We start from the raw sequence: 44,790 nt of genomic DNA on the forward strand, positions 1-44,790 counted from the left end.
AACGCAGCGACGCCCTTCTCCGGCAAGCTGTCGTCCTCCCGCGCTTTATGGAGGTTCGCGCGCGAGAGAGTGAGCGAGCGAGTGAATGTCCATCCCCCGGCCCGCAAGCAGTGATATGAAACCCACCTGCGGGGGACGGGTGCGGCGAAGACCCGGCGGGGAGATCGGCAGTGGTCCGCGGCGCACTCCATCCCCGCCCCTCACCCCCATTACCCGGCCCCCTCCCCGCAGGCATTGCGGACTTGTACCCATCAAGCCCGGAGAACCATGGGGTCGGTCGCGGCGAGGACGCCTTTCCCAAGTTTTCGGGACTGCGGGTAAGGCACGGGGCGCCGAGCGAGACCGTTACCCCAAGGCTCCGGCCCGGAAGAAGGATTTGCACCCAACCAGGCCGGGAACGACCGAGTTGGTCGCATCTGAGCCCGCGAAGCGAGACCGTCACTCGGCGGCCCGGCCCGGAAGAAGGAGGGAAAAGGGTCAGGGGAGGGGGCGAAGCCCTCTCCCCTGGGTTCACCTAAACCGCAGCATATAGCGCCTGGCCCGAGGCGTTGCGTTTAGGTCGTATCGCCCAGCGCCATCTTCAAGAGCTCGATGAGGTGGTGGTTTTCCAGCCCCGCCGCCGTCGCCGTCTTGCGCAGGTTGAGCACGCACAAGGGGCAGAGGTAGGCCATGGCCTGCGCCCCGTGCTGCACGGCGTCATCGACGTTGCGCCTCCTTATCTCCATGGCCTTCTCCCGGTCGCGCGGCACCATGGGTGACCCGCAGCACATGGCGTGCCTCCGGTCGAACTTCCTCTCCACCCTCTCCACCCCGATGAGGTTGAAGAGCTCGTCCAGCCACTCGTCCTTCCAGGGGGTGTAGCGGGAGGCGCAGGGCTGCTGGTAGGCGACCTTCAACCCCAGGGGCCTTATCTCGTCGCGGCGCTCCCTGGCGCGTTCCAGCAGGTACTCGATGATGTGCACGGGGCGGAAGGGGACCTCCACGCCGTAATCCTTGACCATGGCCGCCAGAAGGGCGTAGCAGTCGTCGTGGTAGAGGACTATCTCCCGCGCGCCGCTCTCGGCCAGGCTGTCCACCACCCTCCGGGCGCCATCGCGCACCGGCGAGTGGTATCCGAGATGCACCCATCCCACGTTGCAGAAGTACCTGCCCCCTTTGAGGAAGGTGCACCCCGCGAAGAGGGGCCCCTCGAACAGCCCCGGTATCAGGTCTCCCACGCTGCAGAGCGAGAGCACCGGCCGGTCGGGTTCGCCCTCCACCACCTCGCTCGGGGCGTTGGGCAGGTTGCGAAAGAGCTGCGTGTTCTCCTCCGGGATGTTCAGCACTCCCGTTTCCTCCTGGCGCTCCAGGATGAGGTCGAAGGGATTGGCGCCCTTCTCGCAGAACTGGTTGCATGCCACGCAGGTGACGCACTCGCTCACGATCTCGGGCGTCTCCCCCTCCTTGAGGCGGCGGAACTGCTCGATGGACTGCTCGCGGTCGTAATCCATGTAGGGACATTTGAGGATGCAGTCGCCGCACAGGTTGCAGAGCTCCTCGTGAAACATCTTTCCCTCCTTGCTCCGGTCGACCGGCCTCGAGCGGGAACACCGCGACAACCATGCTATCACAACAGCGGCAGGCCCGGCGGCGTGTCCGGTTTAACCCGCTCCGCGCGGGGGTAATATCGGTATATGCCGTATATATTTTATGATGCCTATTCAGTTTTACTTGTTTTGCATATATTATTAGGAGGCGGTGGCGCCGGCGGCGCGCCGCAAGGCGGGAAAGGCGGCACGATTTGGGGGATCCAGCGAGGTGAAACGAAGGAGGGATAGTCATGGCTCTGACCTACGGCACGGATGAATGGGAACAGGCCTACCAGGAACTGGTCAAGGAGAGGCAAGCGGCCTCCTCCCCACCCTACATCATGGGCACCCCGGAATGGGTGGACCAGTACGAGAAGGCGGTGCAGAACGACGCCGCCTACAAGGAGGCGGCCAAGGACTGGGAGGGCTCGGTGGTCATCAAGGTCCTGGCCAAGCCGGAGGTGGGCCTGGACAAGGACCTCTACATCTTCATGGACCTCTGGCACGGCGACTGCCGCTCCATGCGCATCGTCCCCCCCGAGGCCGGCGAGGCCGGCGACTTCGTCATCACCGGCGAGTACGAGCGCTGGAAGTCGGTCATAAAGAAGGAGCTGGACACGGTCAAGGGCATGATGCAGGGAAAGCTCAAGCTGAAGGGGGACCTCCCCACCATCGTGCGGGCGGTCAAGGCGGCCACCAGGCTGGTGGAGCTCTCCGCCGAAACCAACCCTCGCTTCCCCGACGAGTTGAGCGCGGAGGAGGTCGAGAGCCTGCGTGAGCTCCTGAAGACGGCCGGGGAGAAGTTCGGCATCTGAGCCCTTCGCTGCTCAGGGACGGCGCGCGGGTCCCCGGCGGCGCTTCCCCGGGGACCCGCGCGGACTGCGCGGCGGGAGGAGGCGGGTCGGCTCCAGGCGCGAGCGGCGATATCGCGAGGGCGGACGTTTTCCGCCCTCGGGCGGCGACTTTACGTATAGGCATCGAGGCAGACCTGGCGGCCCCTACACCGGCCCCGGGGCGGCGCTGAGAAGAAGCGGCCTTTCGACCGCACCGAAAGAGGCTCGCAGGAGGTGTTCCGGACTCACGGGAGGTGGTATGCATGGCCTACGACAAGGACCTCGCCTTTATCTACAGGAACTACACGCGCATCGTCTTCGGCATCAACACCGTCAACGACGTCGGGTCCGAGGTGGATTACCTCAAGTGCTCCCGGGCCTTCATCGTGACGGACAAGGGGGTAAAGGAAGCCGGACTGGTGGAGAAGGTGGAGAAGGGGCTGGGGAGCCGCCTCGTGGGCATGTTCGACGAGTGCCCCCAGGACTCGGGATTCCACATAGCAAGCCAGGCGGCGGAGATGGCGCGCGCGGCGGGCGCCGACTGCCTGGTGAGCGTGGGGGGCGGCAGCTGCATCGACACCGCAAAAGGTGCGGCCATCCTGCTCAAGGAGGGCGGCGACCTGCATGACTACTCCGGGTACCAGCTTCTCACCCGCCCCCAGACCCCACACATCGCCATCCCCACCACCGCCGGGACGGGGAGCGAGGTGACCTACTTCTACGTCATCAAGGACTGGGACAGGAACATCAAGATCGAGTACGGGGACGATTACATCATCCCCAACACCGCCATCCTGGACCCGGTGATGACGCAGGGGCTCCCGCCCATGCTCACCGCCACCACCGGCATGGACGCCCTCACCCACGCCATCGAGGCCATACACGCCACCCCGGCGGAGCCCATATCGGACACCATGGCCTTCGGGGCCATCCGCCTCATCATGGAGTATCTCCCCCGCTGCGTGGAGAACGGGGACGATCTCTTCGCCCGGGGGCAGCAGCAGATCGCGGCCACCATGGCCGGCGTGGCGTTCGGCAACGCCCAGGTGGGGCTGGTGCACGGCATCGCCCACACGGTGGGAGCCGTCTGCGGCGTCCCCCACGGGCTGGCCAACAGCATCCTTTTGCCGCACGTCATGAAGTACAACCTCGACGAGTGCGCGGACCGCTACGCCCTCGTCGCCGAGGCCATGGGGGTAAAGGAGAAGGGCATGAGCGACGAGGAGGCGGCGGAGGCCGCGACCGCCGCGGTGTGGGAGCTGACCAAGAGGATGGGGGTGCCACAGACGCTGCGCGAGGTAAACGTCCCCGAGGAGATGCTCCCCGAGATAGCGGACCTCACGTTGGGCACCGGACCGGTGGTCTTCAACCCCAAGATGATCTTCGAGGCCGAGCAGGTGCTCGAGGTCTTGAAGAACGCCTACTGAGGGGCTTGGGGAAGGGCGCCGGGCGCGGGAAGCGAGTGCCTTTCACGACGGTGCGGCGCAGCGGTACAGCCCGCGATACGGCAGGGCTCCGTAAGAAGGAATATCGTCCCTGAAAGGATGGGGCTTTTAGGAGGAAAGGAGGAGACATGGCCGACATCAGCCTGGGAACGGGCGCGGAGGAGGTCCCCCTGGCGGGGATGCTCGCGGACATGCTCAAGGCGAACCTGGAGAAGCCGGAGAAGCTGAATGACTTCAACAAGTTGAAGGCGCGTGTGCTCATCCACGCCGAGGACGCCGAGGCCAAGATCACCATGGACTTCGACCGCGGCAGGCTTGTGGTCTACGGCGGCGAGGTGGGCAAGCCGAACATATCCATCTCCACCGACGCCGCCACCCTTCTGGACCTGGCCAACATCAAGATCAAGTTCGGGCTGCCCTGGTATTTCGACGAGACCGGCCTGGGCGTGGTGAAGAAGCTGCTGAAGAGGGAGCTGAAGATCAAGGGCATGTTCACCCACCTGGGAGCCCTTACCAGGCTCACCAAGGTCATGTCGCTGAACTGACCGCTTCCACCGCGCCATGTCAGGCAATCCCGGGGGCATGAGCCCATGGCGCGGAGCGCACATTCCCCCGCGAGAGCCGGCGAGGGAAGGCGAAAGGAAGGCGGAGGGGGGTTGCTGCCCAGCCCGAACAAACCATGGCGCGATGTGCGGATCTCCTTTCGGCGGGAGTTCTCGCCTCGGGGTCAGACCGGGACATGTGCCCCGAGGACGACGAGCAAGTCACGTCCCCCGGAACGACAGCGGTAATTAAAGCGAGGTGATACTGATGGCATACGGCAACATGGGCAAGGTGGCGGAGGTGGACCTCACATCCGGCACGGTAAGCGAGATAGAGCTGGACGAGCAGATCTACCGCGACTACATAGGCGGGGCCGGCCTGGCGGCCAAGCTCCTCTACGACCGCGGGAACCTGGACGCCGCGCCCCTGGACCCGGACAACCTCCTCATCTTCGCCACCGGCCCTCTCACCGGGATCGGCTTCTCCGGTTCCAGCCGCCTCTCGGTGGGAGCGCGCTCCCCCCTGACGGGCATCTGGGGACAGGCCTCGTGCGGGGGTAACTTCGGCCCCGAGCTGAAGCGCTGCGGCTACGACGCCCTCATCCTCAAGGGGAAGGCGGATAGGCCAGTCTACCTGCTGCTGGGCAACGACAGCGTGGAGATCGCGCCCGCCGAAGACCTGTGGGGAAAGGACGTCTACGAGACCACCGACATCCTCAAGGAAAGGCACGGCAAGCAGTGCAAGGTCCTCGCGGTCGGGCCAGCCGCCGAGAACGGGGTCCCCTTCGGGAGCATCACCAACGACTACGGGCATCACTTCGGCCGCTCCGGCATGGGCACGGTGATGGCCTCCAAGAACGTCAAGGCCGTCGCCGCCCAGGGCGACAGGAAGATGGAGTACGCCGACCCCGAGAAGGTCAAGGCCATGCAGGAGGAGCACCGCGAGCTGGTGAAGGACAGCATCTTCTGTAGCGCCATCTCCGCCTTCGGCACCGGCGCCAACATGGAGGCCAAGATGTACGAAGGCGACGTGCCCACCCGCAACTGGGGGCAGGGCCTGTGGGAGGAGGGGGCGGAGAAACTCTCCGGCATCGCCCTCGCCGACAGCTTCATAGTGGACCACGCCAGCTGCCGGGGATGCGCGGTGCGCTGCAAGCCCGTGGTGGAGGTGAAGGAGGGGCCCTACGCCATGGGACCCGGCCCGGGACCCGAGTACGAGACGCAGGCCTCCTTCGGCACCATGATCATGAACGACAACCTGGCAGCACTGTGCAAGATCAACGACTTCTGCAACCGCATGGGCATGGACACCATCACCTGCGGTGCCACCGTCGCCTGGGCCATGGACTGCTTCGAGGCGGGCATCCTCAAGCCCGAGGACTACGACGGCGTGGAGCTCAAGTGGGGTGACGTGGACGCCGTCATCGACCTCCTCCCCAAGATCGTCACAAGGGAGGGAAAGCTGGGGGCCCTGCTGGCCAAGGGTTCACGGGCGGCCGCGGAAGAGATCGGAGGAGGGGCGGACGCCTTCCTCACCGACTCCAAGGGACTGGAAGCCCCCATGCACGACCCCCGCTGCAACTGGGGGGATGGCCTCGCCTATGCCGTTTCCATCCGGGGCGCCTGCCACGTATCCAACCTCACCTTCCTCCTTGAGTGGGGGGCCATCGAGTATCCCGAGATAGGGCTGGACAAGAACTACCAGCCGCAATCGGCAGAGTACAAGGCGGAGGCCGTGGCCCTTACCGCGGACCTGGGTTGCATCATGAACTCCGCCTGCTGGTGCGAGTTCCCGGGCACCATCTACTCGGTCACGCAGTGGGCGGAGCTCTTCAACGCCGTTGCCGGGTACGGCTGGGACGTGGAGAAGATGATGGAGGCGGGAGCCCGGGTATGGTTCCTGCAGCGATGCCTGGGCCACATCTGGGGCGCCACGGGAGCCGACGACCGCATCGGCAAGCGCATCATGACCCCCGTGGAGGACGGGGGCATCGCGGGGTCCGTCCCGGACATGGACACCATGCTGCGCGAGTTCTACGAGTACCGCGGCATGACGCCGGACGGCATGCCCACCCGCGAGACGCTGGAGAAGTACGGGCTGGGCTACCTGGCCGACCGCCTCAACCTCTGACATATCCCGGGGTCAGGCCGCGGCCATGTACGTGGCATAGGGCAAGGGAGGGCTCGCCCCTCCCTTTACCCTTTCCCTTTCTTCTTCCGGCGGCCGAGCCGCCGAGTAGCGGTCTTGCGTGCAGGCTCGCTGCGGCCGACCCGGTCTTTTCCAGCCCTGCGGGCGCGGATCTGCCCTTCGCGCCGGCCGTTCCTTACGCGCAGACGGCCACGGGTGACGGCGCCGGGGAAAAGTATTAAAATATTAACGCTTGCTTAATACATCGCGGAACGCCCCCGCGGCGCGCGGCGGAATGTACGGCCCGTCGGCTCTTGCGATAATCCTGCGCGCGATGCACGGGACGAACGGGCCTCCGCCGGAACCACCTCCGGCGGGAGACCCCGCCGGCACGGAGGCACGGACTTCGCACTGCTGCCGGGAGCGTGCGCGGGATCCGCACAAGGGACCACGCGGGATCAGCGCGCGAGACGCGGGGAAGGCGAGGGGGTGATGGATGTCGGGAACATGCGGACAACCTGAGCAGAGGCCCGTCACGCGTGAGGGAGGTGAGGTTATGAGCGACTGGAAAAAGGACGTACAGGTCCTGGTACATGAGGGGAAGATAAGCGTCCCCTACTCCTGGACGGTGGGGAGCACCCTCAGCCGCTTCTACTGCGAGCTGCGCGACAACGGCAAGATATGGGCCAACCGCTGTCCCTCCTGCGGTGCGGTCTTCGTTCCCCCCAAGGCCAAGTGCATCCACTGTTACGGGGAACCCCACGACTGGGTTGAGCTCCCGGGCACCGGCACGGTTGAGAGCTACACCATCGTGCGCTACGAGGAACCCGCCCTCCATCCACGACAGGCGCCCTTCGTCTACGGCCTGGTGCGCATGGACGGAGCCGACACCTGCCTGCTCCACTTCATCGGCGAGGTCGAGCCGGAGAAGGTGAAGGTGGGCATGCGCGTGGAGGCGGTGCTCGAGGAGGAGCGCGAGGGCAACATCCTCGACATCAGGCACTTCCGGCCCCTGGGTTGAGGAAGCGGGGTGATTTTCATGGAAAAAGTTGCCATCATCGGCGTGGCCCAGACCAAGTACGAGCAGGGAAAGCCGGAGACCTTCGCGGAACTCGTCTACGACGTCACGAGGCGGGCGCTGGAGGACGCGGGCATAACCCGCGACGAGGTGGACAACGTGGTCTCCGTTTCCAGCGACTTCTGGGACGGGCGCACCATCTCCAGCATGGCCATATCCGACGCCTCGGGGGCCTTCGGCAAGGACATCACCACCGTGGAGGGGGACGGCACCTTCGGCGCCCTCTACGGGATGATGCGCATCCTCTCCGGCAGCTTCGGCGTGACCCTGGTGTGCGCCCACCACAAGGGCACGGAGAGCAACATGAACGGCATCACCAACTGCGCCTTCGATCCCCTGGTGGAGAGGAAGCTGGGCATCGACGCCGTCTCCTCGGCGGCCCTGCAGGCGCGGCGCTACATGACCAAGTACGCCCTCAAGGAGGAACAGTTCGCCCTGGTCTCGGTGAAGAACCACGGGAACGCCATGCGCAACCCCCTGGCCCTCTTCCCCATGGATATCACGGTGGAGGACGTGATGGGCTCGCGGAAGATAGCCGACCCGCTGAAGCTCCTCGACTGCTCCCCGGTCACCGACGGGGCGGCGGCGCTGGTCCTGGCCGCGGAGAGGCAGGCCAAGAAGCTCTCCACGCACAAGAAGCGCGTGTGGTTACTGGGAGTGGGCCATTGCAGCGACGCTTACCGCCTGGGGGACCGTGACCTGGCGGACACCCGCGCCCTCAAGGAGGCCGCAAAACGCGCCTACGCCATGGCCGGCATCTCCCATCCCCTGCGGGAGATCGACGTGGCCGAAGTCTATGATGCCTTCTCCTACATGGAGCCCCTGTGGCTGGAGGGCCTGGGGTTCTGCGAGGACGGCAAGGGGTGCGAGTACCTGGAGCGCGGCTGGTTCGACTTCGAGGGCAGGCTCCCGGTGAACCCCTCCGGGGGCAGGCTCTCCGCCCACCCCGTGCAGGTGGCCGGACTGGCGGAGCTGGCGGAATGCGTCCTGCAGATCCGGGGAGAGGCCGGCGAGCACCAGGTGGGCGAGGTCAGGACGGCCCTGGCCCACGGCATCAACGGCATGTGCGGGCAGTCCCACTGCGTGTGGGTCCTGGGCAGATGAGGAGGTGACGCGCCATGGGTAAAAGAGTAGGTATCATCGGTGTAGGACAGACCCACCACGCCGCCAAGCGCCTGGACGCCTCCGGCGTGGAGCTCATCGCCGAGGCCGTCACCCGCGCCCTGGACGACGCCGAGCTGACCATCGCCGACATCGACGCCGTGGTCATCGGCAACATGGACCACTTCGAGAACATCAACTACGTGGACATGTGGGCGGTGGACGGGCTGGGCGCCTGCATGAAGCCGGTCTTCAAGGTGACCACCGGCGGCACCACGGGCACCACCGTGGGCGCCTGCGGTTACTACCACTGCGCCAGCGGCCTCTTCGACGTGGTCATGGCCGTGGGCTGGGAGAAGAACTCGGAGTCCGACACGCAGGCGGCCATAGCCACCTGCGCCAACCCCATCCTGGAACGCGACTTCTTCGCCGGGGCCATCGGCCCGTTGGCCACCGAGTACTCCATGTACATGAAGGCCTACGGGGCCACCGAGGAGGACGCGGCCATCGTGGCGGCGCGGGACCGCAACAACGCCCTCAACAACCCCTACGCCCACTCCCGCCAGGCGGTGACCGTGGAAGACGTGCTCAACTCCCCCATGCTCTCCTACCCCATCAAGTTCCTGGACATGTGCCCGCGCTCCGACGGAGCCTGCGCGGTCATCTTCGCCGTGGAGGAGAAGGCCAGGAAGCTCTGCCCCAGGCCGGCATGGGTGCACGCCTCGGTGGTGCGCCACGACTACACGCACTTCGGGGACCTGGAGTGGACCTTCATGCCCACCCTGGAGCGGGCTTCCGCCGAGGCCTACCGGCTGGCAGGTATTACCAACCCGCTCAAGGAGTTCGACGTGGCCGAGCTCTACCTGCCCGCCTCAACCTGCGGGGTGAAGTGGATGGACTCGCTGTGGTTCTGCGAGCACGGCGAGGCCCCCAAGCTGGTGCGCAAGGGGACCTTCCACATGGACGGCGAGCTGCCCATCAACCCCTCGGGAGGGGTCATCTCCACCAACCCCATCGGGGCCACGGCCCTCATCCGTATCGGGGAGGCCGCCTGGCAGATCATGGGAAAGGCGGGGGCGCGCCAGGTGGAGAACGTGAGGAAGGCGCTGGCCACCGGTTTCGGCGGCTGCAGCTGGTCGGACGTGATGATCCTGGGCGCGGACCTGCCGTGAGGGGAGGAGGTGAGACGGATGAAGAACATGGGGCTTTACGAGGACAAGCGCAAGCGCACGCATACCCCCGAGGGTTACGAGCTGCTCACCCTGGAGTCCGGGCACATCGAGTACGACTTCCACTGGCACCTCGGCTACTACTGGAGCAAGTTCCTCGCCGGGCTCAAGGAGAAACGCTTCCTGGCCACCAAGTGCGGCAAGTGCGGCACGGTATACATGCTTCCCCGCCAGGTCTGCGGCCGCTGCTTCGTGGAGATGGACGAGTGGGTGGAAGTGGGGCCCGAAGGGACCCTGGAAGGTTTTACCATCGTGCGCTTCCCCTACATCGACCCCAACCACGGCGGCATGATGCAGGTTCCCTTCACCTCCATCTGGGTCAACCTGGACGGGGCCAACACGCGCATGATGCATTACTGCAACGAGCACGACGAGAAGAACTTAGAGGTGGGGATGCGCGTGCGCGCCGTGTGGGCGGAGGAGCGCACGGGGAGCATCCACGACGTGTCGCATTTCGAGATCGTCAAATAAAGTCCTCCGGGCACGCAAGGGAGGGGGCTTCGCCCCCTCCCTTCGCCCTTCCCCTTCCTTCTTCCGGCGGCCGGGCCGCCGATTAACGGTCTCGCTCCGCGCCTCCCAGATGCCATGAACTTGCGGGGGGTTCAGGCTGATCCCCAGCGGGAGGCGAGCTTTCCCGCAAGCGCGCGTATCTTCTCCGCGGCGCCGGGGCCGATCACCGAACCGTGCCCGGGATAGGCGTAGTCCAGGTCCAGCTCCCCGAGCCGCCGCATGGACTCCAGGATGGCCTCCCTGTCGTAGCTGAAGGAGAGGAAGGGCGGACCGGGCCTGTGGAAGAAATTGGATACAATGTCGCCGATGAAGGCCAGCCTCCTCTCGCGCGAGTAAAAGGCCACTCCCCCCTCCGTGTGCCCGGGGAGCTCCAGCGCCTCAAGGCCCAGCTCCTCCAGCGCGTCCCCCTCCCGCAGGTCCATATCCACCTCGCACGCGTCGAAGTGCTGGTACTTCTGCAGGAGCGAGGCCGGCAGCCTGCGCAGCAGGCGCCCGGCCAGGGATATGTCCCCGGGGCCACGCTGTGGACTTGCGCCGCGGATCACCGCCGCGTCTTTCTCCCCTGCCGCCACGCGGGCGCCGGACAGCTTTTTCAGCTCCGCCAGGTTACCCGTGTGGTCGTAATGGTAGTGGGTGATGAGTATGTACTTGAGGTCGCCGGCCGAGAGCCCTTGCGCGGTAAGCGCCGCCATGACCTTGCGCCTCGCCTTCGGCACGTTGGTGTCCACCAGGTAAGGGACCTCGCCCTTCACCAGGTAGCAGTTGGCGGTCACCGTCGCGATGGTGATTATCTCGCCCGTGCCCATCTCCAGACCTCCTTGCCTCGCCGTTCACCAGGCCGCATCCCCTGCCGCCTTCCACCCGTGATTTTCCATCACATTATATTTAAAACACGGTCCAGGCGCGAAAAAACAGGGGGCCGCAAACGAAAGCGGGGCCGCGTGAATTGACCCCTCCCGCCTCCCTGCCTTTTACTTAACCTGAAGGGAGGTCCCCGGGGGATGCACGCGGGCGCGGGCGGTCGGGCCCATCCGCGGGGATCCCGCACGCCTGCCCCGGTCGCAAGGCAACCGGTTGCGCGCAGCGCGGCAACCGTCTTCAAAGGAGGTGCGCGGTGTCCGTCGAGAATGTGTTCGTGCTGGGGGCGGGGTACATGGGCAACGGCATCGCCCAGGTGTCCGCCTGCGCAGGCTACCGGGTCACCATGTGCGACGTGAGCGATGAGAGACTGCGGGCGGGCATGGAGGCCGTGAGGAGCAGCCTTGACAGGCTGCTCGCCAAGGAAAGGGTCACGGGGGAGCAGTACGAAGCGGCCTTCGCCAACCTCGCCGTCACCACGGAGATGGAGGACGCCCGTGACGCGGACCTGGTGATCGAGGCGGTGCCGGAGGAACCCGCGCTCAAGAAGGAGGTCTTCTCGCGGCTGGACCGCATCTGTCCCCCCCACGCCCTCCTGTGCAGCAACACCTCCGCCATCCCCATCTCCTCCCTGGCCTCCGCCACCTCCCGTCCGGACCGGGTGGCGGGCGTGCACTTCTTCGGGCCCGTCCCCCTCATGCGCCTGGTGGAGATCATCCGCGGGGTGCTCACCTCCGACGAGACCATGCGCGCCGCGGACGCCTGGGCGCGCAGCCTGGGCAAGGAGACCGTCCTGGTCCACAGGGACCATGCCGGCTTCGTGGCCAACCGCGTCAACATCCCCACCAACATCGAGGCGGTGCGCCTGATCGAGGAGGGCCTGGCCACGCCGGAGGACATCGACCGCGCCACCGGAGGCTTCGATGCCGGGGTGGGGCCCATGCAGATCATCGACAACGCGGGCCTGGACGTGGGCTACCGCGCCGCCATGGCCATCTACGAGGACACCCGCGACCCCAAGTTCCTCCCCCCTCCCCTGCTCAAGCGCATGGTGGCGGCGGGGCTCCTGGGCCGCAAGAGCGGGCGCGGCTTCTACGACTACGCGAGCGGCAAGCGCGAGAGTTACTTCCCGCCCGTCCGTGGCGCGCACGAGACGGAGGAGGAGCGGAGCAAGCGCAGGGAGGTCATCCTCAACCGCATACTCCTCCCCGCCATCCTGGAGGCCGTCTCGCTGGTCGAGGCGGGCGTGGCCACCCCGGACGACGTGGACAAGGCCTCCCGCCTGGGCTTCAACCTCCCCCTGGGGCAGCTGGAGATCGCCGACAACCTCGGGCTCGACACCGTGCTCGACCTGGCCCTGCGCTTCCACGACGAGACCGGGGACCCAAAGTTCCTCCCCCCTCCCCTGCTGCGGCGCATGGTGGCGGCGGGGCTGCTGGGCCGCAGGAGCGGGCGCGGGTTCCATAACTACGCGGAATAGGATCCCGGGGGACGGCTTTCGCCACCATGACGGCTTTCACCACCATGACTGCTTTCACCACAAGGACGTCCTCCACCACCTTGACGGCCTCCATAGCGAGGACGCCTATCGCCACCAGGGCGAGTACAAGACCAAACCCGCTTCACGGGGCGAAAAATTGACAGCAAGCACAGCAAGCATCTATATTAATAAGTGGATGGTTCGTCGCAAACGGCTTGCGAGACGGGTGAGGTCGACTGCGCATGGCACCCATGCCGGGCACACGTAAGAGGATACTCTATATCGCGTGCGCGGCATTCCCGGCAGGGGACGGGGCACCGGCATCGAACCCGGCTGGAAGCAACAACGGCAACACAAGCCGGGATAAGCATGGCGGTCCCGCAGCAAGCGGGGGCCACGGCAGCCGGTGGACATACCGGGAAACCGCAGGTGCTTTCGGTACCCGGTAAAACGCGGGTGAAGAGCACCCGGGCGCGTGGAAACCGGGCGCGAAATGCGGGCCAAGAGCGCCCGGGCGCGTGGAAACCGGTGGAATGACGCCGGTTCAGGCAGTTTCAGGCAGGACGATCAGGACCGCGTGAAGCGAGGAGGGAGTGGTATAAAATGGAAAAAGTCTGGCTGAAGCATTACGATTACTTCGTCCCCGAGAGCATCCGCTACCCGCGCATACCCCTCTACCAGCTCCTGGAGATGACCTGCGTCAAGTACGACGAGAACGTGGCCACCATCTACTTCGACCAGAAGCTGACCTACGGCGACCTGCGCGACCAGGTGCGCCGCCTGGCCACCGCACTGCGCGGCATGGGCGTGCAGAAGGGCGACCGCGTGGCCATCATGCTCCCCAACTCGCCCCAGTTCGTCATCTCCTATTACGGGGTGCTGGAAGCGGGCGCCACCGTGGTGAACATCAGCCCCCTGCACGTGGAAAGGGAGCTTGAGTACGAGTTCAACGACTCCGGGTCGGAGACCCTCATCTACCTGGACCTCTTCGACGCGCGCATCCAGGCGGTTAAGGACAGGTGCCCCCTGAAGAGGCTCATCGCCTCCAGCATCACCGACTACATGGAGACCCCGGCGCCCCCCAACGTGGAGAAGGGGCCGGGCGTCTACTTTCTCAAGGAGGTCATAGCGGACGCGGATCCCGAGGTCCCGGAGGTGGAGATCGACCCCGAGGAGGACCTTGCCGCCCTGCAGTACACGGGCGGCACCACCGGGCTTCCCAAGGGGGTCATGCTCACCCACCGCAACCTGCTGGCCAACGCCATGCAGTGCGCCGCCTGGGCCAAGGAGTTCGTGGAGCGCGGGCGGGACGTCTACCTCGACGTCATCCCCTTCTTCCATTCCTACGGCCAGACGGTGGGCATGAACAACGCCATCCTCAACGCCGGGGCCATGGTCCTCATCCCGCAGTTCGAGATCAACATGATGCTCCAGGTGATACAGAAATACAGGCCAAATTTCTTCCCGGGGGTGCCCACGCTTTACGTGGCCATCCTCAACCATCCCGACGCCCTGTCCTACGGGGTGGACAAGATAAGGCTGTGCAACTCCGGATCGGCCCCCATCCCCGTGGAGGTCATCCGGCAGTTCAGCCGCATCTCCGGCGGCATCTTCGCCGAGGGCTACGGGCTCTCGGAGGCCTCTCCCGTCACCCACTCCAACCCCATCTTCGGCATGAAGAAGGTGGGCTCCATCGGCATTCCCTTCCCTGACACGGAGGCCAAGATCGTGGACGTGGAGACGGGGGAGACGGAACTGGGGTTCAACGAGCCGGGGGAACTCATCATCCGCGGACCCCAGGTCATGAAGGGTTACTGGCAAAAACCGGAAGAGACGGCGGCCACCCTGCGCGACGGCTGGCTCTACACCGGCGACATCGGCACCATGGACGAGGACGGCTACTTCTACATCGTGGACCGCAAGAAGGACATGATCATCGCCGGCGGCTACAACATCTATCCGCGCGAGGTGGACGAGGTGCTCTACGAGCATCCCGCGGTGCAAGAGGCGGTGACGGTGGGCATCCCGGACGAGTACCGGGGGGAGACGGTGAAGGTCTACGTGGTGCTCAAGCCGGGCTGCGAGTGCAGCGAGGAGGAGATCGTCTCCTTCTGCCGCGAGCGCCTCGCCCCCTACAAGGTGCCGCGCATGGTGGAGTTCCGGCCGGAGCTGCCCAAGACCATGGTGGGCAAGATCCTGCGGCGCGCCCTGCGCGAGGAGGAGATGGCCAAGCGGAAGGGCGAAAACCAGTAGGAGCATTCGGGGGTCAGACCTCGCCCCTGCCCGGGCAGACACGGAGGCGAGTCACCCCGGCCAAAACGCAGGTGCCGGCCAACGCCTCCGGGTAGGGTTGCGGACCTTGCCCCGGGCAATGCCCTGGTTTCTGCCTTGAAGATGACCGGCGCGCGGGTCGTGACCGGCATTTGTGTTCAAGTACCTGTTCAAACACCGGTATTCCGACCCCTTGACACCATAGCGAGTGGGGTTGCCTCCCGGGCCGCCGGTCAGATCTCCTCGAGGTTCGCTTCTTCCTGCACGATGAGATCGTGGCGGGCGTCGCGCCGTTCGCCCGCCGATGCTCGTCTTTCCCCCTGCTTCCTCACCAGAAAAGAGGGCAGGAGGGCAAGGTATAGGAGCGCTTTCCTAAGGCGCGACAGGTTGCCGAAGCCCGCCATGGGCGGGACTCTCGTGCCCGACTTACCCGACAATCCTCACCACCCCCATGACCTTTTTTCACCCGTCTCCCCCGCCGGGAAACCTCGTGATCCGCCGTCGCCCGCCGCGAAGGGTGTCCCGGTGCGGCAGGCGCCCCGCCTCCGCCGAAGCCCTCATGCCGCAAACGGGCGAAAGCCCTGCGGCGGCAAGCCCCGTGCCCTACCCGGAGTGTTTTGGATCAGGTTACATATTGTCGCCCCGCGCCCGTCCCTGTCAAGCGCATCCATGGCCCACCTTCATTGAGAGAAACCACCTTCATGAACCGGTCTTGCTTTCCCATCGGGATATCAAGGGGGCCTCTCTCCCGTTCTGGAGATTCTTCCCCAAACCCACCCTTTCCCCAAACCCACCCATTCTTTGCGCGATCCATGGTGATAATTGCCTTTTCCGTTGCTATACTAATGTTGCTTTCTTTCAGCCAATGAGGGAAGCCGTGAGTACGCCCGGCTGCTGGGCCGCATGATGGCGCGAGGTGTTCGGCATGGGGGCTGCAGGGGATCCGGAGGTCCTGAAGATCGGGGTAACCGGTCACCGCATCCTCGTGGAGGAAGAGAGAATAATCGCGGGCATCGAGAGGGCCCTGGACCTGCTCCGAGACGCTTACGGCGAGCGCGCCCTGGTCGTGCTCTCTTCCCTCGCCGAGGGGGCCGACCGCCTGGTGGCGGAAGCGGTGCTGCGCAGGCCCGCCTCGCGCCTCGTCGCCGTCATCCCCTTTCCCCTCGAGGACTACGTGAGAGATTTCGGCGAGGAGGGATCGACCTCCCGCGCCGAGTTCACCGAACTGTTGAAAAAGGCCTCGGAGATAATCGAGCTCCCCGCAAACCCCGACAGGGACGAGGGCTACGCCCAGGGTGGGGACTACGTGGTGGACCGTTGCGACGTCCTCATCGCCGTCTGGGACGGGCGCGAGGCCCAGGGGCGGGGCGGCACGGGGGAGATGGTGGCGCGCGCCCGCTCGCAGGGGAAACCGGTGCTCATCGTGCGGGCCGGCAACCGCAAGCCCGGTACCCGCGAACCGACCACCCTGGGGGAGGAGCAAGGCCGCCTGATCGTGGAGGGGCTGCGCGAGGCGGACGCCTGACGAGCGGAGGTGAAGATGGGGGGAAAGAAGCTGGTGCGGATCGTGGGGGACATCACCATCGACTGGCAGATACTGCGACCGGGGGGGGCGAAAACCAAGGGCGTGGACATCGTCCACAGGTGGGGTTTGTCCAACTGCCAGGCCGCCGCGCAGGCCGGAGGGGCAGCCCTCCTCGCCGACCTCCTGCTGAAGATGAAGGAGCTGAGCGGGGACACGAGCCGGGAGATCTCAAGGCCGCACTTCAACAGGAAAGCCCTGCGGGAACCGGGTTCCACGGGCGTAGCCAGGACCTACATGACCTGGAAGCCCTTCCCGGCGGAAGCGGGGAACAGCGGGGAATACGCCTGGAGGATAAGCGACTTCCTGGGAGAGGACCGGCCCCGTCCTTCCGGCGCCGCCCGCACGCGTGCGGCGGAGAACGGCCCCGATGATCAGGGTGTCCCGGATATCCTGGTGATCGAGGACACCAACCTCGGCTTCCGGAGCGACAAGGCGTCGTGGCCCTCCTTCCTCGCCGGCGGCGGGGCGGCGACAGGGATGCCAGCGCACATATTCATCAAGACGGCGGACCCCCTCAACGGGAACGACCTCCTCAAGACCCTCTGCGAGCAACATGCCGACCGCCTGACGGTGTTCACCTCGGTGAGCGACCTGAGGAAGAGCGGCTGCCAGATCGGCTATGCCATTTCCTGGGAGCAGGTCTACGAGGAGATAGTGAACGCGGTCGCTGCCCACGAGCAGCTCAACCAGGCTAAACGCGTCGCGGTCTCCCTGGGTGCCTCGGGCGCGGTGCTGCTCACGAGGGGAGATGGAGGCGGCCGGGAAAGCTGGCTGGTCTTCGACCCCAAGAACCAGGAGGGAGACTGGGAGAAAAAGCACCCCGGCGACATGGTGGGCTACGGGACCTGCATCGCGGCCGCGCTCATCTGGGAGATAGCCGGGGGCGGCGGCGCGCAGAGGATGATGGATGCCCTGAAACGGGGCTGCAGTGCCTCCCGCACCCTGCACCGCATGGGGTACGAGAACGGCGCGAGGTTCCCCGCCCTGCGCCTGCGCTTCCCCTTCAAGACGGTGGCCGGCGCCATTCTCAAGGGACCTGCCGCCGCATTCACCGACGTGCAGCTCGCCTTCGATACCGGGGAGCGGCAGAACATCCTGAACGTGAAGCTGGCGGGCGAGGACAAGCTGAAGAAGGCTATGGAAATTATTTCCATAGGACCCGAGAGGTCGCTCACGGAGATCCCCCTCGAGCGCATCGGGCAGTGGTCCTCCGTGGACCGCGTGGAGATAGAGAGTATGCGCTCCATCAGCAACATCGTCGCGGAATACGTGAACCGCTACCGCGCGGGCGCCCGCCTGGAAAAGCCCCTTTCCCTCGCCGTCTTCGGCCCTCCCGGATCGGGCAAATCCTTCGCCATCAAGCAGATGGCCAGGTCCCTCTACCCGGACCTCATAGAGGACCGCGAGTTCAACCTCTCCCAGTTCTCCTCCGCAAACGAGCTTCCCGCCGCTTTCCACAAGGTGAGGGACATGGTGCTCGAGCAGTACCTCCCCCTCGTCTTCTGGGACGAGTTCGACACCCCCCTCGCGGGCCAGGAGCTGGGTTGGCTCAAGCACTTCCTGGCGCCCATGCAGGACGGGCGCTTCCGGGAAGGAGGGGTTTTCCACCCCATCGGACCCGCCATCTTCATCTTCGCGGGCAGCCAGTACGCGACCGTGGAGGAGTTCAAGCAGGGGAAGGTGGACAACAGGGAGGCGGAGAGGATCGCCAAGAAAGAGGATTTCCTGAGCCGCCTCAAGGGCTTCGTGAACATCCTGGGCCCGAACAGGCTGGAGAGCGAGGACTACGTCGACGAGAACTTCATCCTCAGGAGGGCCTTCCTCTTGAGGACCATCCTGGCGAGGAAAGCGCCGCGACTCATCGACGATTCCGGCAACGCCAGCATCAACCCCGGCGTGCTCCACGCCTTCCTGAGGGTGAACAGGTACTTCTACGGGGCCCGCTCCATGGAGGCCCTGGTGGAGATGAGCTCCCTCTCCGGGAAAAGGTCCTTCGAGCTCTCCAGCCTGCCGGCGCGGCAGCAGCTGGCCATGCACGTGGACGCGGACGACTTCCTGCGACACGCGTGCACGCCGTGACAGGGGCGGCCGACATGGAAACCGAATTGGGCGCGGGGGAACGGCGCGGGGCCGTCTGCGCGCCGGGGGCGCGCTTCCCGCTTCAACCCATCACATGGAACATAATGGCATGCGCGCGCGACTGCCTGGAGGGCGGACATGCTTGAGGACCTGGGGGAATCCGCGAAGCTCGCCATCACCTACGCCATGCACGCCTGCTGGAAGCTGAGGCAGCGGGGGCTGGGCCCCGGGCATCTCTTCCTGGGCATCGTGGAGCTGGGCGACCTGAACCTGCGGCGGCATTTCGCCATGGCGGGAGCCGACATGGGCGAGGCGGCGGAAAGGGTGCGCGGGGGGCTGCGCAGGGGATCCGGCGGCTCCCTTCAGGTTTACCTGACGGAGAGGGCACAGAGAATACTGGCGAACGCCGCCGGGGAAGCCGCGCGCCTCAACCACGAGAAGGTGGAGGCTCCCCATGTCCTCGTCGCCCTGCTCGAGGAAGGGCGCGGCCCGCTTGCGCGCGCGGTCAAGGCCCAGGGTTCCGACCCGGAGCAGATCGCGAATCTCCTGCGCACCATGCTCCGCCACGGTGCATGGACCCCGGACTTCTACCGGCGCCGCAAGGCGGTGGAGCAACCCGGCACCGAGAAGACCTCGCAGCTCATGGAGAACCTGGGGCGCGACCTCACCGAGCAGGCCAGGCGCGGCGAGCTCGATCCCATCATCGGGCGCGAGAAGGAGACCCTCCAGCTGATACAGATACTGCTCTCCAGGAAGAAGAGCAACCCCGTCCTGGTGGGTGACGCAGGGGTGGGCAAGACCGCCATCGTGGAGAACCTCGCCCAGCTCATCGTGGAGGGCAAGGTGCCCCCCGAGCTGAGGGGGAAACGCGTGCGGACGGTGGAGGTGGGGGCGCTGGTCGCCGGGACCGTCTACCGGGGTTCCTTCGAGGAAAAGGTGCTCGCCTTCGTCAACGAGGCCCGGGATGATCCCGACCTCATCGTCTTCATCGACGAGATGCATTCCCTCATCGGTGCGGGCCGCGCAAGCATGGACGCACTCGACGCCTCCAACATCCTCAAGCCCGCGCTCTCCCGCGGCGACTTCAAGTGCATCGGCGCCACCACTTACGGGGAGTACCGCGCCTACGTCGAGAGCGACCCCGCCCTGGCACGGCGCTTCCAGCCCGTGTACGTGGGCGAAACCACCCCCGAGGACACGCTGGGAATACTGCGCGGGTTGCGCGGGAAGTACGAGGCTTTCCACGGGCTGAAGATAATGGATGACGCGCTGGGCGCCGCGGTCGAATATTCCATGCGTTACCTGCCGGAGAGGCGCCTGCCGGACAAGGCCCTCGACCTGCTGGACCAGGCATGCTCCCACCGCCGCCTGCAGTCCTTCTACGGCCTCGGGGAGCCCGGCCGCCTTTCCGGGAAGGAGAAGGAAAGCGCGCTTTCGCGCCATCCCGTCCCCCCCGCGGTCCCCATCAACCTCATCACCAGGGACGACGTGGCGCGGGTTATCTCCAACTGGACGGGCATACCCGTGGGGAAGATAACCGCCGACGAAAGCGAGAAGCTGCTCAAGATGGAGTCGTTGATCAGGAGGAGGCTGGTGGGCCAGGATCAGGCGGTGAGCGCCGTTTGCCACTCCATACGCAGCGCGCGCGCCGGCCTGCGTGATCCCCGGCGTCCCGTGGGGGTTTTTCTCTTCCTGGGGCCCACGGGGGTGGGCAAGACCGAGCTGGCCAAGGCGCTGGCCGAGGTGCTCTTCGACGACGAGGAGAAGGTCATCCGCGTGGACATGTCGGAATGCTACGACCGGAGCTCCATCTCCCGTCTCATCGGCTCTTCCCGCGGATACACGGACTCCGACCGGGGAGGCATGCTCACCGAGGCGGTGAAGAAGAATCCCTATTCCGTGGTCCTCCTCGACGAGGTGGAAAAGGCCGACCGGCGCGTGCTGGACCTGCTGCTGCAGGTCATGGAGGAGGGCCGCTTGAGCGATGGCCTGGGCCGGCTGGTCGACTTCCGCAATGCCGTCATCATCATGACCTCCAACGTGGGCGCGGACCGCCTCCGGGACAGGCCCCGCGTGGGGTTCGAGGCGGGCCGCAGGGGCGCGCGGGACCGCGGAGCGCGCGGGCTCAGGGACGAGCTGGAAGGAGAGCTGCGCCTTTTCTTCCGCCCCGAGTTTCTCAACCGCATCGACGAGGTGGTGGTCTTCAACCCCCTCGCGCGCGAGGAGCTGCGGGAGATAGCGCGCCTGATGCTCTCCAGGATCCCCATCAAGGTCGAGGCCAGCCCCAGGGTACTGGACTTCCTGGTCGCGGCGGGAAACGATCCCGCCCTGGGGGCACGCCCCCTCAAACGCGCCATAGACGACCTGGTGGTGGAGCCCCTGGCGTACCGGCTCATCGCGGGCAAGTTATGCGAGCAGGACGCGATCCGCCTTGGCCTTTCCCGGGGCAGGATCACCTTTCGCAGGAAAAGGGCGGAGGAACGCAAGGGGCCGGGGGTTCCGGAGGCGCCGGCGGGAAAAGGGGGTGAGTACCGTTCCCATGCCTAGGTACCGTGTCTTCATCAGCTACTCGCACGAGGACGGCGACCTGGTGGAGAAGATCGTGAGCGTCCTCGAGGATGCCGGGTTGCGACCCATGTGGGACCGCGATTTCGCCTTCGGTCGCGGGTTCCCGGAACAGATACGCATGCGTATCGCTCACGCCCATGTCTTCCTTCCCCTCATCACGGAGTCATCGAACAGGCGGGGATGGGTGCACCAGGAGATAGGCTACGCCATGGCGCTGCACGTCCCCGTGCTCCCCGTGGCCAGGGGGGCCTTGCCGGGGGAGATGCTGCGGGAGCTGCACGCCATGATGCTGAGCGAGGACCCCGCGGAGATGAGGACGCAGCTCACGGCGGACGTCTTCGAAAACCTTGTCAACGCCTGCCAGGAGGAGGGCTTCGCCCTCTACGAATGCGCGGAGCTCCCGGAGGAACGCACGGCCTTCATGGTAAGATATGCCAACAGCGTCTCGGACATGGGGGAATACGGGATGGTGCGGCAGAAGGGGGCCTACAGTTCCTTCAACATCCCCAACCGGGTCCTGTCGGATCCCGTGTGGGATATACGTTACGAACCCCGCGGATCCGGCGACTACCATAAGACACTGCAGCGGCGGGAGCGCCTGGCCCTGGAGAAGCACGCTCAGGAGGCCGGTTGCAGGCTGATCGTGAACCCGGGGGTCTACACGGGGTACAGCGAGAGGGCGCGCATCGCCAGGCTGGAGACGCTGCTCGATTTCCTCCGCTCCCTGCCCGAGGAGAAGGTCCAGGTGGCCATAAACGAGAGGATGGACGAGGACGAGAACGTCACCCTGGTGGGAGACTGGTTCGCCGCCATATCGGTATCCATGGCCGGCAACCGCCAGACCATCTTCACGCGTCACGCTCCGAGCATGCAGGGGAGAATAGAGTACTTCGACCAGGAATTCGAGGAGCTCCTGCAGGAACGCGGCTGGAAGGCTTCGTCGTCGCGCAACGCGGCGGTCGCCGAGATCGAGGCCTACGTGGCTGCCCTCGCGGATAAGAGCGGCGGGCACCCCTGACCGCGCCGCTTTAGCCAGTCGCGGGCGCTTTCCATCCGTCCCGTCACGTTTTCCGGGCTCTTCTCGCGTCGGCGATGAGCTTCCACCTGTCCAGCCTTTCCAGCCTGCGGGAACAATGACCGCAGAGGACAGCCCCGGCGAAAGCGCACGCCTCGCCCGCCACCACCACGGCGAACCCCACGTCCATGCGCCCGAAGCCCTCGCGGTCGCTCGCCGCCATGTACCAGAAAAAGGAGATGAGAAAGCCCAGTAGGGCGAAATACGAAGCCCACTTTCCGGAGCCGGAAAGGGAGGGTAAGAGGACGCCCATGGCGCAGGCCAGCAGGGAGACGGCCACGAAGACCATGCCCACCCCGTACATGCCGGCCACCCTGTTCAACTCCAACGAGTGATACCTGGGGCCGGCGAATCCGTTGTAGGCCTGGCCCCAGGTGTCCCTCGCCAGGGGCATGAGCAGCCCCGAGATTATCACCAGGCTCCCTGCCGCCACCAGGAGGGCGCCGAGTCTTCTCAGGCGCCTGAGCCTCTTTCTCATCTTGCTTCTCCCCACCGACTCGGTTGCCCTCTTCCGCCCTTACGGTATGTTCGGGCCTTCCCCGATGATATATGGGCTTTCCCTGGGATTCTCGCGGGGAAGAAGGGGCCTTGAAGGAAGGGTAAACCGAAAGCCACGGACGGGATCCGAGATATTACATCACTCGAGAGAACCCTGCCTTCGCGCGTTCGCGCGCCAAGAGCTCAGGGAGAAGCCCCCTTGCCGTCCCGGCACGGCATGCGGGCAAGCGCCCCGGAATGCCGCGGCGGGAACCTGTCGCGGAATCGCATGCACCGGGTGGACCGGCCTCGCGCAAGCAAGCGCCCCGGAATAACGCAACGAAAACCCGCCACCGTTCACGAGCAATCGGCGCCGCTTTCCGTCGCCCGTCCCCGGGCCTCCTCTCCCGCGAGGCTATTTCCAGACTTTCCTGAACGTATCTATCTCTTTGCCCAGCCAACCGTTTGCAAGCAGGCCACGCGCCGTTCTTGCTGCCTCCTCGATGAACTGCATTCCCCTGTACCTGACATGATCCTCGTCGAACTCCTTGATCTTTTCATACACCCTCTCGAAATCATTCTCGAAATCATCCGCACTCTCCCATACATTGTTGAAATGGCTTATCATGAGTTTCGCGAATATCGAATCGTTGCGCACCATGAAGATGGGGACGTATCCGCCCAAGCACAACACATGCCTGCCACGTTCTTTCCTTTGAATCCCCGCGTCGGCCAGGCTGCCGATATGGTACTGTTCAACGAAAGTGTATAGCTCCGTCTTTATCATGAATATGGTAGGGGTAAGGGACGAGAACATGGCCATGATTTTCCCTTTGTATGCTGAGTTCCTCAATCTCATGATCTCTTCGGTGGAAGCGCGAATATCTCTAAATAGGCTGCAGGTCTTGTAACGCTCGTCATCTTTTTCGTCATCGCCGCATTCCACGATCGCCCTTTGTTTTGCCGCCGGGGACAGGGGATTGAGAAGGATAACCCTGTACCTGGCGCCTCCTTTAAGACCGCTCTCTATCAGCTTTATACCGGCAGGTTGGGCGAAGTAATCCCTCAAGGCGTTTCCCATCATGAGGATCTCCTCTTCGCCGGACTGCTCCATCTGTCCCTTCACGGCATTGGCGAGTTCTTCCCCCTCTTCGCGCCTACTCTTGAAAATGCGCACGATGCCCGTTCCCTCCGCGATCTCGTCCATGTAGTCCTGGGCACCGTGACCACCGGCGCTCACGCCTTCCTTTCTCGGTAACTTATTGGCTATTTTTCTTGCCAGGTCCTCGCAGGTCGTGAAGATTATCCTCGATCCATCCAACAAGCGGCCCTTTATATCCTCGCTGATTCCCTTAACGTTTCTAATCTTATCTTCACTTAAATCCTCGTGCCTGCAAACGTAAAACTCCAGGCCTTTCCCTTCGTGCTTCATTGCCGACATGATTTCCTTTAAAACGTTTTTGCTCAAGCTGACGTCAGCCGTCAGTATGCAGATAAAGTAGCGGCAATCCTTTATGATCCCGTCCACTTTTACCATCCAGTCGGGAACAGCTCCCATATTTTTTCGATCAAAGAAGACGTTATATCCCTTCTTCGTCAGCGTATGGTAGACTTTTTTTGCGCAGTCTTCTCCCGTATTGCCCTCATAGGAAATAAATACATCGTATTTCTCGGCCAGGTTTTTCATCGCTACCCCCTTCACGGTATAAGGTCAAACACTTGCCCAGTCCTTCCGGAAGCTCGCGAACGCCCAGGGAGAGCTTTTGGATGAAAACGGTATCGTGGATCCTTTCCCCCCGCTTCGCCCTCCTTGCCCCTTGATATTGCCGCCTGAGTAGGCGCAACATGAACATCTTCAGGACCATGATAGGAAAAAGCTCCGGCAAAGGCAAGTTAACGCAGGCATAGCAACCCTGCCGGGGGACAACTCAGAAGACCGCCTGGAACTTAGGGACGGCGGGGCCGATGCACAGCGTGTAGTAGCCCTCCCCCGGCAGGGGGAATTCGGCGCGGAAGTCCTCGTGCGCGGGAGACCATTTCGGCAAGGCCCCTGGGGGAACGGCCCCTTCCTTCTCGGAAAGGAGCAGGAGCAGGCAGGGAAGCTCGCCCGGAGCATGCATCTTCCAGGTGACCTCCAACCATAACCTTTCGCCGTCCACCAAGACCTGGGAGTGAGTCTGCCCCCACTGCAGGAATCGCAGCTCGCAGAAAGCGGCGGCTTCCCGGCTTACGGCCCGGGCTTCCCTCAGGGAAGCGGAGGCCTCCTCCCAGAGGCCGGCGGCAAGCTGTTCGTGTGCCCTGTCGAAAAGCTCTACCATTTTCTGCCATGGAGGCTCCTCCGTTGAGTAAAGGTAGTGAAAGATCTCGTATCCCAGCTCAGGGGGCACGTCGAGGGGGACCGCCGCCGACCCCTCGCGCGAGACGATGATCCTCACCGCCATGCCCGCCTCCCCGGGCATGGCCTGCAACCACGAGAAGGCGCGCTCAAGCAGGCCTCGGTCGGCGTGCGCCGCCTCCACCAGCACCTCCGCTATCCTCCACCGCAGGAGGATGCGCCCGTGCTCCCGCGCCGTCCAGCGATCCCACAGCCCGTCGAGATGACGCCTCAGGTAGCGCAGGGCGGCCACCTTCTCCAGGCAGTCCGTGCAGAGAAAGATGTGGTGCGCCAGGTCTCCGGCCTCCTCCTCGGCGGCGGTCTTGTTCACGTACCTTACGAGCGCCATCTCGTCGGGATGTTCCACGTCACGACCTCCGCTTTCCACTCCCCCTGCCTATATGTCTCCGCGGCTCTTTTCTCGCGCGGAGTCCTTCCCCTTCTTCCCCTTCTTCCCTTTTTCCTCCCGCGCCGACCGTGACGCCCCGCGGCCATCACCCGCGACGCAGCGCGCCTTCCCTGCGCAGGGAGGCAGTTGCCGCAGCTTGCACCTCCCGTAGGCGTCCCGCGCACGGGAAGACGCGGCCGCCTCACTTTCCGCGAAGACCCCCAGCACCTCCCGCACCCGCTTTTCCAGCTTGTAGGACCAATCCGGGATGGCGGCCGTGTAGCCCCGGCGCGAGAGGCGGTAATAATCCCGCAGGCAGGTGTCGGCGGCCCGCGACGGCAGCAGCTCCGCGTACCGCCTCGATGAAGCCCGGTCCAGGGCCATGATCTCGTCCAGCGTCAGGGGCAGGCGCTCGCGCAGGGGCCCCAGGCACTCCCGTACCGCCTCCTCGCCCAGCTGGGAAGCCGCCGCGTAGGCGGAGAGGAATTCCTCGCCCAGCGGCCGCAGCGGCGTGGCGCCGTGCTCCGCGTCCACCTTCTTCGGGTTGCCTTCCACCCCGCGCGGGCTCTCCTTCCCGTAGATAAGCTTGGAGAAGCCGAAGGCCAGTTGCTGGTGGGGATGACCCCCGCAGAGGAAGGCGAGTTTCAGGACCCACCACGAGGCCACCAGCTCCTCCCGCACCCGCCGCGCGAGCATCATCACCTCTTCCGGTGTCGGCGTTTCCCCGTCCACGACCCATCGCAACTCATCGTCGCCCCCGAGTGACTCCGGCGGTACCGCCTTCGCCGCCTTTTTCCCGAGCTCCCATATCTTGGGAACGACGAAATATTCCCTGAGCCACTTAAGGAAAGACCCCGGGTGGGCAATCCTGGAAGGGTCATATCCTCTCTCGCCCGGTGGCCGGCGCAAGCGCAGCAGGAACTGTTCCCACACCTCTTGCACCACGTCGCCCGTGAACTCGTCGAGGTCGGTGACCTGCAGGAGCACTGGGAAATGGGCGTGAACGAACTCCTTGACATAACGGGCGAGGGTTTCCGCGTAGGCATCCCTGAGCCTCTTCCAGGCTCCCTCGTTCCCCGCGCGTGCCTCCTCGATCAGTCCCAGCAGCTCTTCCCTGGTGATCCCGGTCATTTTGCCCCCTTGTAAGCCCACGCTTCGGGGTAGCTTCCGCCTCCGGCGCACCCCCGCCTCGATCCCCCCGGGCGAGCGTGCACGCGAAGCATCAACCGCAGCGGGTATCCCCCCGGCCCGCTCTTGTGAGCCATTATAAATCCTTCGGACTTCCGTGAGAAACACGCCGGCGGCCCGCGAGAAATCCCCGCCAGGCGCATATAAGCGGCGAGGGGGACGTGGGGGGTGAAGCGTGAAGGGCAATGGGGTTCGTATCCGCGGCCTTCTCCGCCATTCGTGGGGATGCCGGTAAGGGCTCGCGTCCCCCTCACACAAACAAAAGGAGGCGTTAGTCCCCCGCCCGCGAGAACGGGGATGGATGCATATCCCTTGCGCCCTCACCCCGCGAGAAAACGCGGAGAGGTCGATATTTTCATTGAAGGAAGAATGGTAGTAATATTTTCTTACAAGCTGCCTCGAAACGCGGAAAAGGCGTCAACGCCGGTGATGACGGGGGAGCCAAGGGGGGTCGGGAATGGCTGAAGACGAAAAAGTCCTTCCGGGGGCAAAGAAAATCCTTGAAGGCGTGGAGAAGGCCAAGCTCTCCCGCGGTCTGGAGACCACCGGCGTCTACCTCTGGTTGACAGTGCTTCTGGAACGCCATGCCGCCATGCTGGAATCCCTTTCTCCATCGGTGGAATGGAGCGTCCTTTCACAGGATATCAACCTGAAGCTGACCCGGGGGGAAGCGGGCAATACCCTGAGTCCCGAGGAGACGCTCTCCCGCGCGGCACAGCACGCGCAGCAGCGCGGCGCGGAAAAGATCTCCGAGAGGGACATCGCGGCCATCGTCATCGAGGCCGCCGGCCTTACCCCTCAGGCGGGAGGCCCGCTCCCGGCAGGTGCCGCGGAGGAGGCGGCGGCAGGGGAAGGGGGAAGATCCGGCACGGGAGCCACCGCTGCCACCGCCGCGCCGAAGCGATCCCTACAGCCCACCCCCACCCTGGACCGGTTCGGCCGCGACCTCACCGAGCTGGCCAGGCAGGGCAAGCTGCCGCCGGTGGTGGGACGCGAGGAGGAGATCGAGCAGGTCATCGTCACCCTGTGCCGGCAGACCAAGCGTAACCCCATACTCCTGGGCCCGGCCGGGGTGGGCAAGACGGCCATCGTGGAGGGACTGGCGCGTCGCGTAGCCGCGGGCGAGGTCAGCGAGGCCCTGCGGGGCGTGCGCATCGTGGAGGTCCAGCCCTCCACCCTCATGGCCGGGGCCGGCGTCTTCGGCGAGCCGGAGAAGCGCATGTCCGCCCTGGTGAAGGAGGCCTCCCAGGAGGGGATCATCCTCTTCATCGACGAGGCGCACACCATCATCGGCAGCGGGGGGCGCATGCGCACCGGCGACCTGGCCAACGTCATGAAGCCGGCCCTGGCCAAGGGCGACATCGCCTGCATCGCCGCCACCACGGACGACGAGTACCGCATCCACATCGAGTCCGACCGCGCGCTGGAAAGGAGGTTCTCCCCGGTCAGGGTGCAGGAGATGACCCCGGAGCAGACCCGGGAGGTGCTCGCGACCCTGCGCGACCACCTGCGCGAGACCCGCGGCGTTGAGGCCCCGGACGGGGTGCTGGACCTCATCATCGAGATGTCCGGGCTCTACCTCAAGAACCGCCACTTCCCGGACAAGGCCGTGGACCTGCTCGAGCACTGCGTGGCCCATGCCGTCGCCGGGGGCAGGGGCTCCGTGGACGCGGAGGAGGCGGCCTCCGTCGTCGAGGCCATGGTGGGCATGCCCCTGGACGTGGACAAGAGGCTGTTGGACCTCGCGGAAGCCCTGAAACAGATGGGGCTCATGAAACCAGACCAGGTGGACGGCCTCACCAGTAGGTTGCGGGTCACCGTGCGCAGCATGGACTTCAAATCAGCCCGCCCCAACGCCGTGATCCTCATGGGGGGTGATGCCGGCGAAAAGGCGGGCATCCTCGCCATGGTGATCGCCGAGAAACTCCTCGGCGCGCGGGAGAGGGTTGTGGATATCGACCTGGGAAGGATGAGCCAACCCTACAGCCTTTCCATGCTCATCGGCGCAGGACCGGGATACGTCGGCTACGAAGACCGCTTGCCCCTGCACCGGGTGATGGAGATGCCGTGGTCGGTTCTCTGCCTGCGCAACATGCATTCCTGTCACCCCGATGTGCAGGAGGTGGTGACGCAAGGCCTGGATGATGGCCACATAACGCTCGCCGACGGAAAGCGCGTCTTCCTATGCGATACCATCGTGATCCTCACGGCCGGGGGCGTAGAGAAGGCGCACAGACCCGTGGGTTTCGGATCAAAGGAAAGGGACGCGCAGGAGATCAGCTTCCAGAGTATGGGTTTCCTGGGCGAGAAGCTGCTCAAGCTCTGCGACCTGGTCATCGCGGAAGACGACATGGACTCGCAATCCGTATCCAGGTTCCTCGAGAATTTCTTCCTGGCGGAAATGCGGAACCGCTACCGCAAGCGCGGTGTGGACGTCTGCTGGGAGAGCGACCTGGTACGCTATCTCGCCGAGAAGGCGGGCGGACGCTGCTCCCAGGGGGAGCTCGAGCGCCTCATCGATGAACAGGTCACATCCCTGCTGGCCCCCTATCTCATCACCCAGCGCAAGGTGACCCTGAAACTCGAGGTCGGCGGTGAGGGAGCCGGCCTGACGGCCGTGGAGATAGAAGGGGATACCTGGGAGGAAAAGGCAGATGAGGAAGGGGGTGTATGACGGATGCCGTTCGAGACGGAGGCCCAGAAGAACGTCTACGAGATGATAGTGCCCTGGATGAAGGAGATCTGGGGAGAGCTGGCGCGCTTCCCCGAGGACCAGCCGGTGATCGTGGTGGACGTGGGCAGCACCCTGGCACTGGTGGTGGTCTTCCCCTGGGGCGAGGATGAGGCGGTGATAGAGACCAGGGCCATGGTGACCAAGGGCACGGAGCTAACGCCGGACCTGCTGCGTTACCTGCTGGAAAACAACGAAAGGATGCGCTTCGGCTCCTTCGCGGTGGGAAGCAACGGGGAGATATTCTTCATCCACAGCATCGTCGGCTCCACCTGCGACAAGAACGAGCTGCGCGCCTCCACGCGGGCGGTGGTCTCCACCGCCGACGAGTACGACGACAAGATCGTGCAGCGCTGGGGCGGCAAGCGCATGAGCGACTGAGGGAAGGCCACGGCCCGCGAAGGCCGGGTTCGCCGACGCGCCGCTCGCGCGCCGCGCGCGAAAGAACGGTGACACCCGGGCGTCTTCCCCCGCCCGCAACGCCGCGATCCCGCCGCGGTGGGGGGAGACGCTTCCACGTCCGCCATGGTATTTTATTCCGGGCACCTGCTCTCGCGTATCGGCGGCGAAGTCCGCCGGCTCCGGCCGGCTCGCAGGCCGGCCTCCGCGGCAGGCCCGCGGGGTGCGCCCCGGGCAGTGCGGGGCGGCACCGGGGGTATCCCGGGGGGGCGACCTCCCCGGGGGAGAGGGTGAGCGGATGAGGCGAAGGGGAAGCGATACCGGTAGGTCCAGGGAGCTCAGGGGCCTGCTCGCATCCTGGAGAACGGCCCTGCGCCGCGCCTGGCGTGATTACCAGTGGTACTGCATCGCCGCTCTGTGGGTCCTTGCCCTAGCCCTCGGCATGGTAGGTTTTGGAAGATATTATTCCGCCGCGGAGCGGGCGCATTCGGGTTGGGACATCGTCTACTCCACCCTGCAGCTCTTCGTCCTGGAGTTCGGAAACGTATCCGGCCCCCTCAACTGGCAGCTCGAGGCGGCGCGCATCCTGGCCCCGCTGGTGACCGTGTTCACCGTCATCCAGGCGATGGCGGCGCTCTTCTACGAGGAGCTCCAGAGGACGCGGGCCCGCCTCTTCGCGGACCACGTGGTCGTCTGCGGCCTGGGGAGGAAGGGTCTGCTCATCGCCGGCGAATTCCGCCGCCGGGGTTACCGCGTGGTGGTCATCGAGCGTGACGGGGACAACCCCCGCGTGGGGCAGTGCCGGGAACTGGGCGCGGTGGTCATCCCCGGGGACGCCGCGGATACGAGCACGCTGCGCAAGGCGCGGGCGCACCGCGCCGCGTACCTGGTCTCCGTGTGCGGCGGCGACGGCACCAACGCGGAGGTGGCGGTGCACGCCCACGCGCTGGCCGGCGGGCGCAAGGGGCGGGCTCTCCACTGCGTCGCCCACATCGCGGACCCCGCGCTTTGCGACCTGGTGCGGGAACGTGAGCTCTTCCTGGGACAAGCGGGCGATTTCCGCCTGGACTTCTTCAACGTTTTCGACGCGGGCTCGCGCGCGCTGCTCGCCGAGTTCCCTCCCTTCACCCCGCGAGGGGAGGGGGTCGCGCCGGAGCGTCCCCACCTCCTTGTGGTGGGCCTGGGAAACCTGGGGGAGAGCCTGGTGCTGCACGCCGCCCGCACCTGGCATCCCCACTACCGCTCTTCCGGCAGGAGGCTGCTCGTGAGCGTGGTGGACAGGGTGGCGGAGGAGAAGGTGGAGTCGTTGTGCCTGCGCCACCCGCAGTTGCGCAAGACATGCCTCTTCCGCGCGCTGCAGATGGAAGTGGAGTCCTCCGCCTTCCGGCGCGCAGATTTCCTTTTCGATCCGGGCGGCGATGGGGTAACCTCCGTGTACGTCTGCCTGGACAACGATTCCCGGGGCCTCTACGCCGCACTCACCCTGGTGCGCTGCCTGGGGAACGGGGAGATACCGGTGGTGGTGCGCATGGCGCACCGGGCCGGGTTGGCGACCCTGGTGGAGGGCGGAGGAGGTGATATGGCAAGGTTTTCCAACCTGCATACCTTTCCCCTCCTGGACAGGACCTGCAAGCCGGAGTTCCTGCTCGCGGGCGTCGGTGAGCTCCTGGCCCGGGCCATCCACGAGGAATACCTGCGCAACCAGGCGAAACGCGGGTTCACGTCTGAGACGAACCCCTCCATGGTGCCCTGGGAGGCGCTGCCGGAGGACCTCAAGGAATCCAACCGCAGCCAGGCGGACCACGTGGGAAGCAAGCTCCGGGCGGTGGGGTGCGACATCAGGCCCCTTGAGGACTGGGACGCGGAACCCTTCACCTTCTCCCCCGGGGAGGTGGAACTCATGGCGCGCATGGAACACGAGCGCTGGATGGAGGAGCGGCTGGCGGACGGGTGGACCTACCACCCCGGGAAGAAGGACCTGGAGCGCAAAACGAGCCCTCACCTCGTCCCCTGGGAGGAACTCCCAGAGGACGTCAGGGATTACGACCGCGAGACGGTGAGGGCCATGCCCGCCTTCCTCAAGGAGGCCGGATTCCAGGTCTACCGCCTGCGAGGCGGGAGCGGGTAAAGTCCCGTTTAAGCAACCAGGGTCAGGTCTCAAAACGCGCATTTTTCCGGCTTCCTGTCGGCACTTTCCAATTGCTTCAAATGCGCTCTCCTGGACTTGACCGGCTTTGGAATTTGATAAACTTGTGGCGGCGGGTTTATCTTGCCCGGTCTGATACGGGGAGATGAGATCATGAAAGGGCTGGAGAGCCTGGCGCGCAGGTTCCTCTACTACCCGGACCGGCTGCCTTCGGACATGCCGCCGCCGCGCTGGGCGGGGGCGGCGCAGGAGGTGTGGATGGAGTGCCGGGACGGGGTGCGCATCCACGGGCTGTGGTGGGCGGAGCCCGCGGGGACCCCGGTGATCCTCTTCCTGCACGGCAACGCGCAGGAGGTCTACAGCTGGTCCCTGGTGCGCCGGGAGCTGGAGCCCCTGGGTTGCCGCATGCTGCTCATCGACTACCACGGCTACGGCAAGAGCGGCGGCGAGCCACACGAGGCGGGGTTGTACCTGGACGGGGAGGCCGCCCTGGCGTGGCTGGAGGAGAAGGGCGTCGGCGGCCGCCAGACCGTCGTCTTCGGCAAGTCCCTGGGCGGCGCGGTGGCCTGCGAGATAGCACGGGACAGGGAGCTCGCGGCCCTGGTGCTGGAGTCCACCTTCACCTCCCTGGCCAGCGTGGCCCGCCGGCTCTTCCCTTTCCTCCCCCGCGGCGTTCCCCTGGGTGAGGAATACCGTTCGCTGGACAAGATCGGGCGCGCCCGCTGCCCGGTCCTCGTCATCCACGGCGACCGCGACGAGCTCATACCCGTGGAGGAGGGAGAGGAGCTCTTCCGGGCGGCCCCGGAACCCAAGGAGCTCTACCTGGTGCGCGGCGCGGGGCACAACGACGTCTCCCTGGTGGCGGGCGACGAGTACGCGCGCCGCATCGCCGCCTTCCTGGAAACATATGCCGGTTGAGGGCCCGCCTTCCCCGAAGACCGCGTCCCCGTGACACGCCGTCCCCGAAAGCGAGCCCCGACGCGGTCGCCCATGCCGCGCGGACGCGGCGCCATGCGGGACCCTGATGATCCTCGGTGCCCGGGGCGGGTCCGGGGATGGGAGCGCGGTTAAGCCCGGGGGGCCTTATCCTCGGCGGAACCCGACTTCTTCGCCACCACCAGGAGGTAGGCGCAGAGGTTCTTCGCCCCCAGGGTCTGCACCGCCAGCTCGTACGCGGCGCTGAGGAGATAGAACGGGAGGAAGAAGGCGAAATAGGGTGACTGGTAATAACTGGTGATAATATCCTCTATCTCGAAGCCGTTGTCCTCCAGGACACGCCGCGTGGCCGAGTAATAGCAATCACGGTATACCGCGGGGAATCCCCCGATACCTTTCGTCTCGGGGACGAGGGAATAGAGCAGCCTGCGCGAGACGGCATGGGGGAGGGCTCGGTTTATCATGGCGAAAGGAGCGAACCTGCACGGGAAGAGGTGGATGAAATACCCTCCTTCCTTGAGTGCGCGCCGCGCTTCGGCTACGAAAGACCTTACGTCCCTCAGGTGCTCCAGGACCGAGCGTGACACGATCATGTCCACGGAGGCATCGGGGAAGGGAAGCCCCCGGGTCACGTCCGCCACCACCTTCTCGTCCACGTCCTCGTTCTCCCGGAGTTCTTCCTCCGAGCAGTCAACGGCGACGATGCGCGTCCGCGAACCTTCCCTTCTGAAATGCGCGAAAGGGCAAGACTTCCCGCCCCCCACGTCCACGACCACCTGGCCGTCCGCGCGGAGGACCCGCTCCCCCACCTTCTCCTCGTAGAGCAGGAAGATGTTCTCGCGCGCCTGCGGCAGGAACGGCTCGACACCGCCGCTCAGCCTGCGGTTGAGGTCGATGAACCTCTCGAATATCGCCGGCAAGGTCTTACCCACGCAGCATACACGCTCCCGTAGCCCACACGCCTCCGACCCCCGAACCCACCGCCGCGAGCTTTCCCGCATGCTCGAGTATCATCGCGCACAGCTCCGCGGCAGCCCGCCCCGCAGGATCCCGCGGGTCGCAAGTCGGCGCTGGCCGCTCAGTGAAAGATTCTATCACCTTCCCGGGTGGAATAAGAAACGGGGCCGGCGCCCGTCTCCCGATCGTTTTCAATCCGGAAAGCGCTTACCGAAACGGCACAGCACCCAGCGCCCGGATGACTCCCCGGGCGCGGGCGCGAAAAGGTGCAGGTCGCGTAGCACGGGGTGGCAAGCCATGCGCACCGTGGTAACCTTGACCCATGTGGTGGAGAGCCTTCCTGGCCGCCTTCGGTCTCCTTTTCGTGGCCGAGCTGGGAGACAAGACGCAACTGGTCATCCTGGCCCTGGCCGGCCGCTATTCACTGCGCACGGTCTTCCTCGGGGCCGCCGCCGCCTTCGCCCTCCTCAACGCGCTGGCGGTCTCCGCGGGGGCGGCGCTTTACGAACTCCTCCCGGAAGCGGTCGTGGGGTACGGGGTCGCCGCGCTCTTCATCCTCTTCGGTCTCGTCACCCTGCTGGGACGCGAAGGGCGCGAGGAAGGCCGGGAGGCGAAGCGGGCGCGCAACCCCTTCATCTCCGTCTTCCTCCTCATCTCCCTCATGGAACTGGGCGACAAGACCCAGCTATCCCTCCTCGCCCTCACCGCCAAGTATTCCCATCCCGTGTTCGTCTTCCTCGGCGGCACCCTGGCCCTCTGGGCCACCTCCCTCATCGGTGCCCTGGTGGGTGCGGGGCTTTCCCGGGTCATCCCCCCGGTATGGATGCGACGGGCCTCCGGCGCCATCTTCATCGCCTTCGGCGTGCTCAGCCTCTTCTGGTAAACCGCGGAATCCCTTTTCGACTGCCTTCTTCGCGGCGGCTTCGTCGCTCACGGCGCCGCCAGCCTCTTCCGGTGAGAGCGCCTTTCCGTTCTGCCCCGACCAAGTCCTCACCAAGCCACGAACGCCCCCGGCACGGCGTGCTCCCGCCTCCCCGTCCCGCTCCCCCGCGCCCGTCGCTCCCCGGCTCGAGGAGCGGGTTTCATGGTTTTCCGGGTCGCCCAAGAGCTTTCTCGCTGCGGCCGTCGAAATCACGGCAAGCGCGAAAACCGCTTCCCGTGCACGCTTTTTCCCCGGCGCATTTCCCCGCCATCCCGCCTCACGGCCTCCGAAAGCGCGGCTTTTCGGGGGCGGATGCGCTCGTGCGATTGCCCGTCCGACACGGCCCTCTTGCGCCCCTAGCGAAGGCGGAGGGCCCTCTCCAGGTCCTGCGGTGTATTGATGTTGAGCAGGGAACGGAATTCGGGGTCGTGCTCGGCGATCTCCTCCTCCTCGAGGTAGCGTACCCGTAGCTCGTCGGTGAGCTCGTGTATTTTCAGGCGCTCCTCCCGCAGCCTGTTCCCTATCCTCTCCTTCACCTCCCGCGCGTAGACGGCGAAGAGGGGCTCGATGTACTCGCCGCGCCTGGGCACCACCGCCTCCCACCCCGGCGCCTCCTCCAGCAGCCGCCGGATCAACCCCGGCTGGGGAAAGGGCATGTCGCAGGCCATGACGAAGACGTAAGGGGTGGTAGAATATTCCAGTGCGGTGTAGATGCCGCCCAGGGGGCCCTTTCCGGGAAGCAGGTCGAAGACGGCGCGCGCCCTGTCACCGGCCAATTCAGCGAGCAGGTGGTTTCTCTCCTGCCCCACCAGCAGGATGCGGGAGAAGATGTCCGAAAGGACGGCGATGATGCGCGCCAGCACCGGCTCCCCGCCCATGGACAGCGAGGTCTTGTCCGCGCCGAGGCGTTTCCCCTTTCCCCCGGCGAGGACGGCCGCGGTGAAATCCGGGTTCACGGCGTCACCCTCCAGCCGTGGGTGTACAAGTTGCACCTCTCGCCGCCGCAGAACCCCACCACGGTGAGGCCCGCGCGCTCCGCCACGCGCAGCCCCAGCGAGGTGGGGGCAGCCAGGGAGACCACGACGGGGATGCCCACCCTCGCCGCCTTCAGGGCCATCTCGTAGCTCACGCGGCCGGAGAGCATGAGCAGCTTGTCCTCCAGGGGGATGCCGCGCAGGGCGCACCACCCCACCGCCTTGTCCAGGGCGTTGTGGCGGCCCACGTCCTCCGCCACCACCAGCGCCCGCCCCTCGGCGTCGAAGAAGCCCGCCCCGTGGGTGCCACCGGTGGCGCGGAAGACCTCCTGTCCCCCCGCCAGCTTCTCCCCAAGCCCCAGCACCACGTGCAGCGGGACCTGCAGGCGCGAGGCCACGCATCCCTCCCGGATGTCCCCCAGCGCGGAAAGGTCCGCCCCCCCGCATCCCGTGCGCACCACGTAAGTGGGGGCGAAGCGTTCCCTTCCCCGGGGGCTCTCCACCTCCAGCTCCACCACGTTGCCGCGGTCCAGGGCGGTGTCCTCCACCTCGCGCCCCTCCGCCAGCTCGCGCTCCATGCTCCCGCAGTGCTTGAGCAACGTCACCTGCGCCACGCTCTCTATCACCTTCTCGGTGAGGCAGAAGCCCACCGCCAGCTCCTTGTCCATGCCGGGAAGGCGCATGAGGGCCACCAGCGGCATGCCGTTGACGATGATCTCCAGGGGCGATTCTACGGCCACGCGGTCGTCGACCTCTTCCGCCCCGCCTTGCCTGAAAAACCTGGTTATCCTCCAAGAGATCATGGCATCCATGATAAAGGTTCGGGAATGCGGCCGACAACAAGCGCGCGCCTGCCGGGACCCGCCGGAACCGCCCTTCACGGCACGGTATCGCGGCATGGGCAGGGCCCATCGCGCGGGGTTGTGGCCGCGCGCACCTCCCTTGCGAAGGCCGGTCTTTCCGGGCGGGCATGGCGCCGCCCTCGGGCGCATCCTCCGGCCGCATCCTCCGGCCTGTTCTCCCCTCGCGTTCAAGGAGTCACGCCATCTACGATGGTCTCGGCGGGAGCGGCGACCTGAAGGCGTGCCCTTCCCCTATCTTGCCCTCGCATGCAAGGCGTCATGCCTTCTACGATGGGCTTGCACGTACGATGGTCATGGCGTGAGCGGCGACACGAAGGCGATTCCCCGCCTGTACTGCCCTCACCTTTCATGGCTGATGATCTCCAAGGCATCACCTACGTCGATCCCCGCCCTTTCCGCGGTCCCCGCGGGGAGCTCCAGGACCGCCCGCGCCCGCCACACCATGGGGCTCAACCGGCGCGGCCCCAGCCGGTGAACCACCCGTATGACCCGGCCCCCACCGTCGAGGAAGACGGCGTCGATGGGATAGCGCATCCCGAAGGTATGGACCTGGCGGCAGGGCGCGATGAGCAGCCCTTCTCCTGCAGGAAGGGTGTCCGTTCCCAGGAGGCCCCGCCTCCGGGACGACGGCGTCTCGGCCACCCCGACCCTCTCCGCCACGGTGGTCCCGCGCGCCGCGTCCACGACCTTCACGTAACGCATGGGTGAAGCATACAACGGGCGGGCGGGAAAATCCCACACCCCAACGTCCCCTCACCTTTGACAGCCCCCGCCTCAATGTGAAGAATAGAGGCGGGAATGCTTATAAAGGAGGCGACATGGACGACCTACTCACCCGTCTCCTGGAGGGAGACCGCCGCGCGGCAGCACGGCTCATAACCCTGGTGGAAAACGGGGACCCCGCGGCCCGGGACCCCATCCGGCGCCTGCACGAGTACACCGGCAGGGCGCACATCGTCGGCATAACCGGGCCCCCGGGCAGCGGCAAGAGCACGCTGGTCAACTCCCTCACCAAGGAGATGCGCGCGCGTGGCAAGAGCGTCGGCATCATCGCCATAGATCCCACCAGCCCTTTCAGCGGCGGCGCGGTGCTCGGGGACCGCGTGCGCATGCAGGATCTGGCCACCGACCCGGAGGTCTTCATCCGCTCCATGGGCACGCGAGGCTCCCTGGGGGGCGTGAGCGTGGCCACCAACGACGCGGTGAACATCCTGGACGCCTTCGGCAAGGACATGGTCATCATCGAGACGGTGGGCGCCGGCCAGGTGGAGGTGGACATAGTCAAGCTCGCCCACACCTCGGTGGTGGTGTCCATGCCCGGCGGCGGCGACGAGATCCAGGCGTTGAAGGCGGGCATCATGGAGATCGGGGACATCTTCGTGGTCAACAAGGCCGACCGCGAGGACGCGGGCAGGACCTTCACCGAGATCACCATGATGCTGGACATGTCCCACCGGAGCGAGGACCGCGTCCCGCCCGTGATCCGCACCGTGGCCACCACCGGGCAGGGAGTGGACGAGCTTGCCGATGCCATCCTCGAGCACCACCACTACCTCCAGGAGAGGGGGCTGCTGGAAAAGAAGGCGCGGGAGCGCATCCTGGCCGAGCTCCAGGAGATCATCAACCGCCGCGTCGAGAGGACGGTGGAGCGCGCGCTGCAGGAAGACCCGGAGATGGTGGAGCTGGTGAAGAAGATGGTTGAGACGCGGGAGATAGACCCCCACTCCGGCGCTTCCCAGGTCATCAGCCACCTGTTGAAGAAATCCGAGGTTTAAGGCACGGGTGCGCCGCCGCCATCCATCGCCGGCGCCGCCCCGGCATGAACGGAACCGCAACCGGGCGCCGCGCTTCCGCTGTTCCATGCATTCCGGGCGTGGTGATGTTTTCCATCCCGCAAGGGCGTGCCGGGAGGCGCGTGCACGTCAGGAGAAGCGGCCCGTCAGGAGAAGCGGAAGAGGATGACGTCGCCGTCGCGGACCACGTAATCGCGGCCCTCGACGCGCACGGCCCCTTTCTCTCGTGCGGCGTGAAAGGAACCGTAGGAGGTGAACTCCTCCCACCCGATGACCTCGGCGCGGATGAAACCCCGTTCCATGTCCGTGTGTATCTTCCCCGCCGCCTGCACGGCGCTGCTTCCCTCGCGCAGGGGCCAGGCGCGGCATTCGCCCGACTCCGTGGTGAAGAAGGTGATGAGTCCCAGCAGGACGTAGCATTTCCTGGCAAACTCTTCCAATCCCAAACGCTCTATGCCGTACGCCTCCAGGAACTCCCTAACCTCGTCCGGGTCCAGCTCCTCGATCTCCGCCTCCAGCTTGGCGCAGAAGGCCACCCACTCCGCCCCCTCCTCGGCCGCCCTCTCCCGCACCGCCCGCAGCAGGGGACCTTCCGCGCCCAGCTCCTCCTCCCCCAGGTTGGCCACGTAGATGACCGGCTTGGCGGTGAGCAGGAAGAGGCCGGCCAGCAGCTCCCTCTCCTCCGCGCCCAGGTCCTGACGGCGCACCGGGACCCCCCGCTGCAGCCCTTCCTCCGCCCGCAGCAGCACCTCCATCTCCCTCGCCTTCTCCCGGTCCCCGCTGCGGGCGGCCTTGGCGATCCTCTCCTTCCGCCGCTCCACGGCAGCCAGGTCCGCCAGCATGAGCTCGGCCTCGACCACGTCAATGTCCGCGCGCGGGTCGAGGTCGGCGCGCACGTGGGCCACGTCGGGGGAGGAGAAACAGCGGACGGCGTGGGCCACGGCATCCACCTCCCTTATGTGCGCGAGGAACTGGTTGCCCAGGCCCTCGCCCTGGTGCGCCCCCTCCACCAGCCCGGCGATGTCCACCACCCTGAGGTCGGCCGGGACGGTCTTCTCGCACCCTGCGGCCCTGGAAACGGCATCCAACCGCGGGTCGGGCACGTAGGCCACGCCGTGATTGGGGTCCACGGTGGTGAAGGGATAGCCGGCCACAGCCGCGCCCGCCCTGGTGAGGGCGTTGAAGATGGTGGATTTACCCGCGTTGGGCAGCCCTATTATCCCCACTTGCAGGGCCATGCATCCTCCTCTTCCGCATGCGGTCCCCCGGCCTGCGCTCCCCAGCCTATGATAGCAGGTTGACGGCGGTCCGGCGGGTGTCGCGCGGGGAAGCGCGCGGGGAAAGCGGCTCCGGGCGCCGGGCCGGCGCCTGGTCTCATCCCCGCCTCGAGCTGCGTTCCACACCCCTGCACCGCCTGCGCCGCCCCGGCTCCGACCCGACCCCCGCAGGCAGCCGTTCAAGGCCGGCATGGGTATAAACGATATTCTAATGGGTGGAAAAGGAGAAGCCTCATGAGATCGACGAGGTTCATGACGCTGTCCCACTGGATGGCGTTTCTGGTCATCGCGCTCTACCCGTTGTACACGGGGGATAGCGTGCATTACGCCGCATGGGCCGCGGTGACGGCCTCCTTCGCCGCTCTCGGCCTGGCCTACCACCTCCTGCGACGGCGGGGTATCGAGGAGCGTGCCTGGAAGCCCGGGCTCGTCCTGCCTGCAGCAGACGCCGCCCTCTGCTGCTACCTGATATACGAGAGCGGCGGCATCGCGAGCCCCCTCTTCCCGCTCCTTTTCCTTCTCGTCGCCACCACTGCCTTCTACAACCGCTGGACCGTGACACTCTGCCTCGCCGCGGCAAGCGGCGCCGCTTACGTGCTGGCCTGCTCTCTCGCCGGTATTTCCCTGGGCGAGGACGGTGCCCCGCTGCTGGTCAACGTGCTCGTTCTCATGTGCGCATCCGTCTTCCTTTCCATCCTGGCGGAGCTCGACCGCCGGGAGCACGGTCGCGCGGAGAGGATAGAGGCGCTTTACACCCTCAGTTCCGAGCTCATGGAGAAGGTCGACCTCGGCGAGACGTTGCACTACCTCCTGGCCGCCATCGCCGACCTCATCCACGCCGACCTGGGTTCCATCTGGCTGCTGGACCGCAACACCGGGAAGCTGAAGCTGCAGGACTTCATAGTCCCGGAGCAGGGCCCGAAAGAGGGAGGCGAGCTGGCCGTGGGGGAGGGGTTCGTGGGGCGCGTGGCCCTGGAGAGGAAGCCCGTCATCCTCGACCGTTCCCGGCGGGAAAACGACGCGGGTATCTGCGAACCCGCCCTGGAAGAAACGCAGTCGGTCATAGCCACGCCCATCCTCATGGGCGGGGAATTGATGGGGGTGCTCTGCTTCGCCGCCGGCAGGCAGCGCGCCTTCCACCAGCAGGACCTCCAGATGCTGGCCACCCTCTCCAACCTGGCGGCCTCGGCCATCGCCCGCTCGGAGCTCTACCAGATGGTCCTCTCGCGCAGCGAGGTCATCGTGAGCAGCATGAGCAGCGGGCTCCTGGTGACCGACCAGGCGGGGAAGGTGATCCTGGCCAACCAGGCGGCGCGCGACCTGCTGGGATTGGAGATCCCGCCCAACGAACGCACCCTGCGGGAGGTCCTGGAGTCCTCTCCCCTCGACCACGAGGCCCTGCTGCAATCCATGGAGGAGGCGAAGGGCCGCCACGACGGGGCCGCCGCCGGCAACTTCGAGGTGCGCCTGCGCGGCAACCCTGAGCGCATACTCTCCGTGCGCGTCTCGCCCATCCGCGCGGGCTTCGAGCCGTCCAGCGGGTCCGTGCTCATCCTCGACGATATCACGGAGAGGGTGAAGGTGGACGAGATCCGGGACGACCTCCTGCTGCTCATCGCCCGCCGCGTGGAGGAACAGACCGCCCTCTACGAGGTGGGCCGCTCCCTGGTACGCGAGCAGGATATAGGCAGCCTGGTGGGTTTCCTCCTCAACAGGGCGGTGACCCTCGTGGGGGCGGAAATCGGGGTCCTCTCCCTGCGCGAGGAGGACGAATCCTACCGGATCAAGGCCGTCCACGGCCTGGAAGGGTCTTCCCTGGGGCTTTCATTCCGTCCCGGCGAATATCGCGCGGGCCAGGCGGCCGCGCAGGGTGAGCCACTACGCCTGGCGGGAATCGACCCCGCGCAAGCCGGGCCGTGGGGAGAAGGCCTCTCGGGCCCCCTCTCCTACATCGCCATCCCCATAACCTGGCAGGGAGTTACCAAGGGGGTGCTCGAGGTGGCCATGCACCCCGAGGAACGCGGTTTCGGCGAGGACGACGTGCGGCTGCTAAGCCTCTTCGTCTACCAGGCGGCCATCGCCCTGGAGAACGCCAACCTCTACCGCCTGATAACCGAGGACCAGCGCCGCACCGAGGCCATGCTCTATTCCATCAACGACGGGGTCATCGCGGTGAACAACGAGGCGCGCGTCATCCTGGTCAACTCGGCGGCCGAGAAGATACTCAACCTGCCGCCCTTCCCCTACATCAACCTGCGCCACGTGAAGGAGGTCATCCACATCCCCGGTATCGCCAACCTATTCCTGAAGAGCCTCAACGCGGGCGCCGAGATGGCGGAGGAGATACAGCTCCCCGCCCCGGACAGGAGGGTACTGGAGGTGGAGACCTCCCTCATCGAGGTGGAGCCCGGAAACCGCCTGGGCATCATCGCCGTCATCCGCGACGTCACCACCCTGAGGGAACTGGAGCAGGCCAAATCCGATTTCGTGTCCACCGTATCGCACGAGCTGCGTACCCCGTTGACCTCCATCAAGGCCTACACGGCCACCCTGCGCCGCAGCGACGTCAGCTTCGACGAGGGCACCCGCCAGCAGTTCCTGCAGGTCATCGAGGAGGAGACGGACCGCCTCACGCGCCTCATCTCCGACCTCCTGGACATGTCCCGCATCGACTCTGGCCGCATGGAGCTCAAGAAGCGCGAGTTCGACCTGCTGCGGCTGGTCGAGATCGTGGTGGAGAAGCTGGGCTCCCAGACCTCCGATCACGTCATCCGGATGAGGGCGCCGAGCGGGAGCATAACGGTGCACGCGGACCCGGACAAGATCGAGCAGGTCTTCGTAAACCTGGTGGACAACGCGGTGAAATACTCGCCGCAGGGAGGGGATATCGTCATCTCCCTGGAAGTGCAGCGACACCTCATAAAGTGCAGCGTCAGCGACCAGGGGGTGGGTATCCCGGTGGAGCATATACCCCATATATTCGAGAAGTTCCACCGCGTGGACAACCGCGCCACGCGCGAGGTGTACGGGACCGGCCTCGGACTCTACCTGAGCAAGAGCATCGTGGAAGCGCACGGGGGGAGCATCTGGGTGGAGAGCGAGTTCGGCAGGGGAAGCACCTTTCACTTCACGCTGCCCCTCGCCCTTCCGCCGCGAAGGACGGGGGATGACACCCGAGCGCCGGCCATGGAGAGGGCCGCGGACGAAGAGGAGGATTGAGGGAAAGCCATGGAGAAAAGGGACGCTCCGGCCAGGATCCTGGTGGTGGACGACGAGAAGAACATCCTGGACATCATCCGCTTCAACCTGGAGGTGGAGGGCTACGAGGTGTTCACCACCCAGGAAGGCGAGGAGGCCCTGCGGCTGGCGCAGGAGGTCAGGCCCGACCTCATCCTCTGTGACATCATGATGCCGGAGATGGACGGGCTGGAGGTGTGCCGGCGGCTCAAGGCGGACGGGAGGACCAACCAGATACCGGTGGTCATGCTCTCCGCCAAGACCCAGCCCCAGGACAAGGTGGCGAGCATCGAGGCTGGAGCGGACGACTTCATAACCAAGCCCTTCGACTTCTCCGACCTGGTGGCGCGCATCATCGTGAACCTCATCCGCGCCAAGCAGAAGCGCGACGTGAGCCCCCTCACCGGCCTGCCGGGCAACATCTCCATCGAGGCGGAGACGAAGCGCCGCATCGCCAGGAACCTCAAGTTCGCCACCCTCTACATAGACATAGACAATTTCAAGCCCTACAACGAGATCTACGGGTTCCCGAAGGGGGACGCGGTCATCAGGGAGCTGGCCTCCGTGGTGGACGAGACGGTGCGCAACCTGGGCAATTACGACGATTTCATCGGCCACGGCGGCGGGGACGACTTCGTGGTCATCACCACGCCGGAGAAGGCCACCGCCGTGGCGGAGCGCATCATATCCGACTTCGAGGAGAAAGTCCCCTCCTTCTACCGGGAGGAGGACCTCAAGCGCGGCTACTCCATCCTGGTGGACAGGCTGGGACGGGACAACTACATCCCCATCATGACCCTGAGCATCGGGGTGGCGAGCAACCAGAAGCGCAGGATCGCCACCCACTGGGAGGTGGGCGAGATCGCCAAGGAGACGCTGAGCTACGCCAAGTCCATCCCCGGGAGCACCTATTTCGTCGACCGCCGGACGAAGTGACCTTCTCCCGTCAAGGCACCCATCCTGTCCGATCGACCTCGCCCGTTTCGCCCTGCCGCAAGGAGTGACGCCCAACCCCGCGCCGCCTGCCCGGCTCACCTCGCGCACGGCCGCGTAGGGCCGTGGTTCGTTGTTAAGGAAGCGGTAGACGATGACGAAATCTCTATTAGTCGCGCGCGAAAGGGGCGCGACGGCCGCTCGCGGGAGGAGCCGGAGGTGAAGATGGCGGCGGAAGAGGAGGAAAAGTACCGCATCCTGCTCATCGAGGACGACCCGGCCATCTCCAACGTCGTGGAACTCAACCTGAGGCTGGACAACTACGAGGTCTTTCTCGCCTCCGATGGGGAGGAAGGACTGAAGATGGTCGATGAGACCGACCCCGACCTCATCATCCTGGACGTCATGATGCCCAAGATAGACGGATGGCAGGTGCTCATGAAGCTCAAGTCGGAGGACAGGACCAGGGACATCCCGGTGATCATGCTCACCGCCATCGACGACGAGCAGTCCAAGGTCATCGGGCTGCGGGGAGGCGCCGACGACTACGTGCCCAAGCCCTTCAGCCCCCTTGAGCTGGCCGCCAGAGTCAAGGTCATCCTGGACCGCGTGGGCAGGGCCCGCCGCGCCCCGTCACAGGGGAGCAGGGAGGCGCCGCGGCTGGACCAGATACCCGTGCAGAAGGGCGACGTGTGCTGGTTCACTACATGGTGAACACTCCATCCCTATCCTTGCTCTCCTCCATCCACGCCTTCAGGAACTCCATGGGGGTGAGATAACCCAGGCTCTGGTGTGGTCTCACGTAATTGTACACGTAATTCCATCTGCAAAGGATCTCGTTGAGC

General features: G+C 65.6%; 36 protein-coding genes. 23 read left to right on the forward strand and 13 right to left on the reverse strand.

The annotated features are described in order from the left end of the window. Positions 1 to 554: 554 nt before the first annotated feature. Positions 555 to 1,547 carry a (Fe-S)-binding protein gene (locus tag H5T73_09680; protein ID MBC7248034.1) on the reverse strand — a complete coding sequence of 331 codons (993 nt, stop codon included), beginning with the start codon at positions 1,545 to 1,547 and terminating at the stop codon, positions 555 to 557. A gap of 272 nt (positions 1,548 to 1,819) precedes the next feature. Between H5T73_09680 and H5T73_09685 the strand changes: the two genes are divergently transcribed. The 8 genes from H5T73_09685 to H5T73_09720 all read left to right on the forward strand — a co-directional run bounded on the left by H5T73_09685 (position 1,820) and on the right by H5T73_09720 (position 10,395). Beyond that, the gene (locus H5T73_09685) at positions 1,820 to 2,383 is read left to right on the forward strand and encodes an SCP2 sterol-binding domain-containing protein (GenBank protein MBC7248035.1); all 564 of its coding nucleotides are present in this window, start codon (positions 1,820 to 1,822) and stop codon (positions 2,381 to 2,383) included. Positions 2,384 to 2,664: 281 nt separating this feature from the next. After that, positions 2,665 to 3,828: an iron-containing alcohol dehydrogenase gene (locus tag H5T73_09690; GenBank protein MBC7248036.1), complete on the forward strand. Its 1,164-nt coding sequence runs from the start codon at positions 2,665 to 2,667 to the stop codon at positions 3,826 to 3,828. 146 nt (positions 3,829 to 3,974) lie between these two features. Beyond that, positions 3,975 to 4,391 (forward strand): SCP2 sterol-binding domain-containing protein, encoded by a 417-nt coding sequence (locus H5T73_09695; GenBank protein ID MBC7248037.1) that lies wholly within the window; start codon positions 3,975 to 3,977, stop codon positions 4,389 to 4,391. Between the two features lie 265 nt (positions 4,392 to 4,656). Further along, entirely contained in the window at positions 4,657 to 6,519 is a 1,863-nt protein-coding gene (locus H5T73_09700) for an aldehyde ferredoxin oxidoreductase family protein (protein MBC7248038.1), read from the forward strand. Between the two features lie 553 nt (positions 6,520 to 7,072). Next, the gene (locus H5T73_09705) at positions 7,073 to 7,537 is read left to right on the forward strand and encodes a Zn-ribbon domain-containing OB-fold protein (protein ID MBC7248039.1); all 465 of its coding nucleotides are present in this window, start codon (positions 7,073 to 7,075) and stop codon (positions 7,535 to 7,537) included. Between the two features lie 18 nt (positions 7,538 to 7,555). Beyond that, positions 7,556 to 8,698 carry a thiolase family protein gene (locus H5T73_09710; protein ID MBC7248040.1) on the forward strand — a complete coding sequence of 381 codons (1,143 nt, stop codon included), beginning with the start codon at positions 7,556 to 7,558 and terminating at the stop codon, positions 8,696 to 8,698. A 14-nt stretch (positions 8,699 to 8,712) separates the two neighbouring features. Next, complete coding sequence (locus tag H5T73_09715; GenBank protein MBC7248041.1) at positions 8,713 to 9,867, forward strand: thiolase family protein; 1,155 nt, start codon at positions 8,713 to 8,715, stop codon at positions 9,865 to 9,867. A gap of 9 nt (positions 9,868 to 9,876) precedes the next feature. Next, positions 9,877 to 10,395 (forward strand): Zn-ribbon domain-containing OB-fold protein, encoded by a 519-nt coding sequence (locus H5T73_09720; protein ID MBC7248042.1) that lies wholly within the window; start codon positions 9,877 to 9,879, stop codon positions 10,393 to 10,395. A 131-nt stretch (positions 10,396 to 10,526) separates the two neighbouring features. On the opposite strand, the gene H5T73_09725 is transcribed toward H5T73_09720, so the two are convergent. After that, the gene (locus H5T73_09725; protein MBC7248043.1) at positions 10,527 to 11,240 is read right to left on the reverse strand and encodes an MBL fold metallo-hydrolase; all 714 of its coding nucleotides are present in this window, start codon (positions 11,238 to 11,240) and stop codon (positions 10,527 to 10,529) included. A gap of 308 nt (positions 11,241 to 11,548) precedes the next feature. Here H5T73_09725 and H5T73_09730 point away from each other — a divergent pair, with 308 nt between their 5' ends. Together H5T73_09730 and H5T73_09735 are read left to right on the forward strand one after the other, a co-directional pair. Beyond that, a complete protein-coding gene (locus H5T73_09730) occupies positions 11,549 to 12,772 on the forward strand; it encodes a 3-hydroxyacyl-CoA dehydrogenase (GenBank protein MBC7248044.1) in 1,224 nt (407 codons plus the stop codon). A gap of 603 nt (positions 12,773 to 13,375) precedes the next feature. After that, positions 13,376 to 15,025, forward strand: coding sequence for a long-chain fatty acid--CoA ligase (locus H5T73_09735; GenBank protein MBC7248045.1), 1,650 nt, complete (start codon positions 13,376 to 13,378; stop codon positions 15,023 to 15,025). A 251-nt stretch (positions 15,026 to 15,276) separates the two neighbouring features. Here the strand turns inward: H5T73_09735 and H5T73_09740 are convergent, their stop codons facing one another. Beyond that, positions 15,277 to 15,480 carry a hypothetical protein gene (locus tag H5T73_09740; protein MBC7248046.1) on the reverse strand — a complete coding sequence of 68 codons (204 nt, stop codon included), beginning with the start codon at positions 15,478 to 15,480 and terminating at the stop codon, positions 15,277 to 15,279. Between the two features lie 488 nt (positions 15,481 to 15,968). Here H5T73_09740 and H5T73_09745 point away from each other — a divergent pair, with 488 nt between their 5' ends. From H5T73_09745 to H5T73_09760, 4 genes are all read left to right on the forward strand, one after another. Next, positions 15,969 to 16,568, forward strand: a complete 600-nt coding sequence (locus tag H5T73_09745) for a hypothetical protein (GenBank protein MBC7248047.1) — start codon at positions 15,969 to 15,971, stop codon at positions 16,566 to 16,568. Positions 16,569 to 16,583: 15 nt separating this feature from the next. Further along, complete coding sequence (locus H5T73_09750; GenBank protein ID MBC7248048.1) at positions 16,584 to 18,707, forward strand: hypothetical protein; 2,124 nt, start codon at positions 16,584 to 16,586, stop codon at positions 18,705 to 18,707. A gap of 138 nt (positions 18,708 to 18,845) precedes the next feature. Continuing rightward, entirely contained in the window at positions 18,846 to 21,254 is a 2,409-nt protein-coding gene (locus tag H5T73_09755) for an ATP-dependent Clp protease ATP-binding subunit (GenBank protein ID MBC7248049.1), read from the forward strand. Next, a complete protein-coding gene (locus tag H5T73_09760) occupies positions 21,247 to 22,293 on the forward strand; it encodes a toll/interleukin-1 receptor domain-containing protein (GenBank protein MBC7248050.1) in 1,047 nt (348 codons plus the stop codon). Before H5T73_09755 ends, H5T73_09760 begins: the two co-directional genes overlap by 8 nt. Positions 22,294 to 22,336: 43 nt before the next feature. On the opposite strand, the gene H5T73_09765 is transcribed toward H5T73_09760, so the two are convergent. From H5T73_09765 to H5T73_09780, 4 genes are all read right to left on the reverse strand, one after another. Beyond that, positions 22,337 to 22,828 carry a hypothetical protein gene (locus tag H5T73_09765; GenBank protein MBC7248051.1) on the reverse strand — a complete coding sequence of 164 codons (492 nt, stop codon included), beginning with the start codon at positions 22,826 to 22,828 and terminating at the stop codon, positions 22,337 to 22,339. A 414-nt stretch (positions 22,829 to 23,242) separates the two neighbouring features. Further along, complete coding sequence (locus H5T73_09770) at positions 23,243 to 24,514, reverse strand: toll/interleukin-1 receptor domain-containing protein (protein MBC7248052.1); 1,272 nt, start codon at positions 24,512 to 24,514, stop codon at positions 23,243 to 23,245. A 241-nt stretch (positions 24,515 to 24,755) separates the two neighbouring features. Beyond that, positions 24,756 to 25,589 (reverse strand): hypothetical protein, encoded by an 834-nt coding sequence (locus H5T73_09775; protein MBC7248053.1) that lies wholly within the window; start codon positions 25,587 to 25,589, stop codon positions 24,756 to 24,758. 9 nt (positions 25,590 to 25,598) lie between these two features. Continuing rightward, a complete protein-coding gene (locus H5T73_09780) occupies positions 25,599 to 26,720 on the reverse strand; it encodes a hypothetical protein (GenBank protein ID MBC7248054.1) in 1,122 nt (373 codons plus the stop codon). A 565-nt stretch (positions 26,721 to 27,285) separates the two neighbouring features. Here H5T73_09780 and H5T73_09785 point away from each other — a divergent pair. The 4 genes from H5T73_09785 to H5T73_09800 all read left to right on the forward strand — a co-directional run bounded on the left by H5T73_09785 (position 27,286) and on the right by H5T73_09800 (position 32,971). Then, on the forward strand, positions 27,286 to 29,451 hold the full coding sequence (locus tag H5T73_09785; GenBank protein MBC7248055.1) for an ATP-dependent Clp protease ATP-binding subunit: 2,166 nt from the start codon (positions 27,286 to 27,288) through the stop codon (positions 29,449 to 29,451). A gap of 3 nt (positions 29,452 to 29,454) precedes the next feature. Further along, on the forward strand, positions 29,455 to 29,889 hold the full coding sequence (locus tag H5T73_09790) for a YbjN domain-containing protein (protein MBC7248056.1): 435 nt from the start codon (positions 29,455 to 29,457) through the stop codon (positions 29,887 to 29,889). Positions 29,890 to 30,205: 316 nt separating this feature from the next. After that, positions 30,206 to 32,035: an NAD-binding protein gene (locus H5T73_09795; protein MBC7248057.1), complete on the forward strand. Its 1,830-nt coding sequence runs from the start codon at positions 30,206 to 30,208 to the stop codon at positions 32,033 to 32,035. 171 nt (positions 32,036 to 32,206) lie between these two features. Next, the gene (locus H5T73_09800; protein MBC7248058.1) at positions 32,207 to 32,971 is read left to right on the forward strand and encodes an alpha/beta hydrolase; all 765 of its coding nucleotides are present in this window, start codon (positions 32,207 to 32,209) and stop codon (positions 32,969 to 32,971) included. Between the two features lie 149 nt (positions 32,972 to 33,120). Here H5T73_09800 and H5T73_09805 read toward each other — a convergent pair whose 3' ends face one another. Next, on the reverse strand, positions 33,121 to 33,921 hold the full coding sequence (locus tag H5T73_09805; GenBank protein MBC7248059.1) for a class I SAM-dependent methyltransferase: 801 nt from the start codon (positions 33,919 to 33,921) through the stop codon (positions 33,121 to 33,123). A 347-nt stretch (positions 33,922 to 34,268) separates the two neighbouring features. Between H5T73_09805 and H5T73_09810 the strand changes: the two genes are divergently transcribed. Next, positions 34,269 to 34,829: a TMEM165/GDT1 family protein gene (locus H5T73_09810; protein MBC7248060.1), complete on the forward strand. Its 561-nt coding sequence runs from the start codon at positions 34,269 to 34,271 to the stop codon at positions 34,827 to 34,829. Between the two features lie 395 nt (positions 34,830 to 35,224). On the opposite strand, the gene H5T73_09815 is transcribed toward H5T73_09810, so the two are convergent. From H5T73_09815 to H5T73_09825, 3 genes are all read right to left on the reverse strand, one after another. Beyond that, on the reverse strand, positions 35,225 to 35,824 hold the full coding sequence (locus H5T73_09815; GenBank protein ID MBC7248061.1) for a molybdenum cofactor guanylyltransferase: 600 nt from the start codon (positions 35,822 to 35,824) through the stop codon (positions 35,225 to 35,227). Then, positions 35,821 to 36,654 carry a formate dehydrogenase accessory sulfurtransferase FdhD gene (gene fdhD, locus H5T73_09820; protein MBC7248062.1) on the reverse strand — a complete coding sequence of 278 codons (834 nt, stop codon included), beginning with the start codon at positions 36,652 to 36,654 and terminating at the stop codon, positions 35,821 to 35,823. The genes H5T73_09815 and fdhD overlap by 4 nt, the downstream gene beginning before the upstream one ends. 390 nt (positions 36,655 to 37,044) lie before the next feature. Beyond that, the gene (locus H5T73_09825) at positions 37,045 to 37,398 is read right to left on the reverse strand and encodes a DUF192 domain-containing protein (GenBank protein MBC7248063.1); all 354 of its coding nucleotides are present in this window, start codon (positions 37,396 to 37,398) and stop codon (positions 37,045 to 37,047) included. Between the two features lie 125 nt (positions 37,399 to 37,523). On the opposite strand from H5T73_09825, the gene meaB reads away from it, so the two are divergent. Beyond that, on the forward strand, positions 37,524 to 38,480 hold the full coding sequence (gene meaB, locus H5T73_09830) for a methylmalonyl Co-A mutase-associated GTPase MeaB (protein ID MBC7248064.1): 957 nt from the start codon (positions 37,524 to 37,526) through the stop codon (positions 38,478 to 38,480). A 164-nt stretch (positions 38,481 to 38,644) separates the two neighbouring features. Here the strand turns inward: meaB and ychF are convergent, their stop codons facing one another. Further along, positions 38,645 to 39,736 carry a redox-regulated ATPase YchF gene (gene ychF, locus H5T73_09835; GenBank protein ID MBC7248065.1) on the reverse strand — a complete coding sequence of 364 codons (1,092 nt, stop codon included), beginning with the start codon at positions 39,734 to 39,736 and terminating at the stop codon, positions 38,645 to 38,647. 273 nt (positions 39,737 to 40,009) lie between these two features. On the opposite strand from ychF, the gene H5T73_09840 reads away from it, so the two are divergent. From H5T73_09840 to H5T73_09850, 3 genes are all read left to right on the forward strand, one after another. After that, a complete protein-coding gene (locus H5T73_09840) occupies positions 40,010 to 42,994 on the forward strand; it encodes a GAF domain-containing protein (protein ID MBC7248066.1) in 2,985 nt (994 codons plus the stop codon). A 9-nt stretch (positions 42,995 to 43,003) separates the two neighbouring features. Further along, complete coding sequence (locus tag H5T73_09845) at positions 43,004 to 43,948, forward strand: response regulator (GenBank protein MBC7248067.1); 945 nt, start codon at positions 43,004 to 43,006, stop codon at positions 43,946 to 43,948. Positions 43,949 to 44,164: 216 nt separating this feature from the next. Further along, positions 44,165 to 44,659 (forward strand): response regulator, encoded by a 495-nt coding sequence (locus H5T73_09850; protein MBC7248068.1) that lies wholly within the window; start codon positions 44,165 to 44,167, stop codon positions 44,657 to 44,659. On the opposite strand, the gene H5T73_09855 is transcribed toward H5T73_09850, so the two are convergent. Continuing rightward, the coding region (locus H5T73_09855) for a transposase (GenBank protein ID MBC7248069.1) at positions 44,649 to 44,790 on the reverse strand (142 nt) is incomplete at its 5' end. The genes H5T73_09850 and H5T73_09855 overlap by 11 nt on opposite strands.

This window comes from Actinomycetota bacterium, assembly GCA_014360655.1.
Taxonomy (GTDB): Bacteria; Actinomycetota; Geothermincolia; order Geothermincolales; family RBG-13-55-18; genus JACIXC01.

Bases quoted from the DNA above. Each gene is read 5' to 3' on its own strand.
- H5T73_09680 (MBC7248034.1), bottom strand. From the start codon at position 1,547: ATGTTTCACGAGGAGCTCTGCAACCTGTGCGGCGACTGCATCCTCAAA.
- H5T73_09685 (MBC7248035.1), top strand. From the start codon at position 1,820: ATGGCTCTGACCTACGGCACGGATGAATGGGAACAGGCCTACCAGGAA.
- H5T73_09690 (MBC7248036.1), top strand. From the start codon at position 2,665: ATGGCCTACGACAAGGACCTCGCCTTTATCTACAGGAACTACACGCGC.
- H5T73_09695 (MBC7248037.1), top strand. From the start codon at position 3,975: ATGGCCGACATCAGCCTGGGAACGGGCGCGGAGGAGGTCCCCCTGGCG.
- H5T73_09700 (MBC7248038.1), top strand. From the start codon at position 4,657: ATGGCATACGGCAACATGGGCAAGGTGGCGGAGGTGGACCTCACATCC.
- H5T73_09705 (MBC7248039.1), top strand. From the start codon at position 7,073: ATGAGCGACTGGAAAAAGGACGTACAGGTCCTGGTACATGAGGGGAAG.
- H5T73_09710 (MBC7248040.1), top strand. From the start codon at position 7,556: ATGGAAAAAGTTGCCATCATCGGCGTGGCCCAGACCAAGTACGAGCAG.
- H5T73_09715 (MBC7248041.1), top strand. From the start codon at position 8,713: ATGGGTAAAAGAGTAGGTATCATCGGTGTAGGACAGACCCACCACGCC.
- H5T73_09725 (MBC7248043.1), bottom strand. From the start codon at position 11,240: ATGGGCACGGGCGAGATAATCACCATCGCGACGGTGACCGCCAACTGC.
- H5T73_09735 (MBC7248045.1), top strand. From the start codon at position 13,376: ATGGAAAAAGTCTGGCTGAAGCATTACGATTACTTCGTCCCCGAGAGC.
- H5T73_09745 (MBC7248047.1), top strand. From the start codon at position 15,969: ATGGGGGCTGCAGGGGATCCGGAGGTCCTGAAGATCGGGGTAACCGGT.
- H5T73_09750 (MBC7248048.1), top strand. From the start codon at position 16,584: ATGGGGGGAAAGAAGCTGGTGCGGATCGTGGGGGACATCACCATCGAC.
- H5T73_09755 (MBC7248049.1), top strand. From the start codon at position 18,846: ATGCTTGAGGACCTGGGGGAATCCGCGAAGCTCGCCATCACCTACGCC.
- H5T73_09760 (MBC7248050.1), top strand. From the start codon at position 21,247: ATGCCTAGGTACCGTGTCTTCATCAGCTACTCGCACGAGGACGGCGAC.
- H5T73_09765 (MBC7248051.1), bottom strand. From the start codon at position 22,828: ATGAGAAAGAGGCTCAGGCGCCTGAGAAGACTCGGCGCCCTCCTGGTG.
- H5T73_09770 (MBC7248052.1), bottom strand. From the start codon at position 24,514: ATGAAAAACCTGGCCGAGAAATACGATGTATTTATTTCCTATGAGGGC.
- H5T73_09780 (MBC7248054.1), bottom strand. From the start codon at position 26,720: ATGACCGGGATCACCAGGGAAGAGCTGCTGGGACTGATCGAGGAGGCA.
- H5T73_09790 (MBC7248056.1), top strand. From the start codon at position 29,455: ATGCCGTTCGAGACGGAGGCCCAGAAGAACGTCTACGAGATGATAGTG.
- H5T73_09795 (MBC7248057.1), top strand. From the start codon at position 30,206: ATGAGGCGAAGGGGAAGCGATACCGGTAGGTCCAGGGAGCTCAGGGGC.
- H5T73_09800 (MBC7248058.1), top strand. From the start codon at position 32,207: ATGAAAGGGCTGGAGAGCCTGGCGCGCAGGTTCCTCTACTACCCGGAC.
- H5T73_09810 (MBC7248060.1), top strand. From the start codon at position 34,269: ATGTGGTGGAGAGCCTTCCTGGCCGCCTTCGGTCTCCTTTTCGTGGCC.
- fdhD (MBC7248062.1), bottom strand. From the start codon at position 36,654: ATGGATGCCATGATCTCTTGGAGGATAACCAGGTTTTTCAGGCAAGGC.
- meaB (MBC7248064.1), top strand. From the start codon at position 37,524: ATGGACGACCTACTCACCCGTCTCCTGGAGGGAGACCGCCGCGCGGCA.
- ychF (MBC7248065.1), bottom strand. From the start codon at position 39,736: ATGGCCCTGCAAGTGGGGATAATAGGGCTGCCCAACGCGGGTAAATCC.
- H5T73_09840 (MBC7248066.1), top strand. From the start codon at position 40,010: ATGAGATCGACGAGGTTCATGACGCTGTCCCACTGGATGGCGTTTCTG.
- H5T73_09845 (MBC7248067.1), top strand. From the start codon at position 43,004: ATGGAGAAAAGGGACGCTCCGGCCAGGATCCTGGTGGTGGACGACGAG.